The following is a 56,146-nucleotide window of genomic DNA, read 5'->3' on the forward strand; positions in this document are numbered from 1 at the left end:
CAGCTCGGTCACATACGCCCAGTAGTCGGGGTGGCGCCCGGTCAGCCCGGCCCGGATGCGATCGATCCGTTCCGCCTGGGCATCGAGCACCGATCCCCATTCACCGACCAGCCCACGACCCACCGCCAGCATCTGCGCATCGCGCAGCCGGAAGCGTACGTCGCGGGCGTGCCGATCCGGATCGTCGCGCACTTTCCGCAACAGTGCCAGCCGACCGGTCACCGCGTCGACCCGGGCGTCGGCGATCGCCAGCTGTTCCCGGGCGGCGGTGGTCAGGTCCAGGGCGGTCTCCGGGTCGTGCCGGGCGGCTGCCTGCCGCGCGGCCGCGAGCTCCTCGGTGGCCGCATCGATGGCCCGGCTGCTGTCGCGGTCATTGCCGGTCAGATCGGCCGAACTCGCAGCGTTGAACTCACGCAGCAGCGCCGAATAGGCCGGTCCCAGCCGCTCCGAACGCGTCCGCACCGCATCGAGCCGGGTGGCTACCGAGGCGATGGCGTTACGCGCCTCCGTGTCCCGGGAGGGTGCCTGCGCCAGCGCATCCGACAGCTCCCGGGTCGCCTGCTCCACCTCCACCGCGGCTGCTCGCGCGACATTCACCGCCTGGGCCGGATCGGCGGACGCGAGTGTGAGCAGCGCCTCATCCACTGCCTTCCGGCACGCCCGCACCGACGGGTAGTCCCGATACGGCGATTCCTGTGCCTGCGCCAGTTCCTGCTCGGCCGCCGACCGGACGTGCGTCACCAGATGCGGGACCCCGGCCAGCACCGTGGCCGCCTGTTGCAACGCTCCACCGTGCGCCTGCTGGAATTCGTCCACACCGCGAGCCGCCTCGGTCAGCCGCCGCACCACCGCATCGGAGCGGGCCGGGCCGTCCGGCACCGCTGTCCCGTCCCGTTCGGCCGCATCGAGTTCGGCGGTGAAGCCCAGATACTGCTCGGCGGCCGCATAACACCCGGCGCGCACCGGATCCCACAGCGCGGCGAAACCCCGTTCCGGGAACACCGCCTCGGCGGCTTGCACCCCTGTCTCGGCGGCGCTCTGCCGGCGATCCATGTCCAGGAAGGCCGCGGTCGTCGCCGCCCGTGCGGGGGCGATCCATTCGTTGTTCCCGGACGGGCGGAACCATCCACGCACACGGCCTGCCACGCACCCGATACTAGTGAGCGGTCGCGGTTCTGCAGTGGCAGTGCACGACAGTGCCGGGACTTCGCGGCCGTTCCTACTCGAGTGGGCCGAAACCTATTACTGTCGTAGCGGTACCCGGCGATTCGGACATGGCCGGGTCCACCACAGACCACAATCGGAAGGGATCCCCGCATGGGTGTCAGTTTGTCCAAGGGCGGCAATGTCTCGCTGACCAAGGAAGCACCGAACCTGACCGCGGTCGCGGTCGGCCTCGGCTGGGACGTACGCACTACCACGGGCACCGATTTCGACCTGGACGCCAGCGCCATCGCCACCGGCGCGGACAAGAAGGTCGTCTCCGACCAGCACTTCATCTTCTTCAACAACATGAAGTCGCCCGAGGGCACCATCGAACACCTCGGCGACAACCTCACCGGTGAGGGCGAGGGCGACGACGAGGTGATCAAGGTCGACCTGGCCAACACCCCGGCCACCATCGACAGCATCGTCTTCCCGGTGTCGATCTACGACGCCGACTCGCGCGGCCAGTCCTTCGGCCAGGTCCGCAACGCGTTCATCCGCGTCGTCGACAGCAGCAACAACACCGAGCTGGCCCGCTACGACCTCACCGAGGACGCCTCCACCGAGACGGCGATGGTCTTCGGCGAGCTGTACCGTAATGGTGCAGAGTGGAAGTTCCGCGCTGTCGGCCAGGGGTACGCCTCCGGCCTCTCCGGAATCGCCCGCGATTACGGCGTCAACGTCTGACACCGGTTCACGGCTCGGGGGTCCGGTTACCCGGACCCCCTCATCGTGACGGCGTGTCCCCCTACCGCCCGGGTCGACGCCCGGGCCTGTGACCGCAAGGAAAGGTCCCCCGCGTGGTACTGCGCATCTTCGGCTTATCCGCCGTCGTCACGATGGCCTCGCTCGTCGTGGCCTTCCTCTACGGTGGCCCGACCGCTCTGGCGCTGTGCGCCATCCTCGGCATCCTCGAAGTGTCGCTGTCCTTCGACAATGCCGTGATCAACGCCACCATCCTGCAGCGGATGAGTGAGTTCTGGCAGAAGATCTTCCTCACCGTCGGCATCCTGATCGCCGTATTCGGCATGCGGCTGGTGTTCCCGCTGGCGATCGTCTGGGTCACCGCCGGCCTGAACCCGGTCGAAGCCTTCGATCTGGCCCTGAACCCGCCCGCCGGTGACGCGCCGTACTTCCCGGACGGCAGCCCGAGCTACGAGACCCTGCTCACCGATGCGCACCCGCAGATCGCGGCGTTCGGCGGCATGTTCCTGGCCCTGCTGTTCCTGAACTTCATCTTCGACGAGCGTGAGATCACCTGGCTGTCCTGGCTGGAGCGCCCGCTCGCCCGGGCCGGCAAGCTGGACATGCTCTCGGTGGTCGTCTCCGGCACCGCGCTGATCCTGGTCGCCGAATTCGTCGCCGACGCCGACCACCGCGGCACCGTCCTGGTCGCCGGACTGCTCGGCATGATCACCTACATCGCCGTCGACGGCTTGGGCTCGATGTTCCACACCGAGGAGCACACCGGACCGTCCGATGCCGCCAAGGCCACCGGTAAGGCCGGCTTCTTCCTGTTCCTCTACCTCGAGGTACTGGACGCGTCCTTCTCCTTCGACGGCGTGATCGGCGCGTTCGCGATCACCTCCGACCCGATCATCATCGCCCTCGGCCTCGGCCTGATCGGCGCGATGTTCGTCCGTTCGATCACCGTCTACCTGGTCCGCAAGGGCACCCTCTCCGAGTACGTGTACCTGGAACACGGTGCGCACTGGGCGATCGGCGCGCTGGCCGCGATCCTGCTCATCTCGATCGGTGTGCACATCAACGAGGTGATCACCGGCCTGGTCGGTGTCGCATTCATCGGTGCCGCGTTCATCTCCAGCATCCTGCGCAACCGGCGCGAGGACACCGCGGAGTTACCCGACAACGACGACGAGGACGACGACCAGCTGGCCAAGACCCCGGTTTCCTGACCGGGGTGCCGGTCGGGTAGCCTTGCCGGGTTGCTGACGCAACGTACCCTCCTGCCACGGACCGTCCGTGGCCGAATCCAGTCCACAGGAGGTGATTGGTCCGTGCGTCAATATGAAGTGATGGTCATCCTCGACCCGAGCCTGGACGAGCGCATCGTCGGGCAGTCCCTGGACAATCTGCTCAGCGTCGTCAAGACCGACGGTGGCAAGATCGATAAGGTCGACATCTGGGGCCGTAAGCGGCTCGCCTACGAGATCCGCAAGCAGGCCGAAGGCATCTACGCGGTCGTCGAGCTGACCGCGAGCCCGGCCACGGTGAACGAACTCGACCGCCAGCTGGGTCTCAACGAGACGGTGCTGCGCACCAAGGTGCTGCGCAACGACAAGTAGCTGCTCCTCGTCCCGGAGTCCGGGTGGGTCGACGCCCCGTCGGCGTACTTCGACTTTCTGTCGGCGAGCAGCTCTAGGCTGCATGCGAACTCCCGAGACGAGAAACACACCTGCGAGCAGGAGGAACCCCCATGGCAGGCGACACGGTCATCACCGTCATCGGCAACCTGACGGCCGACCCGGAGCTGCGATTCACGCCGGCGGGCGCGGCGGTGGCCAATTTCACCGTGGCCTCCACGCCCCGGATATTCGATCGCAACACGAACGAATGGAAAGACGGCGAGGCACTGTTCCTGCGCTGCAACATCTGGCGTGAAGCAGCGGAGAATGTCGCCGAGAGCCTGACCCGAGGCGCCCGCGTGGTCGTCCAGGGCCGGCTCAAGCAGCGCTCCTTCGAAACCCGCGAGGGCGAGAAGCGCACGGTCGTCGAACTCGAAGTCGACGAGATCGGCCCGTCGCTGCGCTACGCCACCGCCAAGGTCACCAAGACCGGCCGCGGCGGCGGAGGCGGCGGATTCGGTGGTGGTTCCGGTAACGCCGGTGCAGCAGGTGGCTACAACGGCGGCGGCGGTGGCGGACGCCAGGGCGGCGCCGCCGGCGACGACCCGTGGGGCAGCGCACCCGCGGCCGGCTCCTTCGGGGGCGGCGGCCGCATGGATGACGAACCGCCGTTCTGATACGGCATTCCTCGGTTCGCCCGGCGTCGGCAGATATGTCGGCGACGTCGCGACCATCACATGATTACGGAGTAGAAGACCATGCCTAAAGCGCCCGCGCGCGAAAAGGTGCTGAAGAAGAAGGCCTGCGCATTCTGCAAGGAAGCGAAGTCCGGACTCGTCGATATCGACTACAAGGACACCACGCTGCTGCGCAAGTACGTCAGCGACCGCGGCAAGATCCGCGCCCGCCGGGTCACCGGCAACTGCGTGCAGCACCAGCGTGACGTCGCTGTGGCCGTCAAGAACTCGCGTGAGGTGGCGCTGCTGCCTTACGTCTCGACCGCTCGCTGAGAAAGGGAGGCACACAGATGAAGCTCATCCTCACTGCTGATGTGGACAACCTCGGTGCTCCCGGCGACCTGGTCGAGGTCAAGGACGGCTACGGCCGCAACTTCCTGCTGCCCCGCGGCCTGGCCATCCCGGCCAGCCGTGGTGCGCTGAAGCAGGTCGAGAGCATCCGCCGGGCACAGGACGCCCGCCGCGTGCGCGACCTGGACCACGCCAACGAGCTGAAGCAGGCCATCGAGGGCCTGGAGTCGGTGTCGCTGGGTGTGAAGACCGCCGACAGCGGCAAGCTGTTCGGTTCGGTCACCACCTCCGATGTCGCCGGTGCCATCAAGGCCGCCGGTGGTCCGATCGTCGATCGGCGCAGCATCGAACTGCCGAAGTCGCACATCAAGGCGACCGGTAAGCACGGCATCTCGGTGCACCTGCACCCGGACGTCGTCGCGAAGTTCGACCTGCAGGTCACCGCGAACTGATTCGCGCCACCGAAGACCATCCCCGGCCCGGTCCGGGGGTGGTCTTCGGTGTGCTCCCGAATGGATTCACCTCGGATTGCCCATGGTTTGCCATGTGTTCCGAGTGGTCAGCGCGCCGCGAGCCCTGCCCGCGGTCCGCGATTGATCCACACCCCAGGCGATAGCCTGTGGATCAATCCCGAAACCGACCGGCAGTAATGTGACCTGAGTCATTCCCGGCTTGTGAGTTGTTACCTCAACACGCCCGGATGTTCACCTCGCTCGACACGCCGATGAGTGTCCATCCACATGTCGGAATCGCGGTGAATCGACGTCTATCAGCGCGTTTATCGCCGATGACCTGGGTTTTCCCCAAGTTGTCCACAGTCTATACACAAGGTCCGGTCGATCACTCCCAAGTTATCCACAGGTGTGTGCACATAGTGGGGTGGCGGACGCCCATAACCCCCGCTAGGTTCGTCGCAGGGCAGGGCCGAACCGGGCCACCGAAGCCGATAGCCAGAGAGGACGGTCGATCCTGGTGACCACCACCGATGACCGCGGGCAGGCCGGATTCCCGCCCGAACCTCCCGGCGAAGATTTCGGCCGGCAACCCCCGCACGACCTCGCCGCGGAACAGTCCGTCCTCGGCGGCATGCTGCTGAGCAAGGACGCCATCGCCGATGTGGTGGAGGTCATCCGCCCCGGCGATTTCTACCGACCCGCGCATCAGGCCGTCTACGACACCATCCTCGACCTGTACGGGCGTGGCGAACCCGCCGACCCGGTCACCGTGGCGGCCGGCCTGGACCGCCGCGGCGAGCTGAAGCGCATCGGCGGCGCCCCCTACCTGGTCACCCTCACCCAGACCGTCCCGACCGCGGCCAACGCCGGCTACTACGCCGAGATCGTCGCCGAGAAGGCGATCCTGCGCCGCCTCGTCGAGGCCGGTACCCGCATCGTCCAGTACGGCTACGCCGGTTCCGACGGCCAGGACGTCGCCGAGGTGGTCGACCGCGCCCAGGCCGAGATCTACGAGGTCACCGAACGCCGCACCACCGAGGACTTCACCCCCCTCGAAGAACTGCTCCAGCCCACGATGGACGAGATCGACTCCATCGCCTCCCGCGGCGGTATCTCCCTCGGCGTCCCCACCGGCTTCTCCGAACTCGACGAGGTCACCAACGGCCTGCACCCCGGCCAGATGATCATCGTCGCCGCGCGGCCGGGTGTTGGTAAAGCACTCGCCCTCGACACCCCGCTGCCCACCCCCACCGGCTGGACCACGATGGGCGACGTGCAGGTCGGTGATCACCTCCTGGGTGCTGACGGTCATCCGACCCGGGTAGTGGCCGCCACCGAGGTGATGACCGACCGACCCTGCTATGAAGTCGAGTTCTCGGACGGCACTGTTCTCGTTGCCGACGAAAACCACCAGTGGACGACCTCGGCACCGACGCTGGCACCGCACCCGGTTGTCCGGACCACCGCCGAGATCGCACACAGCCTGCGCACTGCACGGGACGACTACGCACACTCCGTGCCCCGAACCGCACGCTCGGCCGCACGCCGAATCGTCGACGTCCGAAAGATCGACCCGGTTCCGGTCCGCTGCGTCGAAGTCGACAGTCCCGATCACCTCTACCTTGCCGGGCGCACGCTGGTACCGACCCACAACTCCACGCTGGGTATGGACTTCATGCGCAGCTGCTCGATCAAGCACGGCTTGGCGAGCGTGATCTTCTCGCTCGAGATGAGCCGGACCGAGATCGTGATGCGTCTGCTCTCCGCCGAGGCGAAGATCAAGCTGGGCGATATGCGCGCCGGGCGGATGAGCGACGACGACTGGACCAAGCTGGCACGGCGGATGAGCGAGATCAGCGAGGCGCCGCTGTTCGTCGACGACTCGCCGAACCTGACCATGATGGAGATCCGGGCCAAGGCGCGCCGCCTCAAACAACGCCACGACCTGAAACTCGTCGTGGTCGACTACCTGCAGCTGATGACCTCCGGTAAGAAGGTCGAATCCCGCCAGCAGGAAGTCTCCGAATTCTCCCGAGCCCTCAAGCTCCTCGCCAAGGAGCTGGAAGTACCGGTCATCGCGATCTCCCAGCTGAACCGTGGTCCGGAACAGCGGACGGACAAGCGACCGATGGTGTCCGATTTGCGTGAAAGTGGATCCCTCGAGCAGGATGCCGATATGGTCATCCTGCTGCACCGCCCGGATGCCTTCGAGCGCGACGACCCGCGCGGCGGCGAGGCCGACCTGATCCTCGGCAAGCACCGCAACGGCCCCACCGCCACCATCACCGTCGCCCACCAGCTGCACCTGAGCCGGTTCGTGGACATGGCCCGCGGCTGACGTCAGCGGTCCTCACGCGTCCGCTCAGCAACCGGTCGACCGTCTCCCGGCCTACGGATGACTTACATTTCGTCCCGAAAAGCCGCACAAAATGTAACCAAGACAGAAGTAGTGTTGCATTGTGCGTTCGGCCTGCAGGTCAGTCGATCGGCGAAGTCGGAGTAGTCACCGAATACTTCGGACGACCTCGGCGGGCACCCCCACGGCCAACGTGCCCGGCGGGACATCGCGGGTCACAACGGCCCCGGCGCCGACAACGGCGTCTTCGCCGACGGTGACACCCTGCAGGATCATTGCCGAGGCACCGATCCAGACGTTGCGTTCGATCCGGATCGGGGCCGCGGTGATCGCCGAGCGGCGCGATGCGGGATCGACGGGATGCCCGGAGGTGATCAGGCGGGCGCCGGGGCCGATCATCACATCGTCGCCGATTTCGATGCCACCGATGTCATCGAGGCGGCAGCCCTGGTTGATGAAGACGTTGCGGCCGATCCGGATATTGACCCCGTGGTCGGAGTACACCGGCGGAATGAGGTGGAAGGTGTCGTCGACGGGCCGGCCCGTCAGGTCCGCCCAGGCCGCGCGGATCGCGGCCCGGTCGTCGTAGGGCAGCGCGTTGAGCCGCTCGGTCATGCGGATCGCTCGTTCGACGCGGTCCCGGAAACCGGCGCCGCGCAGTGGATCCACATCGGTCGGGGCCCGGTCGGCCATATCTGCTCCTCCTCGATCGGTACCGGCATCGAACTTGCTCGGCGACAGCCCTGCGTGGCTCGGCCCGCGCAGCAACCGCCGACCGACGCTAGCGTCGAAACATGGCTTGGGCGATTCTTTTCGTGGTTCTGCTCGCGAGTATGTCCGTCTTTCAGATCGCGCTGGTGCTCGGTGCGCCGCTCGGCCGGTTCACCCTGGGTGGCCGGTATCGGGGCACCCTGCCGCCCGGGGTCCGCGGCGTCGCGGCACTGTCGGTGTCGATCTATGCGGTGATGGCGGTGCTCGCCCTGGATCGGGCCGGTGCGGTCGACCTGGTTCCCGAGCCGGTGTCCGCCGCCGGAATGTGGGTCGTGTTCGGTTTCTGCGCACTCAGTGCGGCGCCGAACGCGATCTCACGTTCTCCAGGCGAGCGATACGTTATGACCCCGGTTTCCATCGCACTCGCAGTTCTCGCCCTGCTCGTCGCCACGGCATGACCCGAGCAAACGCGCCGCTCGGGATACGCCAGTCGCTGCGGACCCGGTCAGCGGTCACATCCGAACTGCCTCGAGATCGGCCACGGTGCCGGACATGATGGTTCGCACGTTGGCGGTGATATGGTCCAGCGGCCAATCCCACCAGGCGATGTCCAGCAGTCGTTCGATCTCCGGTTCCGAGTACCGAGACCTGATGAGGCGGGCCGGGTTTCCGCCGACGATGCCGTAGTCGGGGACATCGGTGGTCACCACGGATCCGGTGGCGACGACGGCGCCGTGACCGATGCGGACACCGGGCATGACGGTGGCGCCGTGGCCGAGCCAGACGTCGTTGCCGACGACCGTGTCGCCGCGGTTCGGCAGGTCGGAGACCAGGTCTACGTGGTTCGACCAGGAGCCGCCCATGATCGGGAACGGGTAAGTCGACGGGCCGTCCATCCGGTGGTTGGCGCTGTTCATGATGAACTTCACGCCGGTGGCCAGGGCGCAGAACTTTCCGATGATCAGTTTCTCGGGGCCGTAGTGGTAGAGGACGTTCCGGGTTTCGAAGGCGGTGGCATCGTCCGGGTCGTCGTAGTAGGAGAATTCGCCGACCTCGATCAGCGGGGAGGTGATCAGGGGTTTCAGCAGTACGACCCGCGGCTGTCCGGCCATCGGGTGGCAGACGGACGGGTCCGGCGACAGCAGTGGTTCGGGCATGAAAACTCCTTCGGTTATCGGGTATTCGGGTGCCGGTGCCGGTCAGGCGGCAGCGATCCGCGGCCGCATGTCGAGGTGCGCGCCGCGCCAGCGCTGCCGCAATCGGCGGTCGTGGCTGACCAGCACGATCGCACCCCGGTACCGGGCCAACGCCGCTTCCAGTTCCTCGATCAGGCCGGGTGACAGGTGATTTGTCGGCTCGTCGAGGAGCAGCACCTCCACCGGATCGCTGACCAGCCGAGCCAGCGCGAGCCGCTGCCGCTGCCCGATGGACAGGTCCGCAACGGGCACGGTGAGCTGCGCGGATTCGAACAGCCCGAGTGACATCAGTTGTTCGGCATGCTGATCTGTGCCGCCGGACCGACCGGCGGCAAAGGCGGCCAGCAGCGTCTGCCCGGAGTCGGCCGGACGCCACTCCTGCGCGAGGTAGCCGACCCGCCCGCGGCGGACGACAGTGCCACCGGCGGGAGTCACAACGCCAGCGAGTACCCGCAGCAGCGTGCTCTTGCCGATCCCGTTCGGCCCGGTGACCAGCAGCCGCTCCCCCGCGCCAACGGTGAGGCTCGTCCGGTCGAGCCGGCCGGGCACCGCGATATCGGTCGCTTCCAGCACCGTTCCGGGTACCCGGCCCGCCGTCGGGGTCGCGGTGAACCGCAACGGATCCGGTGGCGGCGGCACCGGATCCGCTTCGAGGCGCCGTAACCGCTCCTCGGCGTTGCGGACCCGGCTCGCCAGCGACTGCTGGACGCGCCCACCGGCCCGGTCGTAGGCCATCTTGTTGTTGTCCTTCATCACCCGGCCCGGCGCCACCTGCCGGGCGGTGGTCGCGGCGGTCTCGCGGAGCCGATCGATATCGGTCTGCCACTGGGCATATGCCTGTTCCCAGCGCTGCCGGGCCGCCGCCTTCTCGGTCAGGAACCCGGCGTAGCCGTTGCCGTAGCGGACGACCTGCCGCCGATCCGCATCGACCTCGAGCAGGCCGGTGGCGACCCGTTCCAGGAACACGCGGTCGTGGGAGACGGTCACCGTGGTGCCGCGCCGGGTGCGCAGATGCTCCTCCAGCCAGTTCAGTGCGTCGTCGTCCAGGTGGTTGGTCGGTTCGTCGAGCAGCAGCACCTCGGGTGCGGCGGCCAGCAATGCCGCCAGCCGCAACCGCACCTGTTCACCGCCGGACAGTCCGCCGACCGCTCGGTCGCGGGCCACCAGGCCGAGACCGAGGCCGTGCAGGGCCCGCTCTACCCGGGCGTCGGCGTCGTAGCCGCCGCGCAGTTCGAAAGCGGTGGTCAGGGTGCCGTACTCGGCCAGGGCCGCTTCGTCGTCGGCCATGGCACGCTCGAGGGCGCGCATCCGCTTCTCGATGGCCCGGAGCTCGCCCAGGGATCGGTCGATGACGTGCTGGACGGACAACTGCGGCGGCAGCACCTCGTCCTGGGCGAGATAGCCGATACCGCCCTCGGCACGCACGATGATCTCGCCCCGGTCGGGGCGCTCGCACCCGGCGAAGAGGCGCAGCAGGGTGGTCTTGCCGGATCCGTTCTCCCCGATGATTCCGGTGCGCTCGCCCGGAGCGAGCGAGCAGGTCACTGCATCGAGGATGCACTTGTCATGGAAGGACTTGCTGACCGCCAGTGCGGTGATCTGTGCAGGCATGGACACGCTCCGAAGCATTCGACGACGATGCGGCCGGTGTGGACCGCAGGACCGGGTGAACACTTCGAATGAGCATCGGCGACCTCACTAGTGCGACAACTGTTGCACTAAGATGGTGCCACGGAATCACCCCGGCAAGCAATAGGAAATTTCGGATGAGTGGATCGCCATGAGCACCGCACCGACCTCGGACCCCGCCGAACCGGCCACACCCGGCCGTACCCGCCCGGGCGGCCGGACCGCCCGCATCCGCGCCCGGGTTCTCGAGTCCGCCCGCGCCGTACTGGCCGAACAGGGCTACGACGCGCTCACCGTGGATGCGGTCGCGGCCCACTCCGGAGTGCACCGGACCACCGTGTACCGCCGCTGGCGCGATGTAGGCGGCCTGCTCGCCGATATCGTCGACGAGGCATCGGCGATGGACTGGCAGCCCCGGGACACCGGCTCGCTACCCGGCGACCTGACCGCACTGAACCAGGAGATCCAGGACTCCCTCACCGAACAGCCCTCCATCGCCACCGCCTTGATCGCGGCGTCGTTCCGCTCCCCCGAGGCCGCCCGGGCCCTGCAGCGCATGTGGGCGGACCGCTACCTGCAATGCGAGATCGTCGTCGAGCGAGCGATCGCCCGCGGCGACCTCGAACCCGACACCGACGCCCGCGCCCTCTTGATCACCGCCACCGCCCCGCTGTACCACCACCTGGTCCTGCTCCGCACCCCACCCGACCCCGGCCTCCCCGGCACCGCCGCCGAAATCGCCGTCCGCGCAGCAGCTGCCGGCGCCTTCGCCGGCCGATGACCGTCTCCGGCAACGTCCGGATCCTGAATTCACCGGCGGACGATCGAGCCATGAACCCGGCCGGGGAGCAGAACTCCCCGGCCGGCTCGGGTCATCCGACCAGCAGCTTCACCACGGCTTCCGGGTGGTACAGGAACCCGACGTGGCTGGTGTCGAGGCTGTCGACGGTGAAGGGGTTGCCTGGGGTGGCGGCATCCGCTTCGGCTATCAGGCGGTCCTGCATTTCGATGGGCAGGGAACGGTCCTGGGTCAGCCGGATGAACTGGCGGGGGATGCGGCCGCCACGATCGGGGTCCAGGCGGGCGTCGCCCATCATGGCCGCGAGGGATTCGTCCGGTTGCAGGGAATTGAGGAACGCCCGGAACTCGGCGTCGGTGCGGTCGGCCATCAGCGCCGCGTGCAGTTTCCGGAGCAGGTCCGGGTCGGCGGTGCGGTAGTTGGCCCGGCCGACACCGAGGACGGCCGGATCGCCGACGTTCAGGTCGCCGAGGCCCGGCAGCAGGCTGCCCGCGAACTCCGGTTCGGCCATGTACTCCACCGGGTTCTGGTGAGAGAGACAAGCCCAGGCGGAGATGTAGACCAGCCGGTCCACCAGATCCGGGATCTCGTTGGCGACCGCGCTGATACTGGTCCCGCCGAGGCTGGCGCCGACCAGGACCACCGGTCCGTGCGCACGGGCTCGGACGACGGCGGTACGCACGGCGGCCGCATTGTCCGCCAGGGTGATCGAAGCGAGTTCGGCAGCAGGCTCGTCGGCGAGCCGGTCCAGTTGTTGCGGCGCCTGATAGTGCACCGAGAACTGGGCGTCGAACCCGTGTCCGGGCAGATCGACGGCCACCCCGCGGTGGCCCTGCAAGGCGAGTTCCTGCAGGATCGGCATCCACATGAACGAGCTGGTTCCCGACCCGTGCACGAACACGTAGGTGGGACGGGCAGCAGCGGAATTGGTGCTCATAAAGGACTCCATGTCGAGTGATCGAAGTATCTCGACGTCACCTACGCAGCACGCTATGGACGTGCGACAACGCAGGCGGCCCGATGGACCGCGGGGTGCGTCGGATCAGGAGGCGCGCAGGCGCATGAACTCGATGAGCATGCCGTCACTCTAGCATCGCGTACCACCGGGGCGAGACACGCGGGTGAGAGTTGCCGCTCTCCAACGGTTTTCCGGTCAGGACGACGCCCGGAACAACCGGTCGAGGTGATCGTCGACGACGCCGTGCCGCCTTCCCGGTCACCGGGCGCCGATCGGCGCACCGAGCAAGGCGCCGAGGGTTTCGCCGAACACCTCGGTGAACAGTGCCTGTTCGGCCGGACCGGCGATCATGGAGGAGACGTCGGCGGTGCGGCAGCCGGGTTCGGCCGGGACCCCTTCCAGCCGATCCCGCAACCACAGCAGCGCCGACGGCCAGCCCGCCACCTCGGCGGCCACGTGCTCGCTCAGGTGATCGCGGGTGTAGGTCACCTGGGCGCCGGGGGCACGGCAGTAGGTGTCCACCAGCCGATCGGTTGCCGGAAGCGGAAGGATTTCGTCCCAGGCGGAATGCCAGATGAACAGCGGACTGTCGGGAACCGTCTTACCCATCCGGGTGTCCTCGAGCATGGCCGCGACGACGGGGTCCTGCAGTGGATCGCCGGGTGAGCGGATCATGCCGGTGAGGTCGAGGAACGGCAGCAGCGCCGACTGGTACTGCACGCACAGCGGCGCCTTGGCCGCCATCAAGGTGCGGCCGACCGGGTCGAGATACCGGTCCAGGAACTCGGCGAAGTCGGGGTACTCCCGGCTCAGCCCGAGGACGGCGGCGAGGACGAGCCCGGAAGTGGCCTGCCCGTTCGCCATCCGCAGGGTCATGCCCAGATCGGCGCCCACCCCGCCCATGGCCGTCCCGACGATGTTCAGTTCGGGTGCATAGCTGCTGCGCAGTTCGGCGGCGTGTCCGGTGGGGATCGATCCGCCGGAGTAGCCGTACATTCCGACCGGCGCACCAGGCCCGACACCGAGCTCCGGAAATGTGGTGGCGGCGCGGATTCCGTCGAGGGTGATCCGGGCGCCGAGCGGACCGGCCGCATACGCCGAGTCCGGTCCCTGATGGTCCGGGATCACCACCGCCCAGCCCTGCTGTAGCGCCGCCTGCGCGATGACGAACTCCGCCGGCGCGACGATCTGCCCGAGGAATGGTGCCGCCGAGAGGTGCCGGAGTGCATAGGAGGGTGTGCAGTAACCGGCGGTGGAATCCTCGGCGATCTGCACCGAGACCAGCTTGCGTGGTTCGGGCGTCGTCCCGCGCGGTTTGATCAGCGTCGCGACGGCCGAAATCGGTTCGTCCCGGCTGTCGTTCGACCGGTAGGCGACCTGCCAGGCATCGACGTTCAACGGTGCGATCCCGAAGTTCGCCAATGTGACCGGCCGGGCGGCGATGATCTCGCCGGGTGCACTGCCGGCGAGCACCTCGGGCGGTTGATGATAGAAGCCGGGGTCGAGCTCCGGTGGGAGCGGCAGCAATTGGGCGGGTGCGGGGTCCGGCGCTGGTTCGGCATGTACCGGCGCACCGGCACCGGCGATCAGGGCGGCTGCGGCCGCGGCGAGCACCGCTGCCGGCAGGCGCCGCATTCCGCTGATGGTCGACGTGATCTGCATGAGCGCACTTCCTCGAAAAGTTGAGACGACGTCGTCTCAATCTGCGGCACACTATCGCACGGATGTGGCGCAGCTCGCAATCAGCCGGTGGTGGATTCCGGCAGAACCAGCGCGGTCAGCAACGTGACCAGCACCTCGACCAGCGGTTCGACCGGAGGTTGCGGATCCTCCAGCGTCCACTGATGCACAAGACCGTTCACCGCGCCGACAAAGGCCGACATGGCCAGCCGCCAGCCCACCGCGGGTGTCTGCACCTGCGGCACCGCCCCGGCTACCGACTCCACGGCCCCGCCCCATTCGTTGCGCACCTGCACCCGGTGCTGCTCGACCGCCTCGCTCACGCCGACGATCTCGACGAACGCGACCCGCGCCCGCCGGGGATCCGCGGCCACCGATTCGATATAGGCCGCGATCCCGGCCCGCATCAGCAGGCGGGGATCGGCGGTCTCGGCCGCGGCGACCGCGGCGACGACGGCCGCTCGGGCCTGCGCCTGGATCAGGTCGTAGACCTCCACGAGCAGCTCCTCCCGGGCGGTGTACTGCTCGTAGAACTGGCGCCGGGACAATCCGGCCGCTGCGCAGATATCGGTGATGGTGCTCGCCGCATAGGTCTTGTCCGCGAAGACGGTCAGCGCCGCCTCCCGGAACAGCGCCCGGCGTTCGACCTGCCGTTCGGCCACCGACTGCCCGGAATAGCTGTGCCTCGACCTCCTCACACCCACACGCGGACCTTAGCGTGCCGGCCGAAACGCTCCCCGAACACCCACGAACCAGAGGTGCGATATTTCGAATCGAGTACTTCCATACCGAACGTTCCGTTCTTTTCGGCGAATCATTTTGGTTACCAACGAGTTTCCCGATCGATCGGCACATATCCGGCAATGACCGGGTGTAGCGTTCCGATCGAAGACGCAATCCTGCGAAAGCAAACGGTGGATCTGTGCTCGGTATCGACGACTGCATGAAGCGCATCATGGACATTCCCGGAGCCCGGGAGGTGGCGGTGGTGGACGCCGCCAGCGGCCTGGCCCTCGCCGCCTCCGGTGGCCGCCACCGGGCCACGGAACCGCAGGAGGAGGCCGCTGCCACCGCGGCTACCGTCCGTTCCCTACTCACCTGCCCCGGGCTGACGACCGGCCCCGGTGACGACATCACCGAAATTCTGATCCGGGGCACCGAGAGTTTCCACATGCTGCACCCGTTGAATCCCGGCCGGACCGACGAGATGTTCCTGCACGTCGTCTTCGACGACAGCGGTGGCAATCTGGCGATGGCCCGATTCCTTTTGCACAACATCATTTCCGAGTTCCTCCGAGAGCCCTGTGCACACTGATCCGGGCAATCTGCTGGAACGAGCGGAAAGCGAAACCCTCACCGGCGAGCTCCGAGCGCCCGGCGGCACCCTTCATGTCACCTCCGGTTCGGTCACGACCGCGGTCTGCGCCCGCACCGTCGGCCTGGAGCGGCTCGCCCATGCGGCCGGGCTGGTGACTTCCGGGGAATGGGAGCAGGCCAGGCAGGCCCGCGACGGCACCCGGCTCACCGGTGCCCGGCTGCAGCTACTGGCCCGGCAGGCCGTCTTCGACGCCGCCTTCTTCATCGGCGAACTCGGCGACGAGGCGGAATTCCGTGCGGGACCGGCCCACTGGCTGGCACCGGTATGCGGGGTCCGGCCGAGCGTGTTGATCGGTGAGTGCCGCCGCCGCGCTGCCGCGCCACCCGAACGGTGGCCGGTCGAACTGGCCGACCGCGCGCCCGTCCGGCCGAGTGGCCGAAGTGCCGCGCCGGCCCGGGTGCTCACCGGAGGCGAAACCGAAGTACTGGCGGCCGCCGACGCCCGGCGCACGGTCGTCGACATCGCCCGGCACCTCGGCCGGACGACCTACGGATGCCTGGTGGCCGCCCGGCGGCTGACCTCGGCCGGATTGGTCGAAGCACCGGTGCCCGCGCCCACTGGCCTCCCCTTACGCCGCCGGGTGCGCGCCACGGTCCCGGCTCCACCTGCCGACCGGTGGACGCCGGTCGATCAGGACACGCTGATCCGCCTGCGCAATGCCTTGGAGGACCTGCCGTGAACGCACGGAAAACGCTGTTCGGCAACATCATAGGAAGGTTTCTCAACGTGACGACGTCCGTGACCCCGACCCATCCCGAGGTCGCTGCCGAGCTGCTGGCCCTGCGCGATCGCGTCCCGCACCTGACCGGATCCCTGGTCGCGTCCAACGACGGTCTGCTGGTCACCCATGACCTGCCGTCGCAGATCGAGCCCACCGGTATGGCCGCCCTGGCCGCCTCGCACCTGTCGCTTTCGCACCGGCTCGCCGATACCGCACTCGGTGACGGGTTCAGCGAAGTCGTCGTGCAGACGCCGACCGGCCACATCGCGATCTACGCGACCGGATGGACCTCGCTCACCGTGATCGCCGGCGCGGAGGTCACCATCGGGCGCCTGCACCTGGAATCGCGCCCGGCCGCACAGGCCATCGCCGGCCTGCTCCGGCCGCCCACCGCCGTCCCGGATATGCCCCGGGCGAACCCGAACCGACCATCGGAAGGATTGGCATGAGTGATATGGATCTGGCCCTCAAGGACATGATGGTGATCGACGGCGCGATCGGCGCCGCGGTCGTCGACTACGGCAGCGGTATGGCGCTGGGAATGCTGAGCAGCACGAAGAACCTGGATCTTCAGGTCGCAGCGGCCGGGAACACCGAGGTGGTGCGGGCCAAGATGCGCACCATCGAACAGCTCGGGCTCAACGAGGAGATCGAGGACATCCTGATCACCCTGGGCAGTCAGTACCACGTGATCCGGCCGATGACCGGACGCAAATCCAAAGGGCTGTTCCTCTACCTCGCGCTCGACCGCAGCCGGGCGAACCTGGCGATGGCCCGGCATCAGCTCAAAGGCATCGAAGCGGATCTGGAGGTCTGACCGGCCGGAGCCCGGGGCGGCCGGCCGGTGCGATCGCACAGATTCGTATCCTCCGGCGGCACCCGGGCCGACGTCGGCGCCCACGCGGCGAGTCCCGGCGACCGGACACCGGGCGGTATCCACACACACCGGTGCAGCCGATGAAAATGTGCCGAACGTTTGCCTGTGCCAGGATCGAGCGGACCATACGCATCGACAAGGGGTGTTCATGAGGCATTTCACCGCGGTTGCCGCATTTGCTGTGCTCGCTCTGTTCGGGGCGGCCTGCGCCGATGACGATTCATCTACCGAAACCACGACCACCACCGTCCAGCCGGAGCAAGGTGGTGAGCGGGGCGCGGACGGGTCCACCGGAAACAACCTGTCCCCGGAGTACTGCGCGAAGAACGAGGACCCGGGCTGCCCGGAGGGCAGCTACATCGGGCCGGACGCGATCCAGAACCCGAACGGTGACGGCACCTGGGTGCCGTGCGAGGGCACCATCTGCACCAACCCGAACCACGGCGCCGGCCCGAACCCCGACGAGAACGGCGGCGAGGTGATGCCGAACCCGAACGGTGACGGCAGCGTGGTGCCGTGTGAAGGCACCATCTGCACCAACCCGAACCACGGCGCCGGCACCGATCCGGACGAGAACGGCGGCGACGCCAACTGACCCGTGCCGAACACCTACCACCCGCCCCGACCCGGAGTCCCGGCCCGGGCGGGCAGGTCGGCGATCACGGATCCGGCGCGCCCTGCAGACCCACGGCAAGGCACTTAGCCTGAGGGTATGCGCGAAGTCGGTGCCCGAAAGTCAGCCCCGGTCGTTGCCTGCGCTGCGGCCGTGATTGCGCTCGCATCGCTAGGGGCGGCCGCGATCCATCTCTCCGCGGCACCGAATCACTACGCCGAGTGGCCGGTATCGGGGATCTTCTTCTACCTGGTTGCGGCTTTCCAGGCCGGATGGGCCCTGGCGATCCTGTGGCGGCCGCACGACCGCAACGTCCGGCTGATCGGCCTGCTCGGCAACCTCGGCATCATCGCAACCTGGCTGGTCAGCCGGACATCCGGGATCCCATTCGGGCCGGAATCCGGTGTCGCCGAGCCGGCCGCCCGGGCAGATGTGACAGCGTTGGTGTTCGAACTGCTGGTCTGCGTGATCGCAGCCGGGATGTTCCTCCGGCGCGCCGCCACCGAGCGGATGCCGACCGGCGTCGTCGCAGCCGCCATCGCGGTTGCCGCGATCGCTATCGGCGGGTTCACCGTCCCCGCGGTAGACAGCGCCCGCCAGCACAGTCACGGCACCGAGGCGCCGCACGACCATGATCATCCGTCGGAAACACACGGTGAACCCACGCCACCGGCACACTCGGAGCAGCCTTCGGAGCCGGTCCCGGATTCTCCGGGCGCACCGTCCACGCCGGCCGACGGACCCGGCGAACCCCACGACCACGAGGAACCCCACGGCCACTGACCAGCGGCGGCGACGATCGGCCGCCGCCGCTGGACCGGAATCAGACGGATACCGGTAACCGGGTGATGCGGACCAGAGCGGTTGCCGCAATCGCGCCGATGACGGCGAGCCCGGCCCACAGGGCCCAGCTCGCGCCGGCGGACCGTGCGGCGCCGAACACCGCACCGGCACCCAGGTTCCCGATCAGGATGCCGATGCCGACGACGGTGTTGTAGAAGCCGTAGTGCGTGGCCACCAAGCGGTTTCCGGACAACACGACGACGGTGTCCATCTCGAACGGGAACACCGCCGCGGTACCGAGCGCCAGGATCGCGGCGGCCAGCAGCAAGGCCGCCACTGCGGTGGCGTCGCCAAACCGGTTGCCGTCCGGGACAACCATCAGAGGTACGAATGCCGCTGCCAGCACAGCCATTCCGACGACCAATCCGCGGCCGCTGCCCCAGGTGTTGCGGAACCATTCGGTGATCCGCAGCTGACCGGCTACCGCGACCGCACCCGAGATCACGAACAACCCGGAGGTGATCAGCTCGGCCGCGTCCCCGCCGACCAGTCCGGCCTGTAACGGAAGTGCCAGATAGATCTGGAACGAGAGCACATAACAGCCGATCATCGCCACCGAGAAGGCGAGGAACCGGCGATTCGTCGCCACGATTCGCCAGTCCTGCAGCACCGAGCGCCGCTCGGCGTGATCGTCGGCATGCCGGGGCGGCAGGGCGAACAGCTGCGCCACGGTGAGTACCGCGAACACGACCGCCGCGATCCCCGCGACCAGGCGGAAGTCCAGGGTGAGCAGGGCGACGCCGACCAGCGGACCGATCAGGATGCCCGCCTGATAGAACACATTGAACACCGCGAAGGCGTCCACCCGGCGTTCCCCGGCGGCCGCCGCGAGATACGCCCGCACCGCAGGGTTGAACAGGGCGCCCGCGAAACCGGTTGCGGCCGAGGCGATCAATACCGCCGGTAGCGATTCCGCGAATACCAGCAGCCCGAATCCCGCGGTCCGCAACAGGCATCCGGCGACGATCAGCGGTTTGAAGCCGAGGCGGTCGGCCAGCGTTCCACCGATCAGGAACATGCCCTGCTGGGCGAAGTTCCGCACCCCGAGCACCAGCCCGACCGCCCAGGCCGCCAGCCCCAGCGGCCCGGCCAGGTAGCCCGCGAGGTACGGCATCAGCATGTAGAAACCCAGGTTGATGCCGAACTGGTTGATCATCAGGAGTTGCGCCGGGGTGTCGAAACCACGGAACCGGGACACCAGCATCATCGGAGATCCCCCTGGACCACGGCAGCCTGCGGGGCCGGCACCGATTCGCACCGGGTCCAGGAACCGACGGTGCGTTCGCCCGGGTGCGCGAGCACGTCCGGCGCGGTGGGCGGCGGGCTGTCCAGCAGACCGTGTTCGGCGCAGTAGTCGTCGTTGTACACGGTGTCGAAGTAGCGGTGCGGGCCGTCCGGGAAGACCGCGGCGATCCGGGTGCCGGCCGGTTGCGTCCCGGCCAACCAGCCGGCGACCAACGCGACCGCGCCGACACTCCAGCCGCCGCTGACGTGGTGGGTGGCGGCCAGGGTCCGGCAGGCCCAGACCGCCTCGGCCGGCGCCACCCAGTGCACCTCGCCGAAGGCGGGGTAGTCGACATTGCGTGGATGGATACTGGATCCGAGGCCGCGCATCAGCCGCGGCCCGGCGGGCTGGCCGAAAATGGTCGACGCCACGGTGTCCACGCCGACCAGCCGCAGGTCCGGGTTGCTCCGGCGCAGCACGCGGGCCACCCCGGCCGAGTGGCCGCCCGTCCCCACCGCACACACCAGCACGTCGACCCGGCCCAGTTGGTCGAGCAACTCCAGCGCCAAGGATTCGTAGCCCTCGATGTTGTCCGGGTTGCTGTACTGGTCCGGGCACCACGAACCCGGTTCGGCCCGCAGCAGTTCGGCGACTCGGTCGCGGCGGGCCTGCTGCCAGCCACCCGCCGGATGCGGTTCGGTGACCAGTTGCACGTCGGCTCCGTATGCGTGCAGCATGCGGGCGACGATCGGCTCCAGCCCCGGATCGGTCACCAGGGTCACCGGATGCCGATACACCTGACCGGCCAGCGCCAGGCCCAGCCCGAGGGTGCCACTGGTGGATTCGACGATCCGGGCGCCGGGAGCGAGCTCGCCGCGCTGTTCGGCCCGGCGGACCATGTGCAGTGCCGGGCGGTCCTTCATTCCGCCCGGGTTGAAACCTTCGAGTTTGGCCCAGAAGCCCCGGCCGTGCGGGGCCAGTGGGGTTCCGACCCAGAGCACCGGGGTATTCCCGACGAGCGCATGCGGGCAGCGCACCGGGTCCGGCCCGAGGGCGACGCGGTCCATGAGTGTTCTCTTTTCTGTATCGGCCGGCGCGGCCGGCGGCAGCTGTGATGGCGGGCTCCGGCCGAAGTGGCGGGCACTTCGGCCTGACGCCGGCCGGTCAGCAGCGGGCGATACAGAGTTTGGTGAGCAGCGCGCGGCCGGCGTCCGGCGGACCACGGCGGGTGATCGGGGCGATCCCGGCCGAGACCGGGAGGGCGAAGACCATGGCGGTTTCCGGCGGCAGCAGTAGCGGTTCGGGCGTCGCCGGCGCCGTCGCCGACAGCTGTGCCGGTCCGTGCCGGTCGGCGACGCAGTGGTCGACGCAGTGCACGACCGGGTCGGCCGACCCGGCGGCCACCCGGTGCGCATGCGCACCTTCCGCGAGGCAGCTGAGCAGTGGGGCGGCGACGGCGAGCACACCGATCGCCGCGATGACGACGAATGTCCGCCGGGTCAACCACCCGGACACCGTCATGCGCCGCAACCTCCGTGGTCGAAAACCCTTGCCGATCAGAACCCTCGCGATCCTACTATGCAGATACGTAGGACGAGTCCGGCGGCAGGTGGGGCGGCGGGCGCCCGGCGCGCCGAAACACCGAACGGCGATGACGCGCCGGAACAGTAGGCCGTGGCCACCCTGCGATGCAATGATCGGCGGGTGACCCCGTGGCTTCCCTTCCTCAGCGCGCTCATCGTCGCGGCCGCCGTCCTCGCCGCTGTCCTGGTCAACGACCGAACCCATCGGCGGGCTCTCGGCGCGGCGGAGGAACGCGGCCGGACCGCCCAGGAAGTCGCCCGGCGCAGTATGGAGCTGGCCGCCGCCGCGGCGGAACGCCGGGAACACGACGCCTGGCGGCGGGACAGTGTGCTCGCCTCCGTTGCCACCGTGCTGGAATCGGTGGCCGAGGTACGCCAAGACCTCACCGGGTGCACTGACTGGGATGTGGTCACCCCCGAGGAGGTCGACGCGGTGGACGCCCGGCTGCACCGCAAGCTCGGGGAACGCCCGGCCGCAGTGATCACCCGGCTGCGGGTGCTGGCGCATCGGCGCATCCCGGCCAAATGCGATGATCTGCTGCGCACCCTCACCGCCGCGCAGAACATCACCGTGCAGCGGCTGAAGCTGGAGATCGACCCGGAAGCCACGGCCGAGGAGATCGAGCAGATCCGCCAGCTGTGGCAGAAGGCGCTGCTGCACACCGCCGAACAGGAGCGGTCCCTGGTCGAGGTGACCCGCGCGGAACTCGGCATCGAGGTACCGAAGCAGCCCGCCCAGCTGGAATTGGTGCGGGAATCGGCGTGAACGCGGGCATACACGAGGACGAACCGCTGGACGAAACCACATACCTGCTGGGCAGTCCTGCGAACGCCCGGCACCTGCAGCGTGGACTGGATGCCTGTGCATCGGGCCGGTTCGTGCCCGGTGAGCGCCTCGACCTCGCCGATGGTGCCGAGGCCGGTGGCTCGGCGGTAGGCGGAGGCTTGTCGACAGCCGAGGCGGCCTACGACGCCCGGGCCGCCGAATACGCCGAATTCATCGCCGCGCGTCCGATCGCGACGCCGGTGGACCGGGGATTGCTGACCGCATTCGCCGAAGAAATGCGCCCGGGCGGGCCGGTTCTCGACGCGGGCTGCGGCCCCGGACAGCTGACCAGATATCTGGCGGACCTCGGCCTGCGGGTCCGCGGCCTCGACCTGGCGCCCCGAATGGTGGAACTGGCGCGCCGGGATTCACCGGGTCTGACGTTCGACGTCGGGACGGTGACCGCACTGGACCACCCGGATGCGGGGCTGGCGGGCATCCTCGCCTGGTATTCGCTCATCCATCTGCCGCCGGAGCAACTGCCGGTGGTCGCCGCCGAGTTCGCCCGGGTACTGGAGCCGGGCGGTATCGCCCTGCTCGGCTTCTTCACCGGCGACGAGCTCGACGTATTCGATCATCGGGTGGCCCCGGCCTACCGCATTCCGGTTCCGCACCTGACCGAGATCTGTGCCGCGGCCGGACTGCGGGAGATGGCTCGAATGGTTCGCGAACCGGGCCCGGATGAACGATTCCGCCAGGGGCGGTTGCTGGTTCGGCGTGAAATCGATCGCCCTGCAAAAAGTGGGCCGGGCACGGTAGATTTGTAGGCGGTGCAGTCGGCGGGCGGTTTCTTTCCGCCCGAGCCGCAGCGCCGGCCCGACAGTGTGGTCGATCGACATTTGCCCGACAAAAGTAGGTTCCACTCCTGTCAGGGGGCTATTTCGTCATGGAGTTCATCGCACCACTGGACGCGCTCTTCCTGGTCGCCGAATCCCGGGAACACCCGATGCATGTGGGTTCGCTACAGCTGTTCGAGCCACCGGAGGGGGCGGGTCCGGACTATCTGAGCGCGGTCCGGGAACAGCTGGTCGCCGACACCCGCTGCCATCCGACCTTCGACAAGCGGCCCGCGACCTGGCTGGGCGCACCCCAGCTGGCCTGGACCCACGACGACCGGGTGGATCTGGACTATCACGTCCGGCAGTCCGCACTGCCGACGCCGGGACGGCTCGGGCAGCTGCTCGATCTGGCCTCCGGCCTGCACGGCGCCCTGCTCGACCGGCATCGGCCGCTGTGGGAGCTGCATCTGGTGGAGGGTCTGGCCGACGGCCGGTTCGCGATGTATTCGAAGATGCATCACGCCCTGATCGACGGCGTCTCGGCGCAGCGGCTGATGCGCCGGACATTCACCACCGACCCGGCCGAACCGGCGCGCGTGCCGTGGAACCTCCCTCGCCGGCCCCGCCGCGAACCGACCACCGGAATCGGCAAATTGTCCGGTTTCACGCGAAACATCCGGTCGGCCGGGCCCTCCGGAACGGCCCTGTTGCGTGCCGCCCGCACCGGCCTGGTGCAACAGCAGCTGACTCTGCCCTTCGGGGCGCCCCGCACGATGTTCAACGTCCCGATCGGCGGCGCCCGGCGCTGCGCCGTGCGTTCCTGGCCGATGGACCGGGTCCGGCAGGTGAAGAAGGCGACCGGCACCACGGTCAACGACGTGGTGCTCACCATGTCGGCCGGTGCGCTGCGGGCCTACCTGCTGGAGCGCAATGCGCTGCCGGACAAGCCGATGATCGCGCTGGTGCCGATGTCGCTGCGCGCCGAGGACGACACCGACACCCAGGGCGTGAAGATCGCCGCGCTGCTGTGCAACCTGGGCACCGATATCGCCGATCCACTGCAGCGGCTGCGGGTGGTCAGTGAATCGGCGCAGCAGAACAAGGAGGTGTACCGCTCACTGACCAGCATGCAGTCGATGGCGCTGGCCGGGCTGATGCTCAGCCCGCTGGCCACCATGCTGCTGCCCGGTTTCGCCTCGGTGAGTGCACCGCCGTTCAATATCGTCATCTCGAACGTGCCCGGCTCGAGGGAACAGCAGTACTGGAACGGGTCCCGCCTCGATGCGGGCTATCCGTTGTCGATTCCGCTGGACGGCCAGGCGGTGAACATCACCCTCACTTCCAACGGCCCGAACCTGGACTTCGGCCTGGTCGGCTGCCGCCGCACCGTGCCGGATCTGCACCGGCTGCTCGACCACCTGGAGGACTCGCTCAGCGCCCTGGAGGAGGCCGCGATCTGAGCGGATCCGCCCCTTCCGCCACAGAATTAGAACATGTTACAGTTCGCGCAGAGTCTGATGCAGCCTGCGTGCGGCACCGGCCTGCACCCGGGTCGGCGCTGCTCACGCGGTCAACGGTGCCCCACCGAGGGCAGGTAGGAGACAGCGGCCGATGCGTACCGAATTCTGCGAGCAACTGGGCATCGAGTTCCCCATCTTCGCGTTCACCCACTGTCGCGACGTCGCCGCCGCGGTGAGCAATGCGGGTGGCCTGGGTGTCCTGGGAGCAGTCGGCTTCACCGCCGAGGAACTCGAGGTCGAACTGGCCTGGCTGGACGAACACGTCAACGGGATCTACGGCGTCGATCTGGTGATCCCGGCGAAGTACGAAGGCCAGGACATCGACAATATGACCCCGGAGGAGCTGGAGGCCAAGCTCGCCGGCCTGATCCCGCAGACCCACCGCGACTTCGCGCAGAAGCTGCTCGCCGACCACGGGGTACCGCAACTGCCCGAGGGCGAGCACCACAACGAACTGCTCGGCTGGACCGCCACCACGGCCGCCCCGCAGATCGAGGTGATCCTGCAGCATCCGAAGGCCAAACTGGTCGCCAATGCGCTCGGCACCCCGCCGGCCGATGTGGTCTCCCGGATCCAGGAATCCGGCCGGGTGATCGGCGCGCTGTGCGGTTCGGTCCCCCATGCGCTCAACCACAAGAAGGCCGGCCTGGATTTCGTCGTCTGCCAGGGCACCGAGGGCGGCGGCCACTGCGGCGAGGTCTCCTCGCTGGTGTTGTGGCCGCAGGTCGTCGAGGCGATCGGCGATATGCCGATGCTGGCCGCCGGTGGGGTCGGCAACGGCGCGCAGGTCGCCTCGGCGCTGGCCATGGGTGCGGCGGGCGCCTGGACCGGTTCGCTGTGGCTGACCGTCGAGGAGGCCAATGTGCCGCCCGCGCAGATGTCGACCTACCTGGACGCGAGCAGCAACGACACCGTCCGCTCGCGGGCCTGGACCGGTAAACCGTGCCGGATGCTGCGCAACGACTGGACCGACGCCTGGGGCGCCACCGACACCCCGGACCCGCTGCCGATGCCGTTGCAGATGATGGTCGCCCTGGACGGCGTCAAACGCGGCCACCGGTACCCGGAAGCCGCCAAGGACGTGAACTTCAACCCGGTCGGCCAGGTGGTCGGCATGATGAACCGGGTGGAACGCAGCGCCGAGGTGATCGAACGCCTGGTCCGCGAGTACGTCGCCGCATGCGATCGGCTGGAGAAACTCAACAGTTGAGCGGCCACCCGGGCCGCACCCTGCCACGCTGCGTGCGGCCCGGCTCGTCGGCATCCCGGCGCTGGACCAGCGGCACTGTCCCAAACCACCCCTGTCCGGTGGTAGCGACCGCGAGACCGGCCGGTAACCGCACCTCGGAGTGCCGATGGTGCCCGCGAGCCTCGGGAACCGGCTGCCGAACCTCGGTACCGTCGGCGGCATTTGCCGCAGCCCGCTCCCAGGTCCGGGTCACGGCAGGAACTACGCGGTTGCGGCCCGGTGCTCCGCCGGTTCCCGATACCCGAGCAGCTCGGCGAACCGGGCCACCACCTTTTCGTGATACATCCCGAGCAGGTCCTCGAACAGCGCCAGCTGTGGTTCCGACGGCGGGCTGCCGGTTTCCCAGACCGCCACCAACGCACGCCAGACCAGGATGTGTAGGTCCGGTGCGGCCGCGAAGTAGGCGGTGACGGCTTCGGGGATCTCCAGGATCATTTCGCCGATCGAGTTCAGCACCGCCCGGTGCATATGCATCCCCAGCTCGCCCAGCAACCGGCGCAGCAGGTCCAGTTCCAGGGTGAGCAGCCGGGCATGATCGACCACATCGCAGCGCGCCAGCCGCTCGAGTTCGTCGACTGCCTCGGCCAGTTCGGCCGGGTCGATCAGCGGCGCACCGGCGGTGTAGGCGAGCAGCGCCTCCAGCACGATGCCACGCTCGGTCTCCACCAGATCACCGAACATGGTGACGGCGGTGTCGAGATCGCCGATGGCGAACCGGAACAGGTGCCGATAGGTGTCCAGGCCGCCGTCCCGCCGGACATCGCGGATGGTGAAACCCTTCCCGCGGCGGGCCTCGACGAAGCCGTAGGACTCCAGCCTGCCCAGCGTCAGCTGCGCGGTCGCCCGGTTCATCCCGAATTCGTCGGCGACCTGCCGCACCGAGGGCATCAGGCTGCCCGGCGGATACTCACCGGTGGCCACCCGGCGAGCCAGCTCGTCGGCGACATCGGCGACCACCGTCCGGGATCCCATGAATATCGCCCTTTCGACCTAGAAGGTGAGTCCCGGACAGCTTATTGAATCCGCACTGCGTATGCACCGCCGGAGGTGAGCGAACTATCTCACTCCACACCGGGCGTCGCGCCTGGTCAGATCATGTTCTTCCGGGTCAGCCACCGCATGATCGGCCAGCCCAGGAAGACCGGGATCCAGCAGGTCAGCACCCGGTAGAGCAGCACCGCCGGGACGGCCACCTGCGCAGGTAGCCCGAACGCCGCCAGGCCGCCGATCAATGCGGCCTCGACCGCACCGACACCGCCTGGTGTGGGTGCCGCCGCGGCCAGGGTGCCACCGATCATCGTGACGATGGTGACCGTCACGAAGTTGGTGCCGCCGCCGAAGGCCTCCACACTCGCCCACAGGGCCAGGGCCTGGCCGACGGTGATCGCCGCACAACCGCCCACGATCACGGTGAATCGCTTCGGGTCGCGGACCAGGCCCGCCAGTTCACCGAGCACCTCGCGCAACTGGGGCCGCAGGGAAGTGTTCACCCAGCGACGCAGCTTCGGTACGAAGGTGAAGGCGCCGCCGACGCCCAGCGCCACCCCGGCGGCCAAGTAGATCACCGTGGCATCGGGGACGATGTGGGAGATATTGGTGGAGGTACCGGCGACGATGCTGAACATGATCAGCAGCGAGATGTGTGTGACCACCTGCGAACTCTGCTGCAGGGTGACCGCCGCGGTCGCCCGGACCGCACCCAGCCCGGCCTTCTGCAGGAACCGCACGCTCAGCGCCAGACCGCCGACACCGGCGGGGGTGGAGGTGGCGGCGAAGGTGTTCGCCACCTGCATCAGCAACAGGTCCTTCATCCGCACCAGGCCGTCGGCGCAGGCCCACAGCGCGGCCGCCGCCCCGACATAGGTGAGCCCCGAGATACCCAGCCCGAGCAGCGCCCACCACCAGTTGGCCGAACTCAGCTGGCTGTAGAAGGTCGGGACCTGGCTGATGAACGGGTAGGCCACGTACACCAGGGCCACCAGCAGCACCAGTTGCAGGATCTGGTTGCGGCTGAACCGGGTGATCTGTTCGGCCTCGATCCGGTCCTGTCCGGTCTGCTCGCGCACCTCGTCCCGGGCCACCGAGACCACCTCGCCCCAGTCCGGCACCGCCTTCCGGATCGCGCTGGGCATGGCCGATTTGGTGAGCCGGCCGGCCGCTGTGACCACGGCCGGTTCGCCGAGGGTATCGATGGCGGCCCGCACCGCCGGTGTCTTGCCGAACAGCGAGGTCGTGGTGACCAGCAGCTGGGCGATATCGGACTGCCGTTGTACCTGTGCGGAGCCGAATTCGGCGGCGGAGAATCCACCGAAGACCGTGCTGCCCTTGTCGACGCGGATCTGGCCGGGTTCCAGGTCGCCGTGCGTGATCTGGTTGTCGTGCAGCAGGCCGAGTGATTTCCACACCCCGGGCAGAACCTCAGCAGACAGTTCCGCGAGCGCGGTGCCGCGGGCCACGGTGTGTGCGTAGAGCGTCCAGCCGCGGTCCAGGGCGGCCAAGGCGACCTGCCGGGAATCGGCCATGCCCAGCTCCCCGATCGCAATGCCCATCAGGGCGCGGTGTTCGACCGCCCGCTGCATCGAACCGTGCAATGGCATGGTCTCACTGGAGCGGAAGGTGATCCAGCGCCACAGCTGCCGCAGCGCACCGAAACTACGCTGGTTCTTGCCGTACATCTCGACGATGAGTTCGGATTCGGTGCCGGTGCCGAACGAACCGGTGCGAGCCTCGTCGTGGCCCGGATCGGCCTCGTCGGACCGGCCGACCGCGGTGGCGAGCACCAGCGGGCCCCGGCCGGCCGGTCGCACCACAGTGAAGCTGTCGACCCGGTAACCACGCCCGGCGAGGACCCGCACCGCCCCGCGCAGCGGAACCTCGAGTGCCGGTGTGCCGACCACCAGCACGATCACCGCACCCACCAGCCAGCCGACGGCCAGGCCGAACATCGCCCGCGCCGGCACCACCAGACTGACCACCAGATGGATCGGGGCGAAGGCCAGCAGCAGAAACCACATCCACCGGCGCGGCCGGGTCGGGAGCCACGGACTGGAGACCGTCAGCATTGCGGCGAGCATCGCGATCCAGCGCGGATCGTCGAGGAACTGGGACAGGAAGGTGTCGATCTGGTCGGGTACCTGCAGATGCCACTGCGGCGTCGACAACCCGGTCGGGGTGATCGACAGGGCCAGCACGGCCAGCAGCCCGGCCGCCGCATAACCGGCCAGCAGCTTCCACTGCCGGCCGATGACCAGCTCGAGCAGGATCGCGAACGGTAGGGCCAGGATGGCCATCCCGTAGACCAGATACACGAGGTTCGACTGGTCCGGATTGAGGAAGCCGACGATCCCGGACACCGAATCTTCCAGCGCCAGCCACTTCGGGCGGGTGACCAGCGACCCGGTGATCACCACACCGACCCCAGCCGTCGCAGCGACGACCCGGATGATGTCGCTGGTCCGGCGGTGCATCGGCTGCAGCAGGCGTCCGGTGACCGGAATGTCCCGCCCGTCGACTCGCATGAGGCGCACGATACACACTCGTAACCGGACCGCCGGTGAGGCGGCGTCGGTGGTGGTCAGCGGGCGGCGGTCCGTTCTCGGACGGTGTACACCCCGGCGGTCCGGGAGCCGGTGTCCAGTTCGACGATCGCCTGCGAGACGGCATCGGGGTCGGTCACGAGCAGCCGTTCGTCCGGGGCAACGGCATTGACGCGGACCCCGAACTCCGCGAATTCGGCGGCCTGATAGCGGGTGAGCTGGTTCAGCGCCGCCTTCGCGGCCGCATACAGGGGTGGGGTTCCGGATACCGGCGGTCCGGCCGCCACCCGGCTGGAAACGTGCACGATTCCGCGGTTCCGAGCGAGGTTCTGCGCGCCGGCGAACCGCCAGCTCTGCCGGATCAGCTCGGCCGACATCCGCTGTGGTACCGCGACTTCGAGATCGAACCGCGGCCCGGCCTCGGCGCTGCCGGCCAAGGTGCTGGTGGCGCCCTCGCGGTAGGACGCCGCGTTCACCAGCAGGTCCACCCCGCCGTACCGGGCCAGCGCCAACTCCACCACCCGGGCGCAGGCGTCGGGTTCGGTCAGATCGGCGCGGACGACGAAGATTCGGGCGGCGTTCTCCGGCAGCTCCCGCTCCGGCGCCAGCGGATCGACGAACCACTCCAGCTGTGACGGTGCGGCGGGCAGCCGTTCCCGGCAGACGGCAACGATGTCGTAGTCGGTGTAGAGCCGCCGGCAGAAGGCGTCACCGAACACCCCGCCGGCTCCGGTCAGCAGGCATACCCGGCGCTCGCCGCTCATCGTTGCACTCCCGCGGTCAGCCAGGTGATCACGGCTGTGCGACCGCTCCCGTCGGTACCCGTATCGCCCTGCCGGACCCCCGGCGCCCGCCGCCAGAGCAGGACCGAATCGTTCCGGGCGGGAATCCGGGCCGCCGCCCCGTCGGCGCCGGCGTCGAGTGTCACCGCACCGGACCCGGAATCACCGGTCATGAAGTAGGTCGCGGTCACCGCCCGGTCGGGGACCGATACCGGGTCCTCGGGTCGGGCCCCCGGTGGCCGGTATTCCAGGACACCGTCGAGTTCGCCACCGGACCGACCGGCGAATCCGCGCAGCAGGCGCGCCCATTCCGGGGCGCTGAACAAAGCCAGCGGCCCGTCCTGCAGCTCACGCAGCGGGATCCGGGTCGGCCGGTCCGGCGCGAACGGCTGCCCGGCGGTCACTCCGGCCAGATGATCGGCGAGCCCCTGCCGGAACTGTGCCGCGAATACACCGCGGGCATGGACATGCGGAAACGGCTCCGTGCGATGCACCCAATGTCGATTGGCGAATAGCTCCGCAAACCATTGCGGTACCCCCGGATGCACGTCTGTCACCCTCGATCACTCCCTCCCGGATGGACCCTCGCATCGTAGGGGGTAACGCCGGTCCGTTGCCCCCGGACCATCCGGGGCGGGCACGTGGTGCCGTTCGACCGCTGCCCGCCGGGACCGGATCGAGTGAGCACCGCGGCAAATGCGACGGCGCCTGTCGCTCGCCGTCGCCCGGGACGGCGCCCCTTGACGGCAAACGGGTATGCCGAGCGGTCCGGCGATGCGAGGATCGGAAGGGTGAGTCGTGATCTTCGTGTCTGTTTCCTGGGTGACTCGTTCGTCGCCGGCGTCGGCGATCCGTTCGGATTGGGCTGGACGGGGCGTCTGGCGGCGCGCAGCTTTGCCGCCGACAACCCGCTGACCTGGTACAACCTGGGGGTCCGGGGCGACACCTCGGCACAGGTCCGTAGCCGCTGGCGCGCGGAATGCGCACCCCGGCTGATCCCCGGCACCGAAGGCCGGGTGGTGCTGTCCTGCGGCACCAACGACACCCATGCCGAGAACGGCAACCCCCGGCAATCGGCCGAGAGCTCGGTGCGGACACTGACCGATCTGCTGGGTGAGTTCGCCGCAGCCGGACTACCCACCCTGGTCGTCGGGCCGCCGCCGGTCGCCGACGAGGCGCATACCGCCCGGATCACCCTGCTCGACAAACAGTTCGCGCATGCCTGCGAGGGCGCGAACGTCCCCTATGTGCCGGTGGTGACGGCCCTGCAGGAAGATGCGGTGTGGATGGCCGATGTCGCGGTCGGCGACGGCGCGCACCCCGGCGCGGGTGGCTACACCGTGCTGGCCGAGCTCATCGCACCGCACTGGGACGCATTCGTCGCGGCGCCGGACTGACCCGGCGCGGTCCGTCAAGCACTGCGCGCCAAGGCAGTGACCGCGGCGTGGTCGTGTGCCGCGATCACCTCGATCTCCGGGGGCAGGGCATGCAGCCGGTGGATGACGGCGAAGGCCTCGTCCCGGTCGGCGTCGAAGAGCCGGCCGGGCATCGGGGCCTTCTCCCGGATCAGCTCGATCTGCAGTCCGCGCCACACCGCATCGCCGGCGAACAACACCCGCCGGTCCCCACCGACGTGCAGCAGCACCCCGACGCTGCCCGGGGTGTGCCCGGCCAGGTCCACCAGCAACACCGAACCGTCGCCGAACACATCGTGGCTGCGCTCGAAGGTCAGCACCGGCGGGCCGTCCAGTTCGTACAGGTCGAAGGTCCGGCCCCGGAGCGGCCCGCGGGCCACCCCGATCGGCGCATGCGAACCGCCCATCGCCCAGTCGTATTCGACACTCGGCAACCGGATCGGCACCCAGCCGGGCAGCTCGTAGAGGCCGGAGACATGGTCCCAGTGCAGGTGGGTCGGCAACACGAAGTCGATATCGGCACCGCTGAGGTCCCGGGCGGACAGGGCATCGGAGAGGCCGAGCACCGGCCGGTCCGGCGACACCAGCAGCGGGACCGGAAAGGGTAACTCCGGCAGCACCCGGCCGTGCACCCCGGTGCACATGGCGGGATCGATCAGGAACCGGCCCTGCGGATGTTCGACCAGGAATGCGGACATGGTGAGCGGGAGTTCGCCCAGACTGCGCACCCCCTCGGCGACGATCGTCTTCGGCGCCGACATTCCGGCCTGCTGCAGCACGGTGACCGTGACCTGCTCCCGGGCCTCGGGTGGCGACACCGAGGTGAGCCGGTCGAGCAGAGCGGTATCCGGCTGCCGGGGCCGCAGCAGCCGGGCCGGGGTCACTGCGAGCGCCGCACAACACTGCAGAACGGTGGGGAGTGTCGGAGTTCGTTCGGCGGCGAAAGCAGGGTGCGGGTCGGCCATACAGGTCACGGTAGGCGATGCCGGGAGTGCCCACCACCGGACCGGAATCGCCTGTTCGGGGCCTAGCGGTCCCGGCCCATCAGCCGGTCGGTCTCCCGGCGCTCCCGTTTCGTCGGGCGGCCGGAGCCACGGTCGCGACGGGGCTGAGCAGCGAGAACTTCGCGCGGCGGCGGTGGCGGGCTGCGGTCGATCAGGCACTGGGCCGCGACCGGTGGACCCACCCGTTTGTGAATGATGCGTTCGACGACCACGATCCGCTCGATACCGCCCTGCCGGACGCGCACCTCGTCACCGGGCCGCACCGGCTGGGCTGGTTTGGCGGCCACACCGTTGACCCGCACATGACCGCCGCGGCAGGCCGCGGCGGCGGCGGATCGGGTTTTGAACAGGCGCACCGCCCAGGTCCACGAATCGACCCGGGCCTGGGTGGTGGAACGTTGGGGTCCGGGGGACACCCGTCAGAGAATACGCCGGGCGGTGACGACGTCGTCGGGGCTGAGGTGGGTGTAGGACACCGGGGTGCCCGACTGGACGGCATTGAGCAGCTGCCCGTCACCGGCATAGATGCCGACGTGGCCGCCGCCGTTGGTGATCACGATATCGCCGGGCCGCAGGTTGTCGAACGCCACCGGGGCGCCGACGTGCGACTGCTCGAAACTGGTGCGCGGCAGCTCGACACCGGCCTGCGCGAAGGCCCACTGGACCAGACCGGAGCAGTCGAAGCTGTACGGACCGGTGGCGCCCCAGACGTACTGCGCGCCGACCTTGGACTTGGCGTGGTCGAGCGCGATATCGCCGGCCGTCTGCTGCTCGAAGGGGTTCTCGAACGGTGCGGCGGGCGCCGGGGCGGCCGGAGCGGCGGGCACCATGCCCTGGAGGGAGTCGGCGAACTGCTGGGCCGGTTCCTCGAACTCGGGTGGCAGATCGACGTCGACGTCACCGAAACCGGGGATGTTGAAGGTGGCGGCCATGGCGGGAACCGCGGGCATCGCGCCGGTCGTGGCGGCGACCGCGCCCATCACCAGGGCACCCTTGACGGAATTCGGCAATGTGGCTTCGCGCTGCAAGCTGTGTTTACCCACCGAGCTGCATCTCCGATCTAGCTACTAGCGACTGACTCCACTAAGTCACGAGAAGATTACGACCAGGACGCGCTCATGTCCAGTGGAGCACACAGCTTTATGACAATTCACGTTCCAGGCGGGCGATTCGGCGGTGCGCCTCGGCGAGTTCCACCTCGAGTTCCGCCAATGCCGACACCAGCGGACCGACCGCCATATCGGCGACCAGATCGGGTTCATCGGGCTGGTCCGGACTCTGCCGCCGGCGCTCTCGGATCGCCAGCAGCAGCGCGGCCCGGATCCGCGTGGCGCGCCGGGCCTCGGCCGGCAGTTCCCATCCGGCCACGATATCGGTGATCGTGGGCAGCTCGGCCGGCTCCTCGGGCATGAAGTCCGTTCTCCTCTGCGGTCGGTCGTGCGATCGGAATCAATAGCAGTATCTAGGACACATCGCAGAGATGCCGAGAATCGGATCCGATGACGCGCTACGGTTCTCCGGCATGGACCCCGTGCGCAACCCGTATGCTCCCGGCGCCGGACAACGTCCTCCCGAGCTGGCCGGGCGCGACCGACAACTGGCGGCGTTCGACATCGTGCTGGAGCGGATCGCCCGGGGCCGGCCGGAACGCAGCGTGATGCTCACCGGGCTGCGCGGCGTCGGCAAGACCGTACTGCTGAACCAACTGCGGTCGGCGGCAATCGCGCGCGGCTGGGGCACCGGCAAGATCGAGGCCCGGCCCGATCAGGACCTGCGTCGCCCGCTGTCCTCGGCCCTGCACATGGCGAGCCGGGCGATCGCCACCGCGCACCGCAATCCCGAGCAGGTGGACGACTTTCTCGGCATCCTCAAGGCATTCGCGCTGCGCGCCACCGCCGACAAGGGAATGCGGGAACGCTGGCAACCTGGCATCGACGTCCCGGCGGTCACCGGCCGTGCCGATTCCGGGGATATCGAGATCGATCTGATCGAGCTGTTCAAGGAGGCCGCCACCCTGGCCGCCGATATCGGGGTGGGTGTCGCTCTGTTCATCGACGAGATGCAGGATCTGGGGCCGGCCGATATCTCGGCGATCTGCGGCGCGTGCCATGAACTGAGCCAGGACGGCGCACCGCTCATCGTGGTCGGCGCGGGCCTGCCACACCTGCCGGCGGTCCTGTCGGCCTCCAAGAGCTACTCCGAGCGACTGTTCAGTTATCACCGAATCGACCGGCTGGACCGGGATTCGGCGGATCAGGCGCTGCTCGCCCCGGCCGCCCGGGAGGAGGTCGATTTCACCCCCGACGCCCTGGACGCGCTCTATCGCCGGGCGGACGGCTATCCGTACTTCGTCCAGGCCTACGGCAAGGCCACCTGGGACCAGGCGCCGGCGAGCCCGATCACCACCGAGGATGTCGCGGTGGCCGCGCCGACCGCCGAGGAGGAACTGGCGGTCGGCTTCTTCGGTTCCCGATACGAGCGAGCCACCCCCGCCGAGCGGGAGTACATGCGGGCGATGGCGGATCTGGCCGGTGACGACGGACCGGTGGCGACCGCGGCGGTGGCCGCCGAACTGGGCCGAAAGCCGGCCTCGCTGTCGCCGGCCCGGGACGGGTTGATCAAGAAGGGCCTGATCTTCTCGGCAGAACGCGGCACCATCGGCTTCACCGTGCCGCATTTCGGACGCTACCTCCGCAGCGTCTGACAGCTGTCTACAGCTGTCTATTCGACAGAACAGACAGCCTGAGAATACCGATACGGCCACTTCCCGAGGTCGATCTAAATCAATCTAGGATCAAATCTAGAGTGCATTAGATTCTCCTGATCACGGGCCGATCGGACTCTCTAACCGAATCTAGCGCCCAGCCGAGATACCGGAAGAGACAGCTGCACTCGCCGGACGATGCCCGCCCGGATTCGGTTGCGCATCGGAGCCGTAACGGCAGGAATGCCGGGTTAACGCACCGGCAAGTCCCTACGAAAACCGGGCAGGACCATCCCGCTTCCGGAGGTTCCCATGTTGCCGTCCTTCGCCCCGGGCAGCGCCGAAACCGACGACCGCCGGGTGACCGTCACCACCGACGACGGCGTGCCGCTCGCAGTCCGGGTGTCCGGCCGCACCGACGCCGGGCCGACCGTGGTCCTCGTCCACGGCCACTGCCTGCACGCCGAATCCTGGCTCGCCCTACAGGAACACCTGCGGCGACAACATCGCGGCGGAATCCGGACCATCTGCTACGACCAGCGCGGGCACGGTGCATCCGGTCGCGCCGACCACGCCACCTACACCATCGACCAGCTCGGCCGGGACCTGCACACGGTGTTGCACACCCTGGCACCGGAGGGGCCGGTGGTGCTGATCGGACATTCGATGGGCGCCATGGTGGTGCTCGCCTACCTGCGCCTGTTCCCCGGCACCGTCGGCGCCCGGGTGGCCGGGATCGGGCTGATCGCCGGAGCCGCCGGCGGCATCTCCGAAGCCGGTGCGGCCCGGCTGCTCAATCTCCGGGCGGCCACCTCACTGCACCGGGCGGTACTGCACGCGCCGCGTATGGTCCGCTGGTCCCAGCGGCTGTCCCGGCGCCTGCTGGCACCACCCGCCCGGACCACCACCGGCAGCACTCGATGGATGGGCCGGCGACTGGCCGCGCTCGCCAGCGCGATCCACAACGACGCACCACTGCTGACCATGTCCGGCTTCCTCGCCTCACTGCTGAGCTTCGACGAATCCACCAACCTGGCCCGGCTGGGCGCACTGCCCGCGCTGGTGCTGGCCGGTTCGGCCGATCTGCTGGTGCCCTTCGCCCACTCGGTGGCCCTGGCCTCCCAACTACCCGGCGCGGAGCTGGTCCGCATCGAGGGCGCCGGGCACAGCGTGATCCTGGAGCGGGCCGAGGAGGTCGCCCAGTCGGTGTCCGGCCTGCTCCGGCGCGTCGGTGCCGACCTGCCCGGCCCGGGCCTGGGGGTCACGGCGTGATCGCGCACAGCTATCGATGGGCAACTTGCCGCATTCACGGCAACCACGAGCCGCGTCGACAAAGTTCGGTTACTGTGGTGTAGATCACCATGTGTGGTCAGTCACACGCCCAGGAGGTCCCCATGACACGCAGCGACATCGCTGAACTACGCTTCACCGTCGGGCAACTCCGTCAGTGCATCGGCGCACTGCGTACGCATTACGGGGAAGCGCCCGTAATCCGCCGCCTGGAGAACGACCTGGAACGACTCGTCATCGACTCCGAGGAGTTCGAGCAGACCCCACCCCCCGAAGTCGAGCGGTCACGATCCGCCGAGACGATCTACGTCCCGGACAGCAAATCCGATGAGTCCGCCTGGATGGGCGCCCAGGACGAAGGCCTCGGCTTCCACTCCCGACCCCGAACGAAGTAGTACCCGCCGCAGGGGCTCGCCGATCCCGGCGGGCCCCTGTGCACCATCGCCGATCAGGCGCGATGCCGGCCGGGCCGGCGATTCGGCCGGGCACCGTGGAAACGTGCACCACGCGGCGCCACCACCGGCACGGCGCCGTCCGGGGATTCGAACAGTGCCGCGATCCCGTGCTCCGGCCCCGATGCCACAGCCTCCAGGGCATAGCCGCCGCCCGTGCGCTCCAGCTCGTGCAGCATCGTCGTCATGATCCGCAGTCCGGTCGCGCCGGCCGGATGCCCCAGCGCGATCGTCGAACCGTTCACATTCAGCCGGTCCACCGGGTCGATCCCCCAGACGCGGGCCAGCGCCAACGCCTCCACCGCATAGGCCTCGTCGATCTCCAGCAGATCGATATCGTCCAGCGCGCACCCGGCACGAGCGAGAACCTTGGCCACCGCCGGCCCGGCACCCGGTTCGGGATGCTCGGCGGTACGCGCTGCACTCGCCCAACCGGCCAGGAACGCAATCGGCGTCAACCCCAGCTCGTCCAGCCGGCTCTCGGCCACCACCAGGCAGGCCGCTGCCCCGTACCGGTGGGCGCCCATGTTGCCGGACGTCACCACCCCCTCCGGGAGCAACGCGGGCAACCGGGCGAGTGAACCGATGGACAGCTCGTCGTCGACGTCCTCGTCCCGGCGGATCCGATGATCGACCGGTCCGGCGGCGACCCCCACCGGCACCACCTCCCCCGCGAACCGACCCTGCCGCCAAGCCCGCGCGGCCTTGCGGTGGCTGGCCGCCGCGAACCCGTCGGCCGCATCCCGGTCGATTCCGAAATACCGGGCCAGCGCCTCGACGTGACGCAGGGCCGCCGTGTCGGCCGCCGGTCCGGTCGCGTGCTCGACGCCGCCCGCAACCACCGCATCGGCCGCCCCGGTCTGCACCATCATCGCGGCCGTCAACACCGTCTGCAGGCCGCTGCCGCGGTGCCTGCCGGATCGGAATGCCGGCGCGGGGACCGGCAATCCGGCACTCCGGACAGCACGCTCGCACCAGGCGGGTCCGGCGCCCGGGCCGTCGTCCGGGCAGGCCAGGACGACGTCGTCGATCGCCGCCGGGTCGACCCCCGACCGTGCGACCACAGCGCCGAGCGCGGTACCGGCCAGCCAGTCCGCCGGCATCCCGGACAGGGCCCCGCCGGCGACTCCGGTCGGGGTCCGGACCGGTGCCACGATCGCGGCTCTTCTCATCCTCGCCTCGCTCCCGCCCACCGGCCGGCACCGAAACGAACGCAGGCAGGCGCGGCCGGGGGGCATTCCGGAAAAAGGGGACCACAGCAATGTTGCCGCCGCGTGACAGGTGACGACTCATCCGAAATCGATCGGCGCGCTCGTATGCCCCGACCTCGGTGAAGATCTTCGGCCACGGTGCGATTCGCCCATTTACCACAGGTTGCCCGGCAGTTCCGGTACGGCCGCACCGGAGTCGACTGTGATCGAATTCACTCCTCCGATGCCGGGAGAATTCGACCGGGACCCGACTCGGACTGCGCACCCCTGAGCGTATGGTGCTGTAGGTCACATTCCATCGCGGCGAGTCATCAACGGCCCGCCGCAGGGCTGAGCAGCGAGGCATCGATACCGTGAGTGCCGCAACGACCGCCCCCGAATCGGGCGTATTCAGCAGGACCCGGGCCCGCATCGGCGCGCGCACCCTACGTACCGACCGGTGGTGGCTCCCACCGGTGGTCACGGTCGTGGGGCTGACCGCCTTCGTGGTATACGCGACGTTCCGATCCTTCGTCCGCACCGCCTACTGGTCGGCGGAATACCACTATCTGAGCCCGTTCTATTCACCGTGCCTGAGCGACTCCTGCGTGCCGGGCTCCTCGCATTTCGGCACCCCGATCGGCGAGCTGCCGATCTGGATTCCGCTCGGCTTCCTGGTATTGCCGTTCCTGCTCGGGTTCCGGCTGACCTGCTACTACTACCGCAAGGCCTACTACCGGTCGTTCTGGCTCTCCCCGCCGGCCTGTGCCGTCGCCGAACCGCACGAGCACTACTCCGGCGAATCCCGGCTGCCACTGCTGATCCAGAACAGCCATCGGTACTTCTTCTACATCGCGGCACTGGTCGCGGCGATCAACACCTACGACGCCATCTACGCATTCCACGGCAGCAGCGGCGGATTCGGGTTCGGTCTGGGCAATATCGTGCTGCTGGGCAATGTGACCCTGCTGTGGGCATACACGCTGTCCTGCCATTCCTGCCGGCACATCACCGGCGGCCGGTTGAAGCATTTCTCGGCGCATCCGGTGCGGTATCGGCTGTGGACACTGGTGTCGAAACTCAACACCCGGCATATGGCGCTCGCCTGGATCACCCTCGGCACTCTGGTCCTCACGGACTTCTACGTGATGCTGGTGGCCAGTGGCACCCTCTCGGACCTGCGTTTCGTCGACTGATCGGAAAAGTTACAGATGCCAGAAGTGGAACGACACAACTACGACGTGGTGGTGATCGGGGCGGGTGGCGCCGGGCTACGTGCGGTGATCGAAGCGCGGGAGCGCGGCCTGTCGGTGGCGGTGGTGTGCAAATCGCTGTTCGGCAAGGCACATACGGTGATGGCCGAGGGCGGCTGCGCGGCGTCGATGGGTAATGCCAACGAGAAGGACACCTGGCAGACCCATTTCAAGGACACCATGCGCGGCGGCAAGTTCCTGAACAACTGGCGAATGGCCGAACTGCACGCCCGGGAAGCAGCCGACCGGGTGTGGGAGCTGGAATCCTATGGCGCCCTGTTCGATCGCACCGCCGACGGCCGGATCAGCCAGCGCAATTTCGGCGGGCACACCTATCCCCGGCTGGCCCACGTGGGCGACCGCACCGGGCTGGAACTGATCCGCACCATGCAGCAGAAGATCGTTGCGCTGCAACAGGAGGATCACGCGGAGACCGGCGACTACGAGGCGCGGATCAAGGTGTTCGCCGAATGCACCATCACCGACCTGCTCACCGACAACGACCGGATCGCCGGTGCGTTCGGCTACTGGCGGGAATCGGGCCGGTTCGTCCTGTTCGAGACGCCGGCCGTAGTGCTGGCCACCGGTGGCGTCGGCAAATCGTACAAGGTGACCTCGAATTCCTGGGAGTACACCGGCGACGGGCACGCACTGGCCCTGCGAGCCGGCGCCACCCTGATCAACATGGAATTCCTGCAGTTCCACCCGACCGGGATGGTGTGGCCGCCGAGCGTCAAGGGCATCCTGGTCACGGAAGGGGTGCGCGGCGACGGCGGGGTGCTGAAGAACACCGAGGGCAAGCGGTTCATGTTCGACTACATCCCCGCGGTGTTCAAGGGCCAGTACGCCGAATCCGAGGACGAGGCCGATCAGTGGCTGCGCGACAACGACTCCGCCCGCCGCACCCCCGACCTGCTCCCCCGCGACGAGGTGGCCCGCGCGATCAACGCCGAGGTCAAGGCCGGGCGGGGCACCGAACACGGTGGCGTATACCTCGATATCGCGTCGCGGATGCCGGCCGAGGAGATCGTTCGCCGGCTGCCCTCGATGCATCACCAGTTCAAGGAACTCGCCGATGTGGACATCACCGCCGAGCCGATGGAGGTCGGGCCGACCTGTCACTACGTGATGGGTGGCATCGAGGTGGAGCCGGATACCGGTGCGGCCGTCGTCCCGGGCCTGTTCGCGGCGGGTGAATGTGCGGGCGGGATGCACGGTTCCAACCGGCTCGGCGGCAATTCCCTGTCCGACCTGCTGGTCTTCGGCCGCCGCGCCGGACTCGGGGCCGCCGCCTACGTGCAGGGGCTGGGCACCCGGCCCACGGTCACCGAGGACGATATCGCGACCGCGGCCCGCCGGGCCCTGGCGCCGTTCGACCCGGCCGCCGAAGACTCGGCCGGGGACGAGCAGTCGCACACCGAGAATCCGTATACCTTGCACACCGAGTTGCAGCAGACGATGAACGATCTGGTCGGCATCATCCGCTCGGAACCGGAGATCCGCCGCGCCATCGAGAAATTGGCCGACCTGCGGCAGCGCTACCGGCGAGTGGCGGTGGAAGGACATCGGCAGTTCAACCCGGGCTGGCATCTGGCCCTGGATCTGGCCAATATGCTGCTGGTCAGTGAGTGTGTCGCCGAAGCCGCCCTGCAGCGCACCGAAAGCCGGGGCGGGCACACCCGCGACGATCATCCGGCGATGGACCCGGACTGGCGGCATACGCTGCTGGTATGCGCCGTCGACGGGACGACCGCCGCAGATCCGGTACCGACGGTAACGGTGACCCCGGCCGAACAGACGCCGATGCCGGTGGAACTGCTGGCGCTGTTCGAACTCGGCGAACTCGAAAAGTACTACACGCCGGGCGAACTCGCTGCCCATCCGGCAGCTCCGGGGTCGGCCGGACAGGAGGCGTGACATGGGATACGACGGCCGGTTCCGAATCTGGCGCGGCGACGCCGACGGCGGTGAGCTGTGCGATTTCACCGTCGAAGTGAACGAGGGCGAGGTGGTCCTCGACATCATCCACCGGTTGCAGGCGACCGAGGCCCCCGACCTCGCGGTTCGGTGGAATTGCAAAGCGGGCAAATGCGGTTCGTGCTCGGCCGAGGTGAACGGACGACCTCGGCTGCTGTGCATGACCCGGATGTCGACCTATGCGCCCGACGAGGTGATCACGGTGACCCCGATGCGCACCTTCCCGATCATCCGGGACCTGGTCACCGACGTCTCGTTCAACTACGCGAAGGCCCGCGAGATACCGTCGTTCACTCCGCCGGCCGATCTCGCACCGGGCGAGTTCCGGATGCAGCAGGTCGATGTCGAGCGCTCCCAGGAGTTCCGCAAGTGCATCGAATGCTTCCTGTGCCAGAACACCTGTCACGTGGTGCGGGACCATGAGGAGAACAAGGAGGCATTCGCGGGGCCGCGATACCTGATGCGCATCGCCGAACTGGAGATGCACCCGCTCGATACCGCCGACCGCCGCGACCTCGCCCAGGACCGGGAAGGCCTCGGCTACTGCAACATCACCAAATGCTGTACCGAGGTGTGCCCGGAGGGCATCAAGATCACCGACAATGCCCTGATCCCGCTCAAGGAGCAGGTCGCCGACCGCAAGTACGATCCACTGGTCTGGTTGGGCAACAAGCTTTTCCGACGCTGAACGTCACAACACGGCAATGGCGCCCAGCGCCACCAGCCACACCAGCAGTCCGACGAACAGCGCCGACAGCAACGATCCGGTCAGCACGTAGATACCCACCGTGGCCGCGCCGAACAGCAAAGCCACGATCAGCCGCTCCACCCCGTCACGAGGCGCCGTCCTCCGGTACCGGGGTGTGGTCCTCCTCAACCCTCGGTCCATGTCCCAGGAATACCCAGGACACAAAACGATAAACATCCGTCACAGGGGAATGCGGTCGAGCGAATCAGCCCAGGTCGAACTCACCGTCCTGGACTCCCGCGGTGAAGGCCGCCCACTCGGCCGGGGTGAAGACCAGCACCGAACCGGCCGGATCCTTGCCGTCACGCAACGCCACCCGCCCATCCGGCAGCAGCGCCACCTGCACGTTTCCGGATTCGGCGGTACCGGATCGCAGCCAGGTGGCTGCCGACAAGTCGCTCATTCCACAACACCCTTCGTATCGCTGCCCACGGCAGCCGTGTCCTCGATCGAATGTCCGGACAGCCTGTATCCCGCCTGGTGCCGGCCGGGTCCATTGCACCAGCAGAGTCACCGGAAGCGCCGTCAACCCCGGTTGCGAACACACGCCCGCTATCGTCCGCCATCCTGCGACTTCTTGCTGAGAGTTCGCCGGAATCCGGACAATGTCGCAGATCCGCCGGTAGACCGGCATCCGTTGTGATGTGCTGGATGGTATGCAACTCAGCGATGTCAACAGGCAACTGACGGCGGCGCTGCTCGGCTGCGACGACGATCCCGGCATTCTCAGCATCGGCCGAGCCCATGCCGCAATGCAGCTCCACATCGAATGCACGGTCGACCGGTGCCGGGTCCGGCGGGCGGCTCGCGCGGTCCTGGTCGAGTCCGGCCGGTACGTGCTCGATCCGCGCGCGATCGACTAGCGGCGGCTGTGGTCGGTGATCGGGGTCCGGGGACCGAATTTCGGTTTGCGGGCCAGGCCGGCCAACTCCAGCAGCCGCACCGCACGGTAGCGGTGTGGCCGTAGCGGTTCCAGATAGGCGACCATCTCGGCGTCGTCGATCGGCCGGCCGAGCAGGGTCCAGCCGACCACGGCAGCGAGGTGGAAATCGCCGACCGAGAGGGCATCGGCGTCACCGAAGGCACGCTGGGCGATCTCGGCCGCGGTCCATTCGCCGATGCCGGGAACCGTACGCAGGCGGCGGGCCGCCTCGGCGGGCGGCAACTGTGCGGTGCGTTCCAGCGAATCCGCCACCCGGGCGGCCTGCACGATGGTCCGGGCGCGGTCCGGGCCGACGTTCGCGCGGTGGTATCGCCAGGACGGGATCCGCCGCCAGCCCTCGGCGTCCGGAGCCAGCAGTAAGCCGTCCGGGGCCGGGCCGGGCGCCGGCGTGCCGAAACTGCGCACCAGGGTCCGCCAGGCTGCCCAGGAAGAAACGGTATGCACCTTCTGTTCCAGCACCGCGGGTACCAGTGCCTCGAAGACCCGCCCGGTACGCAGCATCCGCAGACCGGGTCCGCGGCGGTGCGCCTCGACCAGCAGCGGATGCGCCGGGGCGAAGTCGTCGAGGTTCTCGTCGAGGCACAGCATGTGGCGGAGGCCGTCGAGGAACTCTTCGGCGCCCGCACCCCAGGCGGTGGCCTCGGCGCCGTCCGGCCCGTCCCGGCACAACCGGTACGTGACCGGACCACTGGACATCCGGGTGGCCCGCCAGTGCGCACCGTCCGCGGTCACCCGGTGACAGGGGTCGCCCTGACCTCTCCGCAGTGGCGAGATCGTGGCGACGAGATCGAGCGGCCGAGGTGACCGCACCACCCGGGTCCGCCCCGCACTCGCCACCTGCGTATTCATCCCGCCCATTGTGCCGGATCGGTGGCCGTTATCATTCCGTAACAGTCGGCTCCCAACCGCCGATAACCAGCAGAACCGGCCACCCGCCGGCCCCTACCCCGATGGAGGCACCGTGATCACCACCGTTCTCAACTGGCTACTCGACGTCCTCGGCAGTGTCTTCGCCGGCAGCTCCGGCTACCACATCGAACCGGGCACCCTGCCACACGGCAGCTGATCACCGACTCCCCCGGCCGCGCCGCCCGCCGGATACGGGCTACCCGGTCGATGCATCCAGGAGGTACTGAGCCAGGTGCCGGCCGGGGCGGCCCGCCAGCTGCTGGGCTTGAGTTCGGCAGGAGAAGCCGTCGGCCAGGAATAGCGCGGCCGGGTCGTCCCGTAGTGCCGGGAGCAGGGCGTGTTCGGCTACGGCGACCGAGATGTCGTAGTGGCCGCGTTGCATGCCGAAGTTGCCGGCCAGGCCGCAGCATCCGGCCAGTTCCGTCACGGTGACGTCCATGGCGGTGAGGATTCGGCGGTCGGCGGCATTGTCGAGTACCGCATGCTGGTGGCAATGCGGCTGGACCAGCACCCGATCACCGGGGCGGGGTGGCGGTTGCCAGTCGGGCTGCTCGGTGAGGAACTCGGCAAGGGTGCGCACGGCCGCGGCGGTCGGCCGGGCCCGGGAATCGTCCGGGAGCAGTTCGGGTAGATCGGCGCGCAGTGCCGCGGTGCAGGAGGGTTCCAGGCCGAGCACCGGAACGCCGGTCGCGACATCATCGGCGAGCGCCGCCAGGGTGGTGCGCAGCCGGGCCCGGGCACCGTCGAGCTGCCCGGTGCTGATCCAGGTCAGGCCGCAGCACACCCGGCGATCGGGGATGCGCACCCGGTAGCCGAGTGTTTCGAGCAGATGGGTGGCCGCCAGGGCGATATCGGGATCGAAGTGGTCGGTGAAGGTGTCCGGCCACAGCACCACCTCGCCGCGCGGCGGACCGGCTTCGCGGTCGGGCAGGTGATGATCGAGGCCCGCGTCGCGCAGCGCTTCCGGAAGCGGGGCCGAACGCGCATTGCCGCCGATCGACCGCCAGATCCGGCGGAAGCTGTGCGGGGCCAGCGGCGGCACCGCCCGGCGGGGATCCATCCCGGCCGCGCGCAGCCCGAAACGCCGGAGCCGGTCACGTCGCGCGAGCGCGTTCACCGGGCGGGCAAGCGGACTCGCGAGAGCCAGCCAAAGCGGTAGCCGGCCCAGGGTGTAATGGTCGATCGGCCGCGGCCTGCCCCGGTACTTCCGATACAGCACCTCCGCCTTGTAGGTGGCCATGTCGACACCCGCCGGGCAGTCCGATCCGCAGGCCTTGCAGGACAGGCACAGATCCAGGGATTCGGCGACCGCCGGTGCCCGCCGGTCCAATTCGCCGCGCACCACTTCCTGCAGTACCCGGGCCCGGCCGCGGGTGGTGTCCTTCTCGTCGGCCGTGGCGAGATACGACGGGCACATGAAGCCACCGGCAGCACCGGTATCGGCCCGGCACTTACCGACGCCGACGCACCGATGCACCGCCGTCCCCAGGTCACCACCGTCGGCGAGCAGGGCGAACCCGCCCGCGGACGGGACCGCCGGCAACTGCGCAACGCGCAGATCGGCATCGACGGGGCGGGGAGCGACCAGCACACCCGGATTCAGTACGTCCCCCGGATCGAACAGGCCCTTGTACTCGGCGAACGCCTGCCGTACCGGCGCCGGGTACATGACATCGAGCAGTTCCGAACGGGCCCGCCCGTCCCCGTGCTCACCGGACAGCGAACCACCGTGCCGGACCACCAGTTCGGCGGCATCGAACAGGAATGCGCGGAAACGCGCTGGTGCGTCGATGATCGGGAAGTCCAGGCGCACATGGATACAGCCGTCGCCGATATGCCCGTACAGCAGCCCGGTCAGCCCGTATTCGCCGACCAGTTCGTCGTATTCGCGCAGATAGGCACCCAGGCGATCCGGTGGCACGGCGGCATCCTCCCAGCCCGGCCACGCCGGGGCACCGGCCGGGGTGCGGCCCGCGAGACCGGCCCCATCGGCGCGGATCCGCCACAGCGCGGCAGTCGCCGCCGGGTCGGTGACGATGCGATGATCGATCGCATTCGCCGTGCGGCACAATCGATCCGCGGCGGCGCGCGCCTCGCCCGGGGTGTCCCCGGCAGTCTCGACGAACAACCAGCCCCGCCCCCGCGGCAGCTCCGGCACGGTGCCGCGGTGCGCGCGCACGACATCGACCAGACCCGCGTCGATCCCCTCCACCGCAACCGGCGCCGCGGACAGTACCGCGGCGACATCATCGGCGGCCGTGGCGATATCGGGGTAGCCGAGCACGGTGAGCACCGTCGCACCGGGTAGTGGGGTGAGCGACACCTCGGCATCCAGCAGCAGCCCGCAGGTTCCCTCGGTACCCACGAATGCCTTGGCGACCGAGGAACCGTGTTCCGGCAGCAGATGTTCCAGTCCGTATCCGGAGGCCTGCCGCGCGAAGCGGCCGAGTTCGGTGCGCAGCACGGCCAGCCGGGCCCGGGTGAACTCCGGCAGCCCCGGAATCACGGCGAGGTCGTCGGCCAGGATCCGCTCGGCACCGGTCCCGTCGAGGATTCGCAGCCGACGCACCGTATCGGCGGTACGGCCCCAGGCGAGGGCATGCGGGCCGCACGCGTTGTTGCCGATCATGCCGCCCAGCGTGCAGCGGTTCTGGGTGGACGGATCCGGGCCGAACCGCAGTCCGTGCTGCCGGGCCTGCTGTTGCAGTGCGGCGAGTACGACCCCCGGCTGGACGCGTGCCACGCGCCGTTCCGGATCGAAGTCGAGAATCCGGTTCAGATGCCGGCTGAAGTCGAGCACCAACCCGGGACCGATCGCGTTCCCGGCCACCGAGGTGCCGCCCCCGCGTGCGGTGACCGCCAGCCCGTGTTCGCGAGCGAAGGCCAGGGTGCGGCCGACATCGTCGTCGGAGCGCGGGAAGACGACCGCGGCGGGCGGCACCCGGTAGTTGGAGGCATCCGAGGAGTATTCGGCGCGCCGGCGCGGCGAGTCGTCGACCTGGCCGGCGATTCGGCTGCGCAGCGCCTCGATCCTGCGATCCTCGGTCACCTGCCCAGCGTAGGGGATACCGGGGAAGGACTTGAGGTCAAGCTTTGTTGAGGTTTTAGTGTCGGTGGGCCGGGGTTTCCTGGTGGGTGACCGGGAGGAGTTGTGGTGAGTATCGAATCGGTGGCGTACAGCCAGATGTACCGGCGGGCGAATGCGCCGGAGGAATTGCGGCCGTTCCGGCCGGCGACGGCGCGCCGGATCCTGCGCTTCGCCCGCCCGCACCGGCGCCGCATCGGACTGTTCCTGCTGCTGAGCATTGTCGCGGCACTGCTCGGTGTCGCGACCCCGGTACTGGCCGGGCGGGTGGTGGACGGCATCGTCTCGGGCGTCGAACCGCGCACGGTGGTGCTGCTGGCGCTGCTCATCGCCGGGCTCGCGGTGGCCGACGCCGCCCTCGGCATGCTGATCCGCTGGTTCTCCGCCCGGATCGGCGAGGGCCTGATCCTGGATCTGCGCACGGCGGTGTTCGACCATGTCCAGAAGATGCCGGTGGCCTTCTTCACCCGGACCCGGACCGGCGCGCTGGTCAGCCGGTTGAACAGCGATGTGATCGGTGCGCAGCGGGCGTTCAGCGACACCCTGTCCGGTGTGGTCACCAATATCGTGACCCTGCTGCTCACCCTGGTCGTGATGCTCAGCATCTCCTGGCAGATCACCCTGCTGGCCCTGGTGCTGCTGCCGGTCTTCGTGATCCCGGCGCGGCGGGCGGGTAACCGGCTGGCCGTCATGCAGCGGGAAGCGGCCCAGCTGAACGCCGCCATGAGCACTCAGATGACCGAGCGGTTCTCGGCACCGGGCGCCACCCTGGTCAAACTGTTCGGCCGGCCCGGGCAGGAATCATCGGAATTCGCCCTCCGGGCGCGCCGAGTTCGCGATATCGGCGTGCGCACCGCCATGCTGCAGACCACCTTCGTCACCTCGCTGACCCTGGTGTCGGCGCTGGCGCTGGCCCTGGTCTACGGCCTGGGCGGCTGGTACGCCCTGCAGGGCAGCCTGGACGCGGGCTCGGTGGTGGCACTGTCGCTGCTGCTCACCCGGCTGTACACGCCGCTGACCGCGCTGGCCAGCGCCCGGCTGGAGGTGATGGCGGCCCTGGTCAGCTTCGAGCGGGTGTTCGAGGTCCTCGACATCGTGCCGCTGATCCGCAACGCCCCGGACGCCCGCCCGATGCCGGACGGGCCGATCTCGGTGGAACTGGACGGGGTCGGCTTCGGCTACCCGGCCGCCGACAAGGTGTCGCTCGCTTCGCTGGAGGATGTGGCGACGCTGGACACCCGCGGCGGCGTCCCGGTGCTGCACGAGGTGTCGCTGCGCGCCGAACCCGGGCAGCTGGTGGCGCTGGTCGGGTCCTCCGGGGCCGGTAAGTCGACCATCGCCCAGCTCGTCTCCCGGCTCTACGACGTCGATTCCGGTGCGGTGCTGCTGGGCGGCGCCGATGTGCGGGAGCTGACCACCGAATCCATCCAGGCCACCGTCGGCCTGGTCACCCAGGACGGCCACCTCTTCCACGACACCATCCGCGCCAACCTGCTGCTGGCCCGCCCCGAGGCGAGCACCGAGGAACTGTGGGACGCACTGGACCGGGCCCGGCTGCGCGATCTGGTCGCCGGCCTGCCCGACGGGCTGGACACTGTCGTCGGGGAACGCGGCTACCGGCTCTCCGGCGGCGAGCGGCAGCGGCTCACCATCGCCCGGCTGCTGCTGAAGCAGCCGCGGGTGGTCATCCTCGACGAGGCCACCGCCTCATTGGATTCCACCTCCGAAGCGGCCGTGCAGGAGGCCCTGGCCGAGGCGCTGATCGGCCGGACCGCCCTGGTGATCGCGCACCGGCTGTCCACCATCCGGGCCGCCGACCATATCGTCGTACTGGAGGAAGGCCGGGTCGTCGAACGAGGTACGCACACCGAACTGCTGGACGCCGACGGCCGGTACGCCGAGCTGTACCGGACCCAGTTCGCCGAGGAACCGGCATCGGTGCCGGTCGCCTGACCGGGTCACGAGGCGGCGGTGCGGTTCGACCCGGGCGGGTGCCGCATCGACCGGCTCGCCCGCCGGAGCCACACCAACCGGCCCACCCGCCAGCGGGCGCCACCGGTTCGGCCGGCAGTGCTGCGTCAACCAGCTCACCCGCGGGAAACGCACCACCAGCACACCCGGCAGCGCCACAGCAGTACTGCATCAACCAACTCGCCCGGCAGCGCCACGCCACCAGCTCAACCGGCGGTACCAGGGCGGACTCGGACCGTCGCGCGCAGCTCCGCCGGCGAGAGCATGCGCGCGGCACCGGCCAGCACCACCGCGTACACGACGACATAGCAGTTCATCAGGATCGGGGCGACCGGCCAGCTCGGCGGGAACAGGAACAGGCCGACGACCACCCAGTCCGGTGCGTACTGGTACGCCCAGGCGCCGGTCCACAGGTACAGCGCCCCGGCGGCGAACCACCAGCGTGGCGCGGTCTGCGCCCGGTGCACCAGATAGACCAGCAGCGGCACCACCCACACCCAATGGTGGCTCCAGGAGAACGGGGACACCGCGGCCGAGGTCAGTCCGGTGACGGTGATGCCCAGCAGTCGTTCACCGCGCCGGATCAGGCCGGTGGCGAGCAACAGGCCCAGCAGGGCGACGGGTCCGGCGATGAGCAACCAGTAGCGCAGCGGCACATGCTGGTCGATCATCCGGGCGACCAGGCCGCGCACCGACTGGTTGGCGGGGTGGGTGTCCGGCGCGATCCGGCCGGACTGGAAGAACGTGGCAGTCCAGTATCGGCGCGAATCGCCGGGCAGCACCGCCCAGGCCAGGCCGACGGTGGCTACGAAGGTCACCGCCGCGGTGACCGCCGCCCGCCACTGCCGGAGCGCGAGGTACTGCGCGACGAAGAACAGCGGCACCAGTTTGATCCCGGCCGCGAGCCCCACCCCGATGCCACGCAGCCGGCTGCCCGCGGGCCGGGAGAAGTCCCAGAGCACCAGGGCCAGCAGCATCAGATTGATCTGACCGTAGTAGAGGGTGGTGCGGACCGGCTCGACGAAGACGCAGGTCAGCGTGAGCAGCACGGTCAGCGCACCCGCGCGCGCATCGATGCGGCAGCCGAGCAGGCGCAGGCTGAGCAGGATGCAGCCGGCCAGCGCCAGCAGATTGAGCACCAGCCAGGTGTTGGTCACCGCACCCCACGGCACCAGCGTGATCGGGACGAAGATCAGTGCCGAGAACGGGGTGTAGGTGTACAGCAGCCCGTACACGCTCGGTGTGGTGTACAGCGGATACCCGTGCAGGATCTTCCAGGCACCGTCCCGGTAGACGTGCACGTCGAGGCCGCCGACCAGGATTCCGATCCGATCCAGCCAGGGGTCGGCCGTGGTGAACAGGAGAACCACCGACAACACGGCGGTCCCGGTGAGGACGATCGGGGTCGAGCGCGTGCGAGATGACTCCGGCTGTCGCGGCACAGCTGCGGACGTTACCGAACCGAACGAGCTGCCCCGCGGATCCGGGGCACGCCGGTGGTGTCGCCGCCGTGTCCCGGTGCCGGTTCAGAATCCGCCGGCGACCTCGATGACCGTGCGGCCGGAGTGCTCACCCCGATGGATCGCCTGCAGTACCTCGGCCACCGAACGCACCGGTACGGCATCGGAGAACGTCTCCAGATGCTGCGGCCGCAGTTCGCCGCCCAGCTTCGTCCACAGTTCCCGGCGCTGTTCGATCGGCAGCTGAACCGAATCGACGCCGTACAGACTCACGCCGCGCAGGATGAACGGCAGCACGGTGGACGGCAGTTCGGCGCCGCCGGTCAATCCGCTCGCCGCGACCGCACCGCCGTAGCCCAGGCTGCTGAGGACATAGGCGAGGGATTTGCCGCCGACACTGTCCACCGCGGCCGCCCAGCGGGCCTTGGCGAGTGGGCGCAGCTTCGCCTCCGGGTCCTCGGGCAGCCGCCCGATCACCTCGTTCGCGCCGAGTTCGGCCAGCCGGTCACCGGCATCGGTCTTGCCGGTGGAGGCGACCACCTCGAAGCCCAGCTTGGACAGCAGATCCACCGCGACGCTGCCCACACCGCCGGTGGCTCCGGTGACCAGCACCGCGCCGTCGTCGGGGGTCAGCCCGTTCCCGAGCAGCCGCTGCACACTCAGGGCGGCGGTGAACCCGGCGGTCCCGATCGCGGCGGCCTCCCGGGTGGTCAGGCCGTCCAGGCGCACCACCCAGTCGGCGGGCACCCGGGCATATTCGGCATATCCGCCGTTGTGCGCCACGCCGATGTCGTAGCCGTGCGCGATCACCCGGTCGCCGGGTGTGAAGTCATCGCGGTCGGAGGCGACGACCTCGCCGGCGAGGTCGATTCCGGGCACGATCGGATACTCGCGCACCACACCGCCACGCGGGGTGATCGCCAGTCCGTCCTTGAAATTGGCACTCGAGTAGTCGACCCGGATCGTGACGTCGCCGGCGCCGAGGAAGTCCCCGGACACCCGCTCGGCCGTCAAGGCGATCCCGCCGTCCGCTTCCCGCGCCACCATCGCTGAGAACTCCATACGCGAAGCATACGGATCGGCCCGCCGCCGGCAGTGATCCGCCGCATACCGCCGGCCGGGTCAGGCGATGCGGTGCTCCTCGATTCCGGAACCCAGGTCGGTGCCGTTGATATCCAGATAGATCCGGCGTTCGGTGATCGACAGGTGCACCGTGTTGCGGCGTTGCAGCGCCGACACCGTCTCGTCGACGAACCGCCGGTCGAATGCGTAGATGGGGATGGTCTCGGCGCGGTGGATGCGCTTGCCGGTGAGCTGGGCGAGCACCTTCGCCGGATCCTTGTGGGTGTAGACGGCGGCCCGACCGGCTTGTTTGATCCCGCGGTGCAGACGTTCGGCATCGGGTGCGCCGACCTCGATCCAGGCGGTCAGCTGCCCGGTCCGGTCCCGGACCAGCACCGCGGGTTCGTCGGTGCTGGAGACGCCACCGGCACTGAACGCAATACCTTCCTCGTACTCCAGAAAGTAGGCGAGCAGCCGGGTCACCATGAACGCGCCGGATTCGGACGGATGCTGCGCCACCCGCAGCTCGAGATCGTCGTAGACGCCGCGGTCGACGTCGGCGAGCTGAACGGTGAAGTGGTGGATGGTCGCGCTGAGTGCCATGTGGACCGACGGTACGCGGCCATACTCCCGAGAAGGCAGGGAAGACCTTCCCTGCCACTTTCAACTTATAACACGCAGGGGGTCTTGCGGCAAGACCCCGGTGCTGCCGCACAATCATCGGCCGAAGCATGGAAATGGCCGGTAGAGCGGCCATTCGGGGAATGGAGATGCATGTACGACGTGATCATTGCCGGCGCCGGGCCGACCGGGTTGATGCTGGCCGCCGAGTTGCGGCTGCACGGCGTATCGGTTCTGGTGCTGGACCGAGACCCCGAGCCGACCGCATTCGTCCGGGCGACGGGCCTGCATGTGCGCAGTATCGAGGTGATGGAGCAGCGGGGACTGCTGAAGCGGTTCCTGGCGGCGGGCAGGAAGTTCCCGGCCGGCGGCTTCTTCGCCGCGATGGACAAGCCCGCACCCGACCTGGACTCCGCACACGCGTACGTGCTGGGTATCCCCCAACCCACGATCGACCGGCTACTGGCCGAGCGGGCCACCGAGCTCGGCGCCGAAATCCGGCGCGGCTGTGCGGTGGTGGGGCTGGACCAGGGCGGCGCGGATGTGGTGACCGAGCTGTCCGACGGAACCCGGGTCCGGTCGCGCTACCTGGTCGGCTGCGACGGCGGCCGCAGTACAGTACGAAAGCTGATCGGTGTGGGCTTTCCCGGGGAGCCGGCTACCAACGAGACCCTGTTGGGCGAAATGGCCGTCGCCATGCCGCCGGACGAGGTGGCGGCGGTGGTTGCCGAGGTCCGCAGGACCCAGAAGCGATTCGGCGTGATGCCGTTCGGCGACGACGGCACCTTCCGGGTGATCGTGCCTGCTGCCGGCGTGTCCGCAGACCGCACGGCCGAGCCGACCATGGCGGAGTTCACCGAGCGGCTGCGTGCGGTCGCCGGCACCGACTTCGGCGTGCATTCTCCGCGGCGGTTGTCCCGGTTCGGCGATGCCACCCGGCAGGCCGAACGGTATCGGGTCGGCCGGGTCCTGCTCGCCGGCGACGCCGCACACATCCATCCGCCCACCGGCGGCCAGGGCCTCAACCTCGGTGTACAGGACGCGTTCAACCTCGGCTGGAAGCTGGCCGCGGAGGTCGCCGGCTGGGCGCCGGCGGGGTTACTGGACACCTACGAATCCGAACGGTATCCGGTGGCGGCCGAAGTCCTGGACAACACCCGCGCCCAGATGGAGCTCATGTCCACCACTCCGGGAGCACAGGCGGTGCGCCGCCTGGTGTCCGAACTGATGGATTTCGAGCAGGTGAACCGGCATCTGATGGAGAAGATCACCGCGATCGGGATCTGCTACGACTTCGGCGCCGGGCACCCGCTGCTCGGCTGCCGGATGCGCGACGTGGCACTGACCGGCGGCCGGCTGTACGACCTGATGCACACCGGCCGCGGGCTGCTGCTCGACCGGACCGGGCGGCTCTCGGTGACCGGCTGGACAGACCGGGTGGATCACGTCGTCGACTCCTGGACCGGGCCCGACGTCCCAGCCCTGCTGCTGCGCCCGGACGGACATGTGGCCTGGGTCGGTGACGATCAGCAGGACCTGCTCGACCACCTGCCCCGGTGGTTCGGAGCCGCTGCCGGTTGACCTCCGAGACGGCGACGACAGGCCCGCCGACCCCATGGTCCGGGCCCGAGAAATGCTCAGTCGCCGGGCGGTTCGAGTTCGAGCCGCACCCCCAGCAGTCGCACCGGACGATCCAGCTCGAACCGTTCGATCACCGCGAGGGCGGCTTCGGTGATGGTGGCCGGATCATCGGTCGGTTCGGCCAGTTTCCGCTGCTTACTCCGGGTGTAGAAGGTGTTGGTGCGCACCGTCACCGCTACCCGGGTGCTGATCCGGCCGACGGTGCGCATCTCCTCGGCGACCTCGGTGGCCAGCCGGGCCACCTGGCGGCGGATCTCGTCCGGATCGGTGAGGTCCGCCGGGAACGTTTCGGATTTGCTGCGGCCCACCGGGATCCGCGGTTCGGTGGTGACATCGGTATCGCCTCTGCCGTGTCCGAGCACGCGGAGATACGGACCGGTGGTCGGGCCGAATTCGGCGGCCAGCCGGTGCCGGTCGGCGGCCATCAGATCGGTGACGGTGTGAATGTCGAGCGCGGCGAGGCGGGCCGCGATCCGGGTGCCCACGCCCCACAGTGCATCGGTGGGGCGTGGGCCCATCAGCTCGGTCCAGTTCGCCGCGGTCAACCGGAAGACCCCGGTGGCGGCGCCCGGGTCGTGTTCCGGTTCGGCGGAGGACTTACCGGCCTGCTTGGCGAAACCGGTGGCCAGCTTGGCGGTTAGTTTGTTGTCACCGATACCGACCGAGCAGGTCAGTTCCAGCCGGGCGACGGCGGCGCGGATCTGCTGCGCGAGCGCCTCCGGATCGTCGGTGTCGGCGGCCAGGAACGCCTCGTCCCAGCCCCACACCTCCACCCGGCCGGGGAAGCCGCGCAGCACCGCCATCACCTCGTCGGACGCCTCCTCGTAGGTGGCCATGTCCAGCGGCAGGAACACCCCGTCGGGGCATTTTCGGGCCGCGGTACGCAGTGCGATCCCGGCCCGCACACCGTAGGCCCGGGCGGGATAGGAAGCGCAGGTCACGACCTTGCGCGGCTCGGTGGGGTCGCCGTTGCCGCCGACGATCACCGGCTGCCCACGCAGCTCCGGGTGGCGGCGGTACTCCACCGCCGCCTGGAACTGGTCGAGGTCGACGTGCAACAGCCATCGGGCCACCCTGCAGTCATACCGCACGGCACCGACGAAGTATCGGATCCGGAACGGGTCTTGCCAACTCGCCGGAACAGAATAAAATTCTGTACATGAAGATTCGCGATCGGTTGCTGCTCGCCGCAGAGCGGCAGTTCGCCGAACGCGGCGCCCTCGAAACCACCCTCGGCCAGATCCGGGAGGCCGCCGGCGCCAGCGTCGGCGCGCTCTATCACCACTTCCCGGACAAGGCCGAGCTGTACCGTCAGGTCTGGGCCAATGCCCTCGCCGACTACCAGCGGCACTTCTGGGCAGCCGTCGCCGACAGTGCCGACGCGCGCGGCGGTATCACCGAAGGCGTCACCACGCATCTGCGCTGGGTCACCGAACATCAATACCGGGCAACGATTCTCATCTCCGCACGGCCCCCCGGGATCCAGGACAGCGAATCCAATCGCGAGTTCCTGACCTCGGTGTACCGCTGGTGGCGGACGCACGCCCGATACGGAACGGTGCGCGATCTCGACTTCGACCTGGTCCACGCATTGTGGCTGGGACCGGCTCAGGAATACTCCCGACAGTGGCTCGGTGGCCATATCCGCACTGCGCCAACAGATGTCGCACCGGAACTGGCCGCCGCCGCGTGGCGCGCGTTACACGCCTGACGGTCGCCCACAGCACCCGGACGACCGGATGCCCGACGAACGACAGCTCGACCCAGCAGCACGAGAGAACGGAAAACCGATGCCCGACGCCACCACCACTGCAGCCGCCGCCGACGAACCCGGCACCACGACCCCGCCCGCACCGGACACCACCGACCCGGTCCCGCAGGCGGACAACAGCATTCCCGACGAACTCACCTTCGAGCTGGCCCGCCAGGTGCTCGCCGCGCAGCCGTTCGCCCGGCTGGTCGGAACCGAGATCACCGAATTCGGGGACGGCGCCGCCACTCTGGAGATCGAGATCCAGCCCGAGCACGGCCAGCAGTTCGGCTATGTGCACGGCGGTGTGCTCTCTTATGCCGCCGACAACGCCCTCACCTTCGCCGCCGGTACGGTCCTCGGCCCGAACGTCCTGACCGGCGGCTTCACCATCACCTACCTGCGCCCCGCCGGT

The 56,146-nt window shown here is 68.8% G+C and carries 57 protein-coding genes and 1 pseudogene (2 of these 58 running past the window's edge); 31 read left to right on the forward strand and 27 right to left on the reverse strand.

Annotated features, from left to right (window positions below; all coding sequences use genetic code 11):
- Window positions 1-1,146, reverse strand: partial view of a hypothetical protein gene (locus AC1HFH_RS00810; RefSeq protein ID WP_480245506.1) — the 5' portion only. 72 nt of this gene lie to the left of the window's left edge; 1,146 of the gene's 1,218 nt are visible here — the first part of the coding sequence; its start codon is at window positions 1,144-1,146; its stop codon lies off the left edge, out of view.
- Window positions 1,147-1,317: 171 nt separating this feature from the next.
- On the opposite strand from AC1HFH_RS00810, the gene AC1HFH_RS00815 reads away from it, so the two are divergent.
- The 7 genes from AC1HFH_RS00815 (at window position 1,318) to dnaB (ending at window position 7,333) form a co-directional block, all read left to right on the forward strand.
- Window positions 1,318-1,893, forward strand: a complete 576-nt coding sequence (locus AC1HFH_RS00815; protein ID WP_480245507.1) for a TerD family protein — start codon at window positions 1,318-1,320, stop codon at window positions 1,891-1,893.
- A 113-nt stretch (window positions 1,894-2,006) separates the two neighbouring features.
- Window positions 2,007-3,122, forward strand: coding sequence for a DUF475 domain-containing protein (locus AC1HFH_RS00820; RefSeq protein ID WP_480245508.1), 1,116 nt, complete (start codon window positions 2,007-2,009; stop codon window positions 3,120-3,122).
- A gap of 102 nt (window positions 3,123-3,224) precedes the next feature.
- Window positions 3,225-3,512 carry a 30S ribosomal protein S6 gene (gene rpsF, locus AC1HFH_RS00825; RefSeq protein ID WP_480245509.1) on the forward strand — a complete coding sequence of 96 codons (288 nt, stop codon included), beginning with the start codon at window positions 3,225-3,227 and terminating at the stop codon, window positions 3,510-3,512.
- Window positions 3,513-3,643: 131 nt separating this feature from the next.
- Window positions 3,644-4,189, forward strand: a complete 546-nt coding sequence (locus tag AC1HFH_RS00830; RefSeq protein ID WP_480245510.1) for a single-stranded DNA-binding protein — start codon at window positions 3,644-3,646, stop codon at window positions 4,187-4,189.
- 81 nt (window positions 4,190-4,270) lie between these two features.
- Complete coding sequence (gene rpsR / locus AC1HFH_RS00835) at window positions 4,271-4,522, forward strand: 30S ribosomal protein S18 (protein WP_480245511.1); 252 nt, start codon at window positions 4,271-4,273, stop codon at window positions 4,520-4,522.
- A gap of 17 nt (window positions 4,523-4,539) precedes the next feature.
- Window positions 4,540-4,992, forward strand: coding sequence for a 50S ribosomal protein L9 (gene rplI, locus AC1HFH_RS00840; protein ID WP_480245512.1), 453 nt, complete (start codon window positions 4,540-4,542; stop codon window positions 4,990-4,992).
- Between the two features lie 520 nt (window positions 4,993-5,512).
- The gene (dnaB, locus tag AC1HFH_RS00845) at window positions 5,513-7,333 is read left to right on the forward strand and encodes a replicative DNA helicase (RefSeq protein WP_480245513.1); all 1,821 of its coding nucleotides are present in this window, start codon (window positions 5,513-5,515) and stop codon (window positions 7,331-7,333) included.
- Window positions 7,334-7,498: 165 nt separating this feature from the next.
- Here the strand turns inward: dnaB and AC1HFH_RS00850 are convergent, their stop codons facing one another.
- Window positions 7,499-8,044, reverse strand: coding sequence for a sugar O-acetyltransferase (locus AC1HFH_RS00850; protein ID WP_480245514.1), 546 nt, complete (start codon window positions 8,042-8,044; stop codon window positions 7,499-7,501).
- Window positions 8,045-8,184: 140 nt separating this feature from the next.
- On the opposite strand from AC1HFH_RS00850, the gene AC1HFH_RS00855 reads away from it, so the two are divergent.
- Window positions 8,185-8,520: a hypothetical protein gene (locus AC1HFH_RS00855; RefSeq protein WP_480245515.1), complete on the forward strand. Its 336-nt coding sequence runs from the start codon at window positions 8,185-8,187 to the stop codon at window positions 8,518-8,520.
- A gap of 54 nt (window positions 8,521-8,574) precedes the next feature.
- Here the strand turns inward: AC1HFH_RS00855 and AC1HFH_RS00860 are convergent, their stop codons facing one another.
- A complete protein-coding gene (locus AC1HFH_RS00860) occupies window positions 8,575-9,219 on the reverse strand; it encodes a CatB-related O-acetyltransferase (RefSeq protein WP_480245516.1) in 645 nt (214 codons plus the stop codon).
- Window positions 9,220-9,261: 42 nt separating this feature from the next.
- Window positions 9,262-10,869, reverse strand: a complete 1,608-nt coding sequence (abc-f, locus tag AC1HFH_RS00865) for a ribosomal protection-like ABC-F family protein (protein WP_480245517.1) — start codon at window positions 10,867-10,869, stop codon at window positions 9,262-9,264.
- A 169-nt stretch (window positions 10,870-11,038) separates the two neighbouring features.
- Here abc-f and AC1HFH_RS00870 point away from each other — a divergent pair, with 169 nt between their 5' ends.
- Window positions 11,039-11,668, forward strand: coding sequence for a TetR/AcrR family transcriptional regulator (locus AC1HFH_RS00870; protein ID WP_480245518.1), 630 nt, complete (start codon window positions 11,039-11,041; stop codon window positions 11,666-11,668).
- Between the two features lie 91 nt (window positions 11,669-11,759).
- Here AC1HFH_RS00870 and AC1HFH_RS00875 read toward each other — a convergent pair whose 3' ends face one another.
- The 3 genes from AC1HFH_RS00875 to AC1HFH_RS00885 form a co-directional block, all read right to left on the reverse strand.
- The gene (locus AC1HFH_RS00875) at window positions 11,760-12,623 is read right to left on the reverse strand and encodes an alpha/beta hydrolase (protein WP_480245519.1); all 864 of its coding nucleotides are present in this window, start codon (window positions 12,621-12,623) and stop codon (window positions 11,760-11,762) included.
- A 279-nt stretch (window positions 12,624-12,902) separates the two neighbouring features.
- Complete coding sequence (locus AC1HFH_RS00880) at window positions 12,903-14,306, reverse strand: lipase family protein (RefSeq protein ID WP_480245520.1); 1,404 nt, start codon at window positions 14,304-14,306, stop codon at window positions 12,903-12,905.
- 80 nt (window positions 14,307-14,386) lie between these two features.
- Window positions 14,387-15,028, reverse strand: coding sequence for a TetR/AcrR family transcriptional regulator (locus AC1HFH_RS00885; protein ID WP_480245521.1), 642 nt, complete (start codon window positions 15,026-15,028; stop codon window positions 14,387-14,389).
- Window positions 15,029-15,267: 239 nt separating this feature from the next.
- On the opposite strand from AC1HFH_RS00885, the gene AC1HFH_RS00890 reads away from it, so the two are divergent.
- From AC1HFH_RS00890 to AC1HFH_RS00915, 6 genes and pseudogenes are all read left to right on the forward strand, one after another.
- Complete coding sequence (locus AC1HFH_RS00890) at window positions 15,268-15,639, forward strand: hypothetical protein (RefSeq protein ID WP_480245522.1); 372 nt, start codon at window positions 15,268-15,270, stop codon at window positions 15,637-15,639.
- Complete coding sequence (locus tag AC1HFH_RS00895; protein ID WP_480245523.1) at window positions 15,629-16,381, forward strand: hypothetical protein; 753 nt, start codon at window positions 15,629-15,631, stop codon at window positions 16,379-16,381. Before AC1HFH_RS00890 ends, AC1HFH_RS00895 begins: the two co-directional genes overlap by 11 nt.
- Before the next feature lie 47 nt (window positions 16,382-16,428).
- Window positions 16,429-16,872: a roadblock/LC7 domain-containing protein gene (locus tag AC1HFH_RS00900; RefSeq protein WP_480245524.1), complete on the forward strand. Its 444-nt coding sequence runs from the start codon at window positions 16,429-16,431 to the stop codon at window positions 16,870-16,872.
- Window positions 16,869-17,240: a hypothetical protein gene (locus tag AC1HFH_RS00905; protein ID WP_480245525.1), complete on the forward strand. Its 372-nt coding sequence runs from the start codon at window positions 16,869-16,871 to the stop codon at window positions 17,238-17,240. Before AC1HFH_RS00900 ends, AC1HFH_RS00905 begins: the two co-directional genes overlap by 4 nt.
- 310 nt (window positions 17,241-17,550) lie before the next feature.
- Window positions 17,551-17,895 (forward strand): annotated as a pseudogene (locus AC1HFH_RS00910) (hypothetical protein); the annotation flags it as partial.
- Window positions 17,896-18,066: 171 nt separating this feature from the next.
- Window positions 18,067-18,696 (forward strand): hypothetical protein, encoded by a 630-nt coding sequence (locus tag AC1HFH_RS00915; RefSeq protein ID WP_480245526.1) that lies wholly within the window; start codon window positions 18,067-18,069, stop codon window positions 18,694-18,696.
- A 40-nt stretch (window positions 18,697-18,736) separates the two neighbouring features.
- On the opposite strand, the gene AC1HFH_RS00920 is transcribed toward AC1HFH_RS00915, so the two are convergent.
- The 3 genes from AC1HFH_RS00920 to AC1HFH_RS00930 form a co-directional block, all read right to left on the reverse strand.
- Entirely contained in the window at window positions 18,737-19,963 is a 1,227-nt protein-coding gene (locus tag AC1HFH_RS00920; protein WP_480245527.1) for an MFS transporter, read from the reverse strand.
- The gene (locus AC1HFH_RS00925) at window positions 19,960-21,048 is read right to left on the reverse strand and encodes a PLP-dependent cysteine synthase family protein (RefSeq protein WP_480245528.1); all 1,089 of its coding nucleotides are present in this window, start codon (window positions 21,046-21,048) and stop codon (window positions 19,960-19,962) included. Before AC1HFH_RS00925 ends, AC1HFH_RS00920 begins: the two co-directional genes overlap by 4 nt.
- 97 nt (window positions 21,049-21,145) lie before the next feature.
- Window positions 21,146-21,502 (reverse strand): hypothetical protein, encoded by a 357-nt coding sequence (locus AC1HFH_RS00930; RefSeq protein ID WP_480245529.1) that lies wholly within the window; start codon window positions 21,500-21,502, stop codon window positions 21,146-21,148.
- 183 nt (window positions 21,503-21,685) lie between these two features.
- On the opposite strand from AC1HFH_RS00930, the gene AC1HFH_RS00935 reads away from it, so the two are divergent.
- From AC1HFH_RS00935 to AC1HFH_RS00950, 4 genes are all read left to right on the forward strand, one after another.
- Window positions 21,686-22,330, forward strand: a complete 645-nt coding sequence (locus AC1HFH_RS00935; RefSeq protein WP_480245530.1) for a hypothetical protein — start codon at window positions 21,686-21,688, stop codon at window positions 22,328-22,330.
- Window positions 22,327-23,157, forward strand: coding sequence for a methyltransferase domain-containing protein (locus AC1HFH_RS00940; RefSeq protein WP_480245531.1), 831 nt, complete (start codon window positions 22,327-22,329; stop codon window positions 23,155-23,157). The genes AC1HFH_RS00935 and AC1HFH_RS00940 overlap by 4 nt, the downstream gene beginning before the upstream one ends.
- A gap of 119 nt (window positions 23,158-23,276) precedes the next feature.
- Window positions 23,277-24,629, forward strand: a complete 1,353-nt coding sequence (locus AC1HFH_RS00945) for a WS/DGAT/MGAT family O-acyltransferase (protein ID WP_480245532.1) — start codon at window positions 23,277-23,279, stop codon at window positions 24,627-24,629.
- Between the two features lie 151 nt (window positions 24,630-24,780).
- Entirely contained in the window at window positions 24,781-25,899 is a 1,119-nt protein-coding gene (locus tag AC1HFH_RS00950; protein ID WP_480245533.1) for an NAD(P)H-dependent flavin oxidoreductase, read from the forward strand.
- Between the two features lie 240 nt (window positions 25,900-26,139).
- On the opposite strand, the gene AC1HFH_RS00955 is transcribed toward AC1HFH_RS00950, so the two are convergent.
- From AC1HFH_RS00955 to AC1HFH_RS00970, 4 genes are all read right to left on the reverse strand, one after another.
- Entirely contained in the window at window positions 26,140-26,910 is a 771-nt protein-coding gene (locus AC1HFH_RS00955; protein WP_480245534.1) for a GntR family transcriptional regulator, read from the reverse strand.
- A 116-nt stretch (window positions 26,911-27,026) separates the two neighbouring features.
- Window positions 27,027-29,456, reverse strand: coding sequence for a flippase-like domain-containing protein (locus tag AC1HFH_RS00960; RefSeq protein WP_480245535.1), 2,430 nt, complete (start codon window positions 29,454-29,456; stop codon window positions 27,027-27,029).
- Window positions 29,457-29,512: 56 nt separating this feature from the next.
- Window positions 29,513-30,238, reverse strand: coding sequence for an SDR family NAD(P)-dependent oxidoreductase (locus AC1HFH_RS00965; RefSeq protein WP_480245536.1), 726 nt, complete (start codon window positions 30,236-30,238; stop codon window positions 29,513-29,515).
- Complete coding sequence (locus AC1HFH_RS00970) at window positions 30,235-30,750, reverse strand: hypothetical protein (RefSeq protein WP_480245537.1); 516 nt, start codon at window positions 30,748-30,750, stop codon at window positions 30,235-30,237. Before AC1HFH_RS00970 ends, AC1HFH_RS00965 begins: the two co-directional genes overlap by 4 nt.
- Before the next feature lie 297 nt (window positions 30,751-31,047).
- On the opposite strand from AC1HFH_RS00970, the gene AC1HFH_RS00975 reads away from it, so the two are divergent.
- Window positions 31,048-31,653, forward strand: coding sequence for a GDSL-type esterase/lipase family protein (locus AC1HFH_RS00975; RefSeq protein ID WP_480245538.1), 606 nt, complete (start codon window positions 31,048-31,050; stop codon window positions 31,651-31,653).
- 14 nt (window positions 31,654-31,667) lie between these two features.
- Here the strand turns inward: AC1HFH_RS00975 and AC1HFH_RS00980 are convergent, their stop codons facing one another.
- The 4 genes from AC1HFH_RS00980 to AC1HFH_RS00995 all read right to left on the reverse strand — a co-directional run bounded on the left by AC1HFH_RS00980 (window position 31,668) and on the right by AC1HFH_RS00995 (window position 34,085).
- A complete protein-coding gene (locus AC1HFH_RS00980; RefSeq protein WP_480245539.1) occupies window positions 31,668-32,636 on the reverse strand; it encodes an MBL fold metallo-hydrolase in 969 nt (322 codons plus the stop codon).
- Between the two features lie 62 nt (window positions 32,637-32,698).
- On the reverse strand, window positions 32,699-33,091 hold the full coding sequence (locus tag AC1HFH_RS00985) for an RNA-binding S4 domain-containing protein (protein ID WP_480245540.1): 393 nt from the start codon (window positions 33,089-33,091) through the stop codon (window positions 32,699-32,701).
- A gap of 3 nt (window positions 33,092-33,094) precedes the next feature.
- Window positions 33,095-33,655, reverse strand: a complete 561-nt coding sequence (locus AC1HFH_RS00990; RefSeq protein WP_480247997.1) for a C40 family peptidase — start codon at window positions 33,653-33,655, stop codon at window positions 33,095-33,097.
- Between the two features lie 160 nt (window positions 33,656-33,815).
- Window positions 33,816-34,085: a hypothetical protein gene (locus tag AC1HFH_RS00995; RefSeq protein WP_480245541.1), complete on the reverse strand. Its 270-nt coding sequence runs from the start codon at window positions 34,083-34,085 to the stop codon at window positions 33,816-33,818.
- Between the two features lie 112 nt (window positions 34,086-34,197).
- Here AC1HFH_RS00995 and AC1HFH_RS01000 point away from each other — a divergent pair, with 112 nt between their 5' ends.
- The 3 genes from AC1HFH_RS01000 to AC1HFH_RS01010 all read left to right on the forward strand — a co-directional run bounded on the left by AC1HFH_RS01000 (window position 34,198) and on the right by AC1HFH_RS01010 (window position 37,064).
- Window positions 34,198-35,379 (forward strand): AAA family ATPase, encoded by a 1,182-nt coding sequence (locus AC1HFH_RS01000; protein ID WP_480245542.1) that lies wholly within the window; start codon window positions 34,198-34,200, stop codon window positions 35,377-35,379.
- Between the two features lie 312 nt (window positions 35,380-35,691).
- Window positions 35,692-36,651 (forward strand): alpha/beta fold hydrolase, encoded by a 960-nt coding sequence (locus tag AC1HFH_RS01005; protein ID WP_480245543.1) that lies wholly within the window; start codon window positions 35,692-35,694, stop codon window positions 36,649-36,651.
- 122 nt (window positions 36,652-36,773) lie between these two features.
- Window positions 36,774-37,064, forward strand: coding sequence for a hypothetical protein (locus AC1HFH_RS01010; RefSeq protein ID WP_480245544.1), 291 nt, complete (start codon window positions 36,774-36,776; stop codon window positions 37,062-37,064).
- 53 nt (window positions 37,065-37,117) lie between these two features.
- Here AC1HFH_RS01010 and AC1HFH_RS01015 read toward each other — a convergent pair whose 3' ends face one another.
- Window positions 37,118-38,293 (reverse strand): thiolase family protein, encoded by a 1,176-nt coding sequence (locus tag AC1HFH_RS01015; RefSeq protein WP_480245545.1) that lies wholly within the window; start codon window positions 38,291-38,293, stop codon window positions 37,118-37,120.
- Window positions 38,294-38,685: 392 nt separating this feature from the next.
- Between AC1HFH_RS01015 and AC1HFH_RS01020 the strand changes: the two genes are divergently transcribed.
- Genes AC1HFH_RS01020 through AC1HFH_RS01030 form a run of 3 tightly spaced genes read left to right on the forward strand, consistent with a single transcriptional unit; the run spans window position 38,686 to window position 42,229 of the window.
- A complete protein-coding gene (locus tag AC1HFH_RS01020) occupies window positions 38,686-39,507 on the forward strand; it encodes a hypothetical protein (protein ID WP_480245546.1) in 822 nt (273 codons plus the stop codon).
- 15 nt (window positions 39,508-39,522) lie between these two features.
- Window positions 39,523-41,481 (forward strand): fumarate reductase/succinate dehydrogenase flavoprotein subunit, encoded by a 1,959-nt coding sequence (locus AC1HFH_RS01025; protein ID WP_480245547.1) that lies wholly within the window; start codon window positions 39,523-39,525, stop codon window positions 41,479-41,481.
- Between the two features lies 1 nt (window position 41,482).
- Entirely contained in the window at window positions 41,483-42,229 is a 747-nt protein-coding gene (locus tag AC1HFH_RS01030) for a succinate dehydrogenase/fumarate reductase iron-sulfur subunit (protein ID WP_480245548.1), read from the forward strand.
- A 3-nt stretch (window positions 42,230-42,232) separates the two neighbouring features.
- Here the strand turns inward: AC1HFH_RS01030 and AC1HFH_RS01035 are convergent, their stop codons facing one another.
- On the reverse strand, window positions 42,233-42,355 hold the full coding sequence (locus tag AC1HFH_RS01035) for a hypothetical protein (RefSeq protein ID WP_480245549.1): 123 nt from the start codon (window positions 42,353-42,355) through the stop codon (window positions 42,233-42,235).
- Window positions 42,356-42,494: 139 nt separating this feature from the next.
- Window positions 42,495-42,692 (reverse strand): DUF397 domain-containing protein, encoded by a 198-nt coding sequence (locus tag AC1HFH_RS01040; protein ID WP_480245550.1) that lies wholly within the window; start codon window positions 42,690-42,692, stop codon window positions 42,495-42,497.
- Window positions 42,693-42,945: 253 nt separating this feature from the next.
- Here AC1HFH_RS01040 and AC1HFH_RS01045 point away from each other — a divergent pair, with 253 nt between their 5' ends.
- A complete protein-coding gene (locus AC1HFH_RS01045; RefSeq protein WP_480245551.1) occupies window positions 42,946-43,152 on the forward strand; it encodes a hypothetical protein in 207 nt (68 codons plus the stop codon).
- Here AC1HFH_RS01045 and AC1HFH_RS01050 read toward each other — a convergent pair.
- A complete protein-coding gene (locus AC1HFH_RS01050) occupies window positions 43,149-44,081 on the reverse strand; it encodes a DNA-3-methyladenine glycosylase family protein (protein WP_480245552.1) in 933 nt (310 codons plus the stop codon). The two genes, AC1HFH_RS01045 and AC1HFH_RS01050, sit on opposite strands and share 4 nt — an antisense overlap.
- Before the next feature lie 256 nt (window positions 44,082-44,337).
- Complete coding sequence (locus AC1HFH_RS01055; RefSeq protein WP_480245553.1) at window positions 44,338-47,190, reverse strand: FAD-binding and (Fe-S)-binding domain-containing protein; 2,853 nt, start codon at window positions 47,188-47,190, stop codon at window positions 44,338-44,340.
- Between the two features lie 105 nt (window positions 47,191-47,295).
- Between AC1HFH_RS01055 and AC1HFH_RS01060 the strand changes: the two genes are divergently transcribed.
- The gene (locus AC1HFH_RS01060) at window positions 47,296-49,179 is read left to right on the forward strand and encodes an ABC transporter ATP-binding protein (RefSeq protein ID WP_480245554.1); all 1,884 of its coding nucleotides are present in this window, start codon (window positions 47,296-47,298) and stop codon (window positions 49,177-49,179) included.
- Between the two features lie 224 nt (window positions 49,180-49,403).
- Here the strand turns inward: AC1HFH_RS01060 and AC1HFH_RS01065 are convergent, their stop codons facing one another.
- The 3 genes from AC1HFH_RS01065 to AC1HFH_RS01075 form a co-directional block, all read right to left on the reverse strand.
- A complete protein-coding gene (locus AC1HFH_RS01065) occupies window positions 49,404-50,576 on the reverse strand; it encodes a glycosyltransferase 87 family protein (RefSeq protein WP_480245555.1) in 1,173 nt (390 codons plus the stop codon).
- Between the two features lie 147 nt (window positions 50,577-50,723).
- Window positions 50,724-51,719, reverse strand: a complete 996-nt coding sequence (locus AC1HFH_RS01070; protein WP_480245556.1) for an oxidoreductase — start codon at window positions 51,717-51,719, stop codon at window positions 50,724-50,726.
- 60 nt (window positions 51,720-51,779) lie between these two features.
- Window positions 51,780-52,322, reverse strand: coding sequence for a YaeQ family protein (locus tag AC1HFH_RS01075; protein WP_480245557.1), 543 nt, complete (start codon window positions 52,320-52,322; stop codon window positions 51,780-51,782).
- Between the two features lie 171 nt (window positions 52,323-52,493).
- Between AC1HFH_RS01075 and rox the strand changes: the two genes are divergently transcribed.
- Window positions 52,494-53,921 (forward strand): rifampin monooxygenase, encoded by a 1,428-nt coding sequence (gene rox, locus AC1HFH_RS01080; RefSeq protein WP_480245558.1) that lies wholly within the window; start codon window positions 52,494-52,496, stop codon window positions 53,919-53,921.
- A 56-nt stretch (window positions 53,922-53,977) separates the two neighbouring features.
- Here the strand turns inward: rox and AC1HFH_RS01085 are convergent, their stop codons facing one another.
- Window positions 53,978-55,054, reverse strand: coding sequence for a DNA polymerase IV (locus AC1HFH_RS01085; RefSeq protein ID WP_480245559.1), 1,077 nt, complete (start codon window positions 55,052-55,054; stop codon window positions 53,978-53,980).
- An 86-nt stretch (window positions 55,055-55,140) separates the two neighbouring features.
- On the opposite strand from AC1HFH_RS01085, the gene AC1HFH_RS01090 reads away from it, so the two are divergent.
- Both AC1HFH_RS01090 and AC1HFH_RS01095 read left to right on the forward strand, forming a co-directional pair.
- On the forward strand, window positions 55,141-55,692 hold the full coding sequence (locus AC1HFH_RS01090) for a TetR/AcrR family transcriptional regulator (RefSeq protein WP_480245560.1): 552 nt from the start codon (window positions 55,141-55,143) through the stop codon (window positions 55,690-55,692).
- Between the two features lie 181 nt (window positions 55,693-55,873).
- Window positions 55,874-56,146 carry the 5' portion of a PaaI family thioesterase gene (locus AC1HFH_RS01095; RefSeq protein WP_480247998.1) on the forward strand. Its footprint extends 174 nt past the window's final position, so the window shows 273 of its 447 coding nt (coding positions 1-273); the start codon lies at window positions 55,874-55,876; its stop codon lies off the right edge, out of view.

It is taken from the genome of Nocardia sp. KT25-26 (genome assembly GCF_056627695.1).

Excerpts from the sequence above, each read along its gene's own strand:
- AC1HFH_RS00990 (WP_480247997.1), bottom strand. The coding sequence starts at position 33,655 with ATGGGCGCGGTCGCCGCCACGACCGGCGCGATGCCCGCGGTTCCCGCC.
- AC1HFH_RS01045 (WP_480245551.1), top strand. The coding sequence starts at position 42,946 with ATGCAACTCAGCGATGTCAACAGGCAACTGACGGCGGCGCTGCTCGGC.
- AC1HFH_RS00830 (WP_480245510.1), top strand. The coding sequence starts at position 3,644 with ATGGCAGGCGACACGGTCATCACCGTCATCGGCAACCTGACGGCCGAC.
- AC1HFH_RS00855 (WP_480245515.1), top strand. The coding sequence starts at position 8,185 with ATGTCCGTCTTTCAGATCGCGCTGGTGCTCGGTGCGCCGCTCGGCCGG.
- AC1HFH_RS01010 (WP_480245544.1), top strand. The coding sequence starts at position 36,774 with ATGACACGCAGCGACATCGCTGAACTACGCTTCACCGTCGGGCAACTC.
- AC1HFH_RS00875 (WP_480245519.1), bottom strand. The coding sequence starts at position 12,623 with ATGAGCACCAATTCCGCTGCTGCCCGTCCCACCTACGTGTTCGTGCAC.
- rox (WP_480245558.1), top strand. The coding sequence starts at position 52,494 with ATGTACGACGTGATCATTGCCGGCGCCGGGCCGACCGGGTTGATGCTG.
- AC1HFH_RS00960 (WP_480245535.1), bottom strand. The coding sequence starts at position 29,456 with ATGCGAGTCGACGGGCGGGACATTCCGGTCACCGGACGCCTGCTGCAG.
- AC1HFH_RS01015 (WP_480245545.1), bottom strand. The coding sequence starts at position 38,293 with ATGAGAAGAGCCGCGATCGTGGCACCGGTCCGGACCCCGACCGGAGTC.
- AC1HFH_RS00880 (WP_480245520.1), bottom strand. The coding sequence starts at position 14,306 with ATGCAGATCACGTCGACCATCAGCGGAATGCGGCGCCTGCCGGCAGCG.
- AC1HFH_RS00870 (WP_480245518.1), top strand. The coding sequence starts at position 11,039 with ATGAGCACCGCACCGACCTCGGACCCCGCCGAACCGGCCACACCCGGC.
- AC1HFH_RS00925 (WP_480245528.1), bottom strand. The coding sequence starts at position 21,048 with ATGGACCGCGTCGCCCTCGGGCCGGACCCGGTGCGCTGCCCGCATGCG.
- rplI (WP_480245512.1), top strand. The coding sequence starts at position 4,540 with ATGAAGCTCATCCTCACTGCTGATGTGGACAACCTCGGTGCTCCCGGC.
- AC1HFH_RS00905 (WP_480245525.1), top strand. The coding sequence starts at position 16,869 with ATGAGTGATATGGATCTGGCCCTCAAGGACATGATGGTGATCGACGGC.
- AC1HFH_RS00995 (WP_480245541.1), bottom strand. The coding sequence starts at position 34,085 with ATGCCCGAGGAGCCGGCCGAGCTGCCCACGATCACCGATATCGTGGCC.
- AC1HFH_RS00920 (WP_480245527.1), bottom strand. The coding sequence starts at position 19,963 with ATGATGCTGGTGTCCCGGTTCCGTGGTTTCGACACCCCGGCGCAACTC.
- AC1HFH_RS00850 (WP_480245514.1), bottom strand. The coding sequence starts at position 8,044 with ATGGCCGACCGGGCCCCGACCGATGTGGATCCACTGCGCGGCGCCGGT.
- AC1HFH_RS01070 (WP_480245556.1), bottom strand. The coding sequence starts at position 51,719 with ATGGAGTTCTCAGCGATGGTGGCGCGGGAAGCGGACGGCGGGATCGCC.
- abc-f (WP_480245517.1), bottom strand. The coding sequence starts at position 10,869 with ATGCCTGCACAGATCACCGCACTGGCGGTCAGCAAGTCCTTCCATGAC.
- AC1HFH_RS01050 (WP_480245552.1), bottom strand. The coding sequence starts at position 44,081 with ATGAATACGCAGGTGGCGAGTGCGGGGCGGACCCGGGTGGTGCGGTCA.
- AC1HFH_RS00860 (WP_480245516.1), bottom strand. The coding sequence starts at position 9,219 with ATGCCCGAACCACTGCTGTCGCCGGACCCGTCCGTCTGCCACCCGATG.
- AC1HFH_RS00955 (WP_480245534.1), bottom strand. The coding sequence starts at position 26,910 with ATGGGATCCCGGACGGTGGTCGCCGATGTCGCCGACGAGCTGGCTCGC.
- AC1HFH_RS00980 (WP_480245539.1), bottom strand. The coding sequence starts at position 32,636 with ATGGCCGACCCGCACCCTGCTTTCGCCGCCGAACGAACTCCGACACTC.
- AC1HFH_RS00890 (WP_480245522.1), top strand. The coding sequence starts at position 15,268 with ATGAAGCGCATCATGGACATTCCCGGAGCCCGGGAGGTGGCGGTGGTG.
- AC1HFH_RS00945 (WP_480245532.1), top strand. The coding sequence starts at position 23,277 with ATGGAGTTCATCGCACCACTGGACGCGCTCTTCCTGGTCGCCGAATCC.
- AC1HFH_RS01040 (WP_480245550.1), bottom strand. The coding sequence starts at position 42,692 with ATGAGCGACTTGTCGGCAGCCACCTGGCTGCGATCCGGTACCGCCGAA.
- AC1HFH_RS00930 (WP_480245529.1), bottom strand. The coding sequence starts at position 21,502 with ATGACGGTGTCCGGGTGGTTGACCCGGCGGACATTCGTCGTCATCGCG.
- AC1HFH_RS00965 (WP_480245536.1), bottom strand. The coding sequence starts at position 30,238 with ATGAGCGGCGAGCGCCGGGTATGCCTGCTGACCGGAGCCGGCGGGGTG.
- AC1HFH_RS00950 (WP_480245533.1), top strand. The coding sequence starts at position 24,781 with ATGCGTACCGAATTCTGCGAGCAACTGGGCATCGAGTTCCCCATCTTC.
- AC1HFH_RS01075 (WP_480245557.1), bottom strand. The coding sequence starts at position 52,322 with ATGGCACTCAGCGCGACCATCCACCACTTCACCGTTCAGCTCGCCGAC.
- AC1HFH_RS01025 (WP_480245547.1), top strand. The coding sequence starts at position 39,523 with ATGCCAGAAGTGGAACGACACAACTACGACGTGGTGGTGATCGGGGCG.
- rpsR (WP_480245511.1), top strand. The coding sequence starts at position 4,271 with ATGCCTAAAGCGCCCGCGCGCGAAAAGGTGCTGAAGAAGAAGGCCTGC.
- AC1HFH_RS00815 (WP_480245507.1), top strand. The coding sequence starts at position 1,318 with ATGGGTGTCAGTTTGTCCAAGGGCGGCAATGTCTCGCTGACCAAGGAA.
- AC1HFH_RS01005 (WP_480245543.1), top strand. The coding sequence starts at position 35,692 with ATGTTGCCGTCCTTCGCCCCGGGCAGCGCCGAAACCGACGACCGCCGG.
- AC1HFH_RS01000 (WP_480245542.1), top strand. The coding sequence starts at position 34,198 with ATGGACCCCGTGCGCAACCCGTATGCTCCCGGCGCCGGACAACGTCCT.
- AC1HFH_RS01030 (WP_480245548.1), top strand. The coding sequence starts at position 41,483 with ATGGGATACGACGGCCGGTTCCGAATCTGGCGCGGCGACGCCGACGGC.
- AC1HFH_RS01090 (WP_480245560.1), top strand. The coding sequence starts at position 55,141 with ATGAAGATTCGCGATCGGTTGCTGCTCGCCGCAGAGCGGCAGTTCGCC.